This window comes from Legionella birminghamensis, assembly GCF_900452515.1.
In the GTDB taxonomy this organism is placed as follows: domain Bacteria; phylum Pseudomonadota; class Gammaproteobacteria; order Legionellales; family Legionellaceae; genus Legionella_C; species Legionella_C birminghamensis.
Genome location: NZ_UGNW01000001.1, coordinates 1,845,484 through 1,903,154, shown reverse-complemented (window position 1 = coordinate 1,903,154; position 57,671 = coordinate 1,845,484). Strand labels below are relative to the sequence as shown.

Here is a 57,671-nt window from a genome sequence, read left to right as displayed (position 1 = left end):
GAAACGACTATCCCCAAAACAGCCGAATTAAAGCAACTAACCCTGGCGATGAATCAAATGGTTAATCATATCAGAAAGCTATTTCAGGAGCAGATGCAGCAGATGGAAGTGTTGCGTCATCAGGCTTTTCAGGATGAGTTGACCAATCTGGGAAACTATCGTTACTTTCATCAGCAGTTGTCAACTTTATTGTCGCATGAGGAGGAGTTTACACCCGGTTTCATCATTCTGGTTAGCATTGAAGGACTTGAACAGATTAATCAAAAACAAGGCATACAGTATGGCGATCAGCTGCTTTTGTCGGTGGCTAAATCTTGTTCTAATTTTTGGGGCAGTAAATCACATACAATTCTGGCAAGAGTCAGCGGCAGCAATTTCGCGCTGATTATAAAAGAAACCTCCCTTGATGCCTTTTTAAATCAATGTGAGGAATTTAATGGCGGTTTACAACAGGCTTTGAAAGCTTATCCTGATTGCCAGATTTTATTGGCTGCCAATGGGTATCACCTGCATCAAACAGTGGAAGCTTTGTTGGAAGAGACTGACTTAATTCTGATGCAGGCACGGGAAAAGCCGAATCATTTCGCCTACAGTGCTGCAATTAAGGCAAATGAAATTATTTTGCTTGAAAAAGAGGCCCTTACCACCGCCCTTAATAATGGGGATTTCAGCTTATATTTTCAACCAATAACCGATGGCGAAATGATTTTTCATAATGAGTTATTTTTGCGCATAAAAATTAAGGGTATTGAGATAAGGGGGGGATGCTTTTTGCCGGTAGCGGAAAAGTCCGGGCTTGCAGCGGAAATTGACCAGAATGTTTTAAAAACCGTTATTAAGGACGAACTGCTCAGGAGTAAACCCCTTGCATTAAATCTGACCAAATACACTATAACTGATAAGCTGGAGAGCAAGCGATATCTTGAGATGTTGGAGTCCATACCCGCATCGGATAGAAAGAATCTGTATCTGGAGTTCAATGAAACAGTGGTACTCAATCATTTTGCGGAAGTGATTCATTTCGCAAAAGCAGTCCAAAAACTGGAAATTGGCCTAGGGATTGATAAGGTTGGAATCCATTTCTCCCCCATGCATTACCTCAATCAACTGCCCGTAGACTATTTGAAATTACATGGCAGCTTACTGCATGATATTGATGAAAACCAAAACAGGCAGTTTTTTATTTATTATTTTAATGAAATGGCAAAAACTTTAAACATCCAGGTTGTTGCTACCCAGATTGAAACTGATACACAGTGGGAGACACTCAAGTCACTTAAACTACGCTGGGGGCAGGGGCGTTTTCTGGGCGATTTGGAAAAACTGTAATTGCTAAGGATCTTTGCCCGGGATAGCTTGGGCTCCGCGGTCACGCCATAGCTATCTACACAAATGTCTTCCTCGTCCGAATCCCCGCGGCATCGACACTGAATCCCCGCGGCATCGACACTGAATCCCCGCGGCTTTGACCGCGGGGCCCATTCACTTAATCAACCAGCGCAAAATGCCAGGACATTGCACGGGACAATCCTTCCAGCATTAGTTCTCCGCGAATGCTGTTACCTTTCGAATTAACTAGCGGACTAAGTACTACAATTCCTGCTTTCCCGGGTAGCGAGGCAATTGTATATCCCGAAACACCACTTTTCGCAGGAATTCCCGTTCTTACCATATGCGTTCCTGTTTCATCATATAAGCCACAGGTAGCCATGATAGCCAGGGTGATTTTGCAGGTTTCGGCGGAGATAATCTGTTGGCCCGTGATTGGATCGCGTCCGCCATTGGCGAGAAGAGTTGGAAGATATAACATTTGATCCAGTAAGGCTTCATAAGAACATAGTGCGAAATATAAATCGAGTGTTTCGCCAACATCAGAACCCAGATTATTTCGGCTTTTCAATAAAAAAGCCAGGGAGCGATTGCGATTGCCCGTTCGTTTTTCAGAGGCGAAGACCAGAGGGTTAATGGTTAGCCTTTGATTAAACAGCACTTGCACCCAATGCTCGAGCCATGCAAATTGCTGCTCACCGATTCCTGGAATGTGTGAGCAAAGGGTGATTGCACCCGCGTTAAGCATCGGATTCGAGGGTTTAGGACCGAATTGCTCCAATCGGGTGATCGATGCAAAATCATCGCCTGAGGGCTCTACTTTAACCCAGTCGAATAATTGTTCAGCACCAAACTCTTCCAGAAGGCCAATCAAGGGAATTAATTTTGCGGTGCTTTGCAAAGTCACTGGTGTCAGCGGTCTATTACTGTAAGAACAAGGATCTCCGTGGAGAGGATATACGGCTATGGCCGTCAAATCTTTATCCATATTTGCCAATTCAGGTATGTAGTTGGCTGTGTGTCCTTCCTGATTTAATTCTGCCTCATGCACTAGTCCTTTAAGCATATCGATGGTAATTGTTGTGTTTTTAGTCATGGTGCTTTTTTCAAAACGTTCATTATGCTAAATTTAGCACAGCAAAACAAACAGTATCTTTTCACAAGCCCAAAAAGTACTATTTGTCTAAACCAATTATTCTGTACGATGCTTACCAGCTTCCCGATAAGTTAACTTGGAAAGCATTCCTTTATTTTGATCAATGAAACGATACACGCCAGTCGGATTGTACTTTGCATAATCGCGTAATGACCATCCAATCGCCTTTTGAATAAAGAAATTAGTATCAGCTGCATTTTGCAAGGCAAAGGAGTAAAGCAGATCTGTATCGGTCTTATCTTTCCAACCTAGCTGGTGCAGCAGGGCTATTCGGCGTATCCAGAGATTCTCGTCCAGAATTGCTTTCTCTACCAGATGAAGATAATCCGGTTTCTGTGATTGCCTGAATATTTTATTGGAGATAGATGCCAAACCGTCGACACTATCCCACCAGGATTTTTTTAAGGCTAAATCCAGTAAAAAGGGCAGATGAGCCAGATTCAGGCGTTTGATATTTTTCTGCATCAAATCAATCGCTATATATTGAAACTCCCGCTGCGGCAAATCCCAGAGCGCGTCAACCACAGTGAATATCTTCTCAAGGGGCTCGGTAATACTGGATTTTATAAATGTTGAGGCCAGTTGACGGCGGAAAGGCGCTGTCAGACCAATGAATGGGAACTGATTCAACATATAGGCTGACATTTTCTCGGCTGCCTGTGCCGAAGAATTCTGCAGGAAATCTGTCTTGAGCGTTGCAAAAGCTGTTTCCACCTTATTCTCCAGGTACCTGTTCGACAAAAAAATTCTCAGGCTCAGAGCCAAAATACGTGACTGTACGCGCGTATGGGTCTACTCTGTAAGCAATAACCCCTGATTGGCCCATCTCATTCAGCCATTCCGCATAAGAGCTCATTCCTTGCTGATGTTTGAGAAGTGCTATCCTGGCACCCTGCAAGGAGTAGTTTCCTGAAATGTCAATCTGAAACTCAGGATGGTTTTCCTCAACCTGGGTGTTATCGATTAGCTGGAACACTATCTTAAATTCCTGGTCCCAACTGACGTGATATTGAACCACCCCGGCATCGCGCAATTTACTAAGCGTGTAGGGGAAGGGCCATTGTTCTTCCTGGGCTTGTTGAACCAGCTTTAATACAAAATGCATTTTGTTTCCTATTCTCTTGATTTAGCGAATTCACTTGGAGCAAAGCCATTGTAGGAGCCCGCGGCGCGCTCTTACCGATTCCCCGCGGCGCCGCGCTTACCGACTCGCCGCGGCTGCGACCGCGGAGCCCATACTAAGCCTATTTAGAATATAAGTCTAGCTAATTAACTGCCTTTTCAATCGCTACTTTCGACAACATTGAAAAATTCATCTAAGGCGCCCATAGCTATCCACACATGTGCATGAGAATTAAAAGCTATCGAATCCCCGCGGCTTTGACCGCGGGGCCTACACGAAGCCAATTTAATGTTAAGAACGCATGTTTTATGACTATCTGTTAAATCCTATTTTTGGGCAACATTGAAACTTGTCTGAGCACCACATACTTCAACAGGCATGGGCCCCGCGGTCAAAGCCGCGGGGATTCGAGTGCATTTGTGTATACCTATGGGCCGGCGCCGCGGGGATTCGAGTGCATTTGTGTATACCTATGGGCCGGTGCCGTGCGGATTCGACTTAAACAAATACTTGCTACAAACAATCCTCTACAAAATGAACTTCCCTGGTTTGTCCGGCATACATGCGCACTACCTTTTGTCCGTCTGTTTCAAAACGGATAGCAAAGGGTTCTTTATGCTTGATAAAAGTTAAATAATGTCCTTTATTGTCATAGCGGTGTGGTTCTGTGATTAATTTGTTTTTGTATAAAGACATCACATTATTTTCAGTATCGCCGATACCAGCACCCTTATTGGTTTTAATGGTTCCGCCGTTGATATTGATGCGGACAATTTTTTGTTTGGAAATCATAAATGAAATGTCCTCAAGTCCCTGAAGGCTGGTATTAAAGCAAGTCTCGTCCTCCCCTACATCCTCCTCGGGTTTTGAATTAAGAAATGCTTTATGAGTGGCCTGTTCTGCTTCAGTCAAAGTCATACCGATCTTGATAGGGCCAAGGCTTTGCGGAGTCAGTATCCACTTGGGAGATTCTTTTTCATTCTCTGAAAATGCCGTGTCAAACACAAAAAGCGAACAAATAACATAGAGGATAAGCATTCTTCCGTGAATCATTTTTTTATTCATAATTCCTCCGTCTCAACAAGTTTTATACCGCAACACTTTTGAGAACTACTAATCTTTTTCTTTAATTTTAGTTAATTTTTATGAAAATTGGCTATAGTAAGGTCAACTGATTAAGTTATGTGCTGCTGCATCCGAATGAGGAGAAAGGCGATGGCGACAATGAAAGAGCACCATTTTTCAGGGTTTACGGCAGATGGATTCCATCAGGTCTATTATACCGAGTGGGGAACAGCCAATTCATTATTTCCCCCTATTATTTGCATCCATGGTTTGGCCAGAAACCGCCGTGATTTTACCGCGCTGGCTAATTTTTTAAGCGAACATAATCGCCATGTGTTTTCAATTGACATTCCCGGGAGAGGTGATAGCAGTTGGTTTAAAAATCCCAAGCATTATAATTTTGTACAATACATGAACGATGTAAATACGCTGATTGCGCGTATCGATTGTGAAAAAGTGGATCTTATCGGAACCTCAATGGGAGGGCTTATCGGAATGATGATGGCCGCTTTACCCCAAACGCCCATTAACCGTCTAATTATGAATGATGTAGGCCCACAGGTACCGGTCAAGGCATTATGGCGTCTTTCCAAATACATCGGCAAAAATCCGGTTTTTAATGGACCTGGCGATGCGAAAGCTTATTTTAAAACCATTTACGCTGATTTTGGCATTGAACGTGAAGAAGATTGGGATGATTTAACGGCGAGTAGTATTAAACAACGCGCCGATAGTCAGTATGTCATGAAAATGGATCCTGAAATAAAGAATGCCAAACATTTCACTGACTTTGTTAAAGAGTTTTTTCATCATCCACACAAGGCCCTGGAGGGGATTATTTTTGATGTGGATATGTGGACAGTCTGGGAAAAGGTTCGCTGTCCGGTGATGGTAATAAGAGGGCATCATTCTGATTTATTATTACCTGAGCACATTGCCAGAATGAAGCGCTACCATCAGGAGGTTATGTTAGTTACTGTGGAAAATGCAGGCCACGCGCCGGCTTTGATGAACCTGCGCGAGCAACAGATTATTCTGGATTGGTTGGGGTATCGTTTGGCCTGAACGTTTTAACACAAATCATTCACTAATTGCCAAAATAAGTATTATAAAGATTCAAATAGGCATTGTCTTTTTCCATTCCCTGCAGCAATGCATTGATCCGTTGAATGAGTGCAGCATTGGAAGGAAGAGCCATAATGGCATATCCCTCCCCAAGCGGGATAACCTTACCAAAGGTTTGGAACTGTCCGCCCCCATTTTGCTCCCAGTAAAGGGCTGTAGAGTGATGCAGAAAGGCGGCCTTAATATTATTATTGCTTAACGCTGTGATAACATCTTCAATATCATCGAATGTTTGAACCTGAAAATAATCCTCAAAATTGTTTTCCAGATAATCATAGAAGACACCGCCTTTAGGATCCCCTTTAATCACTCCAATAGTGGCTCCTTTCAGATCTTCTATGCTGTTAACCTTGGCGCCTTTTAATATTAAAAACTGCCCTCTACTGAGCATATAGGGAAGGCTAAAAATATAATCGTTCTTTCTTTGGGGGGAAATAGCAATCCCGCCAATGGCAAGATCTATCTGCCCTTTATCCAGGGAAGTATACAGTTTATTGAAATCCATAGGTATTATCTGGCACTTTTCCTTCAAGCCCTGACATAGGGATTGCATAAGTTGGATGTCAAACCCCTCGTTTAGGGATAATACAAAAGGGGGGTAGAAAAAAACGGTACCTACTTTGATAACGGCCTGCGCAGGAATACTAAAGCAAAAAAACAGGATAATTAACAAGTTGCGTAGACTGGGGATGTTCATAATCAGCTTCCTTATCAGGGAGTCTTATTCCATTTTGATATAAGCTTAGACGATGACGGGAAGAATTTCTTTAAAGTGTCTGAGAAGTCGTCAGGAACGACTGTCTCCGTGAATAAGAACAGTCCGGTGATAGAGCTCCGATCTGGATTACTTCGCCTTTGCGAACAAAGTAAAGCAATCCAAAACAGTGCCCGGCTAGAACTCCGATTTGAGTTCCTTTGCCCTGGGCTTGCAATGGCGAATTAACTCAAGAGCTCTCTCCAACCCTGTGGGAATCCCGCTCACCAAAGATAGCAGAAGGGTGGGTGTAATACTTGAATTCGAGCAGGTTATTGCTGGGATCTTTTAGGAAAAATGAAAAGTGCTCGATTTTAGTGCCGGTAAAACGTGTTTTAAGCGGGATTTCGAAGGGCAGTTTTTTTTGCAAAAGTTTATCCATAAAATGATCAAATTCTTCCCGTTGCAAAAAAACCAATCCAAAATGCCTTGGATAAATACCTTGCTGCTCAGGCAAAATTTCATCGACTTTATGAGCGACAATTTGATGAGAAGCGAAGTTAAAAATTAGCGCATGTTCCGATTCCCGCCCTTGTTCGAATTCAAGTATCTCCTGATAAAACCACTTGGTTTGCTCAAAATCATGTACCGGAAAGGCCAGATGGAAAAGCGTTTTCATAGGTTTCTCGATAGCTTACTGTAATTTAATGATAATCAAAAAAAATGGTTCTGATAAGACAAAGCATCTTAAGCTCAGAGAAAATGTCAAAAAAATATAATCAGTGATTGAAAACTATAATATTATGTTAATGTTTGTGCACTATACTAGAGATAAATAGATGTTTGAGTGAACGAATATGCCCTCTGGTAAATCTGCAAAGCATAACAAGCCTAATCAGAAAAAGTCGAAAAAAAATGACAAAGCTAAAGCTGTTATTGTTCCCGTAACAACCCAGTTATTATTGAATAAGTATGGCAATAGTATTGATAGAAATGCCGGTACCGTCGAAAGGCTTGCTGCTCAACTGTCGAAAACAGAACGAACTGCATCAATTATTGCTGCTTGTCGTGCACATGAAAAAGAGCCTTGGGTTATAGTAGGTGCGTTGGAAAAACTCGGAACAGACTGGCTTATGAAGTCATTTCCAGGCAAGGAAGGTGAGCTTGAACTACAGAAGTTGAAGAACCTGGGTGGCGATACCGTAGGCCGCTATATAAGCCTTATAGTCCTGGCTCAGCCAAAGAGCTGGATTGATTTTACTGATCAGGATTATATAGATGTTGCCGAGGTATGGAGTGATCCGGAGAAAGGCTTGAATGACGATGAGCTTTATTATTTTGTATCCAACTTAAGCTATTTTGATTATGCACGGCTGTGTACTGTGAGCCCAATGTTCCAGGCGAGTTCGATGGCCGTTATGGCTAGGTACAATGAGCCAGAAGCAGTTAAGTTGCGTAATCATTTTGACTTTAGTAATGGCTATCCCGTTTTAGGAAAAGCACCTGACAAACGAAATGTGTTTGGCAGGTTTACTGATATGCTTGCGCTTAACCACGCCTGGTTTAACCAGGGAGTTAATTTTATCCAGAATTCGGAAGGATTATGTAACGATGGGGGAGAGTGTTTCGGTATTACCGGAATGTGGTTAACCAGCGATAAGTTCCACAAAAATTTTCGCGATGAATTGGCCAGAGAGTCTGAATATGTCGATAAACCAATGGTCAGGCAAATTCTTGCTTTACAAAGAAATGCTGTGTTGCAGGCTGAGGCTGTTGGACGTCCTAAGGAAGCATTTAATGGTAATGAGCAGGGTCTGACTGAAAAAATTATCAAAGACATTATCAAGAATCCCGAAAAAGACCGTATGCAATTCGTTACGATGACCCCAGGTGAAGCAACCGGTCATACAATGGGGATGCGTATCAAACATAAGGATGACGGCCAGATTGTATTGAAATATTACGATACTAATTATGGAAAGCGCCAATTCGCTTTTGATAGTACTTCTGAGAAGGGGTTGAAGCAGGGAACACTTTTTCTGAGTCTTTGTTTAATGCAATCCAATGCGAATCAGCTTTCTTATGATCTGACCACGCGAAAGGAGCTGGAGAAACGCTACAAACCCCAACTGGTGCATCAGCTGGATCAAAAAGAGGCCTTGAAACAGTTAAGGGAGGAGGCTGTCAAAAACCAGCCGCCCACACCACCGGAGCCACAAAAGAAAACATCTGGCGAGCAGAAAAAGACACCGCAGGAAACGGCTCCTGACAAAAAAGCTGAACCCAAACCAGTGCCAAAGTACGATTCTGCTGTCTGGAAGCAGTCTGTTCAGGCGCCTAGTAGAGATGGAAGGCTTAATGAAATCCGAAACAGCGAGGATTTTAAGAAGCTTGTTGCCCATGCTAAACAATTATCGAATGATGACCGGATACATGCACTACGGGTTGATAAAAAAGACGCGATTAAAGATTTGGTTGATGAATTGCAGACTGCAAAAGATCTGGCATCATTCCAGAATATTTTAGGCCAGCTGAATAAGAATCAGGATTACGTAAAAAATACGATGAAAAATGATGACAGCATGATTAGCCGCTATGAACTTCTGAATACCGGACAGGGGCTTTTTACCCGCGCGTTTGCATGGGCTGGTGTTAAAACCACAACAGCCAAGTTAATCGATAAGGTGACTGAGATGGCGGAAAAAATCGAAAAGAATCAGCCCGAAATTAGTCAAAATAGCGGCCCGGGCTAGCCTGAGCTAATTATCCAAACCATCTTGTAAATGCCTACGTACCGCGCTTTATGCGGTATGCAGTTTTTTTCACACATAAGGAAATTCATTTTTCAGAATATCTTTCACTCCTGCCAGATACTCCTTTCCTTTAATAATCAGCAAAATTGTATCATCCCCGGCAATAGTGCCCAAAATCCCGGAGGATGAATTTTCCTGCGAGCTAAATGCCACATACTTTCGATCCAGATAATAGGCAAGACTGCTGGCATTTCCTGGATGGGTGTGAAGAACGATCAAACCGTATTCAGACAGTTGTATATTGGTGACAATTGGCAAGCCCAGAGGTTGTAGTGATTCAATAATTTGATAGCGGCCTGCCACTTTGGCAATTTTAAGTTTCTTGAGGCGTCTTGAAAGGGTTGCCTGAGGGATATCAAATCCTTTTTTTTTCAAACTTTTCTGTAGATCAGATTGTTCTGCAACTGGCTGGTTCCGAACAATATTTATTATGAGATGATCCACCTGCCCATTATAAGTCATACAATACCTTTTGAATTTATAGTCATGATTTATGAAAGTATATCCATTTGTGCTTGACAAATAAACAGTTAATCCGGTAAATTACAAAAATGGATAAATTGTGAATATATAATCATTATGAAGTATCTACTACCCCTAAGCCTTATTGCAGGCTCCCTTCTTTTAACCGCCTGTAAACAGGAGGATAATAATGAGATTCATTTCGCGACTTCCGCTGATTATCCTCCTTTTGAATTTGTCAGTAACAATCATTTAACAGGCTTTGACGTGGAACTCGCTCATCTGATTGCGAAAGAGTTGGGCAAAAAAGCGGTTATCGATAATATGCAATTCAGTACGGTACTGCCTGCTCTAACTACAGGACAAGACGAGGCAGCCATATCGACACTAACCATCACTAAAGCGCGTCAGAAAAATTTTGATTTCAGCAATCCCTATTATTTTGAGGGAATGGCGGCTGTTTATAAAATTAGTCAACCCGTTACTAGCACTGACCAGCTAAAGGATAAAAGAATTGCGGTCCAGTTAGGCAGTGTGATGGATATTTGGGTGCACAAACAGTTTGCTTCGACACAAATAACGGCCTTTGATAATAATAACCAGGCAATTGAAGCATTAAAAGGTGATTACCTTGATGTTGTTGTTATGGATGCCGCGCAAGCCCTGGTTTTTAGCAAAAAAAATCCAGGCTTAGCATTTCATTTGTTGGGGAAATCCAGGCAAGGATATGCAGTTGCTTTGCCTAAAGGCTCCCCTTTAACCGCTCAAATCAACGACGCTCTGGAACAATTAAAGAAAAAAGGGGAAATTGCCAGATTGCAGGCTAAGTGGCTGGAGAGTCAACAATGACAGAAATCAACCACACAATACTTTTAATTGGCCAGGGGGCAGCCTTGACATTAAAGCTGTTGGCAGGGGGAGCTGGTATTGGATTTTTACTAGGTATGGTATGGGCTGTTGGCCGTCATCAATCAATCCTTTCTTACTTTGTGAAAGGTTTTATTTCTATTTTTCGCGGCACCCCCTTAATTTTGCAGTTGAGCCTAATCTATTTTGCAGCGCCAGGTGTGACTGGCTTGCATCCAAGTATTTTAACGGCAGGCATTATTGCCTTTGGTTTAAATAGCTCTGCCTATTTTGCCGAACTATTCCGGGCTGGAATCGAAAGCCTGCCTAAAGGGCAGTTCGAGGCGGCAAAAACCTTGGGGATCAAAGGGTTTTACTTATGGAAGGATATTATTTTTCCGCAGGTTCTGCGCAATACCTTACCCGCTATTATGAACGAAATGATTGCATTATTAAAAGAAACAGCCCTGATATCGACGATTGGCGGAATGGATATTATGCGCAGTTCCCAGACCGTAGCAGCGGAACAGTTCACCTATTTCATTCCCTTATGCATTGCGGGTGTTTATTACTATGGTTTAGTGCTGGTTATCGAGCTTGCCGGCGGCTGGCTGGAAAAAAGAGGTTATTATGCTGCACATTCATAAGCTTAAAAAGAGTTTCGGTTCCCTTCAGGTATTCAATGATCTAAGCTTTAGTGTTAAGCCCAATACCATTGTTGGTTTGGCCGGCGCTTCCGGCAGCGGTAAATCCACCTTGCTTCGCTGTATTCAGCAGTTGGAAAATCCCGATTCAGGTGCGATCACTGTCCATGGGAAAACAGGTTTCATGTTTCAGGATTTTCAGTTATTCCCACACATGACTGTTCTGGATAACCTGATCTATGCCCCTCGCCTGCATTACCCATCCGATAATCATACTGCCAAGGCTAAGGAGTTACTTGAAAGTTTAAGTCTCTCTGAAAAAATGAATATGTATCCATCACGGCTTTCGGGTGGCCAGCAGCAGCGCGTAGCCCTGGCAAGAACATTGATGATGCAGCCCGATTTGTTGCTATGCGATGAGCCTACATCCGGGTTGGATGTAGTCAATACCAGTGAGGTATCGGAATTATTAAATATTGTCAGGCAATTGAAGGTAAGTATGTTAATCGCATCACATGATCTGGATTTTTTAACCGGTATTGCCGACCGAATCATTCTTTTGAAAGCGGGGGAGTTGCTAGCAGATATTCAGCCTGCCACAATCAAAAATCCTGTTTTGTTTTTAAAGCAATTTTACTAGAGGAAAACCCATGGAACAGTGCGTACAAAAAATCGTTTTAGCCTACTCAGGCGGCCTTGATACATCAGTGATGATCCCCTGGTTAAAAGAACATTACAAAAATGCCGAAGTTATTGCCGTTATTTGTGACTTGGGCCAACAGGAAAATCTGACAGCGATTAAAGAAAAAGCGATCAGAAGCGGGGCCAGTAAAGCCTACCTGATTGATGTTCAGGAGGAGTTCATAACCAAGTATTTATGGAAGATGGTCCAGTGCGGAGCACTTTACGAGGATCAATATATTCTGGGTACCATTTCCCGGCCGCTAATCGCGAAAAAGCTTGTAGAAATCGCCTTGAAAGAGCAGGCAGACGCCGTTGCCCATGGCGCGACAGGGAAGGGAAATGACCAGGTTCGTTTTGAATTTACGTTTAAAGCATTGGCCCCTGAACTCAAAATTATAGCGCCATGGCGGCATTGGGAAATCAAATCAAGGCAAGAAGCCATAGAATATGCCAATCAACACGGAATTGAAGTGCCTGTAACTCCAAAAGCCCCATATTCCCGCGATCATAATGCCTGGTATCTTTCGCATGAAGGCGGGGTTCTTGAAGATCCTGCTGCGGGTATGCCGGATGATGTATTGCTAATGACGACTCCAATTGAACAAACACCTAATCAGCCGGAGTGGATTAGTCTTGATTTCGAAAAAGGGGTTCCGGTCAAATTGAATGGCGAGCGTTTAAAGCCAGTAGAGTTACTCGGGCAGTTAAATACAATAGCCGGTCTTCAGGGAATTGGAGTTGCCGATCTGGTTGAGAATCGGCTGGTAGGTATGAAGATTCGTGGAATATATGAGGCACCAGCGGCAGCAGTCTTGTATAAAGCGCATAAAATGCTGGAAAGTCTGTGTCTGGAGCGAACATGCCTGCATCTTAAGCAGTCCTTACAGCAGAGTTACGCCAATCTTATCTATGAAGGGCGCTGGTTTTCACAGACACGTGAAGCGCTGGACGCATTTATACAGGTTACTCAGGAACATATAACCGGTACAGTCAATCTGAAATTATATAAAGGTAATATTATACCCTGCGGCATGGAGTCCCCTTATAGTCTGCATCATCCTGGTCTGGCTACTTTTGAGGCGGATAGTATTTACAACCAGAAAGATGCAGAAGGTTTCATTAATTTGTTTTCTTTGTCTGCCAAGGTCTATGGGATGGTTCATCAGGGAGCTGGAAATGACGAGTAAAGTTTGGGGCGGACGGTTTAAAAAGCCTATTGATCCGCGGATTGCCCGATTTAATGCCTCTATCCGCTTTGATCAGGTTTTGTTCGAACAGGATATCATTGGCAGCCAGGCGCATGCATCCATGCTGGCCAGGCAAGGGCTTCTAAGTGAGGAAGAAGCCCTGCAAATTTGCAACGCCTTGGAGACCATTAAGCAGGAAATAAAGAAGGGCCTGCATCCTGTTGATGAAACATATGAGGATATTCATATGTTTATTGAGCATTTGCTCATTGAGAAAATCGGTGATACAGGAAAAAAATTACACACTGGTAGAAGCCGAAATGATCAGGTCGCTTTGGATTTGCGGATGTATGCACGTGACGCTGGTCAGCATATCAAATTACTTCTAGAGGAATTAATTAGCTGCCTCAAATCGCTGGCTGTAAAGCATGAGAGTGACTGGATGCCCGGCTATACGCATTTGCAGCAAGCCCAGCCTGTCAAGCTGGGGCAGTTTTTTTCAGCTTATCAGGGAATGTTTGAGCGTGATCAAAGCCGTTTGGCTAACTGGCGCTCGCGGATGAATTATTCCCCCCTGGGTGCAGGGGCGCTGGCAGGAAGCAGCCTTCCTCTGGATAGGGCCTGGACGGCAAGCCATTTGGGATTTGATGGAGTCATTGGCAACACTCTGGATGCCGTCAGTGATCGGGATTTCGTTATTGAACTCTGCAGCGTGGTCAGCATCTTAATGATGCATTTGTCGAGAATGTGCGAAGATTTAATTCTTTGGGCCACTCAGGAGTTTAATTTTGTATTCCTTGATGATGCGTTTGCGACTGGGTCATCACTCATGCCCAATAAGAAAAATCCTGATGTTCTTGAGTTGATTCGCGGTAAATCCGGGCGTGTATTTGGGCATTTGCTGGCTATGTTAAGCGTTATGAAGGGTTTACCGTTAAGTTACAATAAAGACATGCAGGAGGATAAAGAGGCTTTATTTGATACTTGCAATACAGTTATTGCCTGCCTGGATGTGATGAATCCTTTTCTGAAAAGTCTGCAGTTCAATATTAAACTGATGCAGGAAAAGGCGCATTCAGGCTATCTTGATGCCACAGCAGTTCTGGAAACCCTGGTGATGCAGGGCATACCTTTTCGTGAAGCACACCACCAGGTGGGAATCTGGGTTGCCGAGGCGATCGATAGAGGCTGTTCGTTAGCTGAGATCATTAAAATTACTCAAAAAAAGAAATAAGCTATTCGTTATCAGGGGAAGGAATTTTATAAAAAAATGGGCTATAGTTGTACAACGTTGTTTATCAATGAGCAATGACATGAGTTCATCAAATGTAGGAATAACAAGTCTCGGAATAAGCTTTCCTCCCTTTTATATGCACCTGAGTGAGTTAGCCAGGTTACGCGGGGTTGATTCGGAAAAGTATACCAAAGGCCTTGGGCTGAATGAAATGGCACTTTGCGGAAATCAATGCACCGTGATTGATCTGGCAATACAGGCGGCACAGGATGCAATCAGCAGCTGGGGAGGAAACGTGGAAGACATTGCCATGATTGCAGTAGGCACTGAAACCCCTGTCGACTACAGCCGTCCTTTGAGCGCCTGGGTAGCTTCTGAACTTAAAATTCAGGGCTATGTGCGATCATACGAAGTTAAGCATGCTTGTTACGGCGGGACGTTGGCGCTATTGCAGGCTGCAGAATGGTATCAGTCTAATCCGGATAAACAAAAGGTAGCTTTAGTTATTGCTGTTGATGAAGCCTTGTATGCCCAGAATGATCCTGGCGAGCCTACACAGGGTGCAGGAGCTGTGGCTTTTATAGTAGGCCCGGATCGATTGGCTACCATTAATGCCGGCCAAACGATTGCATACAGTGAACCTGTATTTGATTTTTGGAAACCACTGGATAAACATTATCCGGAAGTAAATGGGCAGTACAGTCTGGAGTGCTATAAACAAGCGGCTGTTTCCTGCTATAAAAAACTGGTACAGGATAGAGATCCACTGGAAGTATTAAATCAATACAGTGCATTATGCTTCCATGTCCCCTTTCCCAAAATGGTTTTTAAGGCCTTTTACGCAGTGGGGGAAAGCCTGGGGCTCAATACTGATCAAATTAATAACTTATACGAAACCCGCGTTAATCCATTCATGGTCTGGAACCAGCGTTGCGGTAATGCCTACACGGCCAGTTTATGGATTATGTTTGCCCATGCGCTGGCTCATACGGATAAACAAAGTAAGTCGCTTCTGTTTTCTTATGGATCTGGAATGGGCTCCGAGCTGATTCAATCGGTCAATAACTCCGAAGAAGCTAATCGAGACTGGATTCAGAAAGTCGACCAGCAACTCAGCCAGCGGCAGGCGATGTTTGCCAAAGATTATCTTGCTATCAGGGAGTCAAAACCAGCCGAATAAGTAAAATCGAAAAACTATCGAAGGATAACTATATCAAGTATATGAAAAACGCTACGTACCGCGCTTTATGCGCGGTATCCATGCAATGTTTCTGATGAATAAATAGTATTACAATACACCATCCTATATATGGTTACCGCGCATAAAGCGCGGTACGTAGGCACTGATAAGATGGTGAAATTTTGTGAGGATCTTCCAGGCTTCGACCCCGCGGGCTCCATCCCGCCAAATCTCACAATCCATCCTAATACATAACTCACACTGATTCACTAATGCAAGTATATATTTCCTGGCATTTCTATTTATAATAATTAAATAGTGAACCGCAATTGCTATGGCTTAACTAAAGAAGGGGCAAGGGATTGCAAAGCAAACCGGATTTCCGTCAATGGCATGTTCTTGGCGTTTACAACAGTCTCAGGGTTTTGTGTATTCTCTTATTTTTATTATTAGCAATATATTTAAAACCCACACTGGAATATAAACTGTCCATATACCTGGGCATCCTCGCTTTTTACCTGCTATTCTCCATTTATTTTTTTTATCTCCACCATCAACAGAAAGTTACTTTCAAAAAGCAGGTACTTATCGGCGGAATCATTGATATTGTTATCTTGTCTTTATTAATCAACTCCTTTAATAAAATAGGCAGCAGTCTCGGTATATTGCTTAACGTTAATGTGGCTATGCTAAGTATGCTGGTACCTGGCCGATTAGCCATTTTTTTTGCTGCAATTGCAAGCTGTATGCTGCTTGGTATCCACATTCTTGAGTATGTTTATCTAGATAGCAGTACCAATGATATTTTTAATAGCGGTGTCCATGGAGCGGGTTTGTTTGCCACCGCATTAACAGCCTGGTATTTGGCTCATCGTGTCCAGTTGACAGAAATCATTGCACAAAGCCGCAGTAGAAAGCTTCAGAATATTCAACAGATTAATGAATATATTGTTGAACGGCTTCATTCTGGAGTCATCTATATCAATGAAGATTCTAATGTTGAATTGATTAATACTGCGGCAAGGCATTTTTTTAATAAAAAAAACCACGAGCAATTGTTTTTTTTACCAGAAATATCGATTGAACTTTACAATAAATACAGGAGTTTTACTGAGCAGTTGACGTTTGGGGGTAACTCATGGAAAACGATGCTTGAAGATCCGCCATTGAAAGTGAATTTTCTTGCGGTCAATGGGAACACCAGAACGGCTGTTCTCATTTTTCTAGAAGATCTTTCCCTGATTACTCAACAGGCACAGCAAATGAAACTGGCTTCTTTAGGTCGGCTTTCCGCCAGTATTGCCCATGAATTACGGAATCCACTTGGCGCAATTTCCCATGCGGTACAATTAATGGGAGAGGGCGGTTGCATGGATGAAGAAGATAGCCGCTTAAAACAATTAATTATTAACAATTGCAATCGTATGAATCAGGCCATAAAGAATGTACTACAGTTATCCCGGGGAGAGCCGTCCAAACCAGAGTCCATTGATCTCAATATTTTTTTAGAGAGTTTCCGCAGCGATTTCATGATTTCGCATCCCTGCTCAATTATTTTAAATATTGAGCCCAATGCCCTGGTTTATTTCGATAAAAGCCAACTGGAACAAATTCTTATTATTTTATGCGATAATTCAATCAAGCATGGAAGGGAGGAATCTGGCAACGTTAATATACTAATAAAAGTAAGTCATAGCAGCCGTCACACCGAAATGAGTATTTCGGATACTGGAATAGGAATTCCGTATTCTTTAAGACACGATGTATTTGAGCCTTTTTTTACTACCACCAGAACAGGCTTAGGAATGGGGCTTTATCTGGCGAAAGATCTTTGCGAAATGAATAACGCACGCCTGACACTTTCACCAGCGGCCAAAGGGGCGGTATTTATAATAACAATGAATCAGGCAGGGCTGCATTATGAATAAAACGACAGTACTGATAGTGGACGACGAACCTGATATTCGTGAGCTCTTGAGTCTTACCTTAAGACGAATGAAGTTATCCTGTGATATAGCGGAAAACTATCAGAAGGCAATTTCTTGTATCAAGCAAAATGACTATTCCCTTATTCTTTCCGATATGCGTTTGCCTGATGGGGACGGCATAGACATTGTCCAGTTCGTGCAGCAGCATAAACCCCATATCCCTATTGCGGTTATCACTGCTTATGGAAATGTTGAAGGAGCTGTCAATACGCTCAAAGCAGGCGCATTTGACTATATTTCAAAACCCGTTAATTTGCAGATGCTAAAAGATTTGGTCAGCACCGCGCTGCACATGCAGGATAACACTTCCGTTTTTCCGCGTGACCATTTAATTGGTGAAAGCCGTGCCATTGAGAACTTGCGTCAGGATATTAATAAATTGGCACGAAGCCAGGCGCCTGTATTTATTTTGGGGGAGTCTGGCGTTGGCAAGGAGCTGGTTGCCCAATTAATTCATCATCAGGGACCCCGCGCAGAAAAACCGTTTATTGCAGTAAACTGCGGTGCTATTCCCTCTGAGTTGATGGAATCAGAGTTTTTTGGACACCGAAAAGGAAGTTTTACCGGGGCTATTGCCGATAAAACTGGTTTGTTTGTGGCCGCAAATGGCGGGACTTTATTTTTGGATGAAATTGCTGAGCTGCCCCTGGCGATGCAGGTAAAGTTATTGCGTGCCATTCAGGAAAAGGCGATCAAGCCAGTCGGCGATTATAATGAGGTTCCGGTTGATGTGCGTATACTAAGTGCAAGCCATAAGAGCTTGCAGGAAGAAATCACTTCAGGACGATTTCGCCAGGATTTGTATTACCGAGTCAATGTGATTGAATTGCGGGTGCCGCCTTTGAGGGATAGGATGGATGATATACCCTTACTGGCCAATCATATTTTAAAAAAAATCGCCCTTAATCATAAACAAAAATCTATTGGTCTCGATAAAAAAGCGATTGCAGTATTAAAGTCTCATCACTTCCCTGGAAATGTCAGGGAGCTTGAAAATATTCTGGAAAGGGCAACAGCGCTCTGTGAAGGCAATACCATTTTTGCCAGCGATTTAAACCTTCCACGATCCGAGCCGCCGCGCATTAAGGACGAAGCTGAACCCCGTTATCAGGATTTGGATAATACGTTGCATGAGCACCAAAAAGAAATGATATTAAAGGCACTGGAAAAAACCAAATGGAATCGAACCGCCGCAGCCAAGCTTCTTGGCATCAGCTTTCGCACATTGCGGTATCGACTGAAGAAATTTGGCCTGGATTAGTACATCCCTCCGATATAGAAGCATACCCTCTTCGAATCCCCGCGGCTGCGACCGCCGAATCCCCGCGGCATCGACCGCGGGGCCCACATGAAGCCAATTTAATGTTAAGAACACTTATTTATGACTACCTCTTTAATCCTATTTTTTGGCAACATTGGGGTGTGGCTGCAGCATTTAAAAGATGTTTGTGCTTCCAGTTTCCACTTAAGACCGGGCAACTGACCAACAGCTTTAAATCGTCCAGGGAATGACAAAACTCTTCAATGCGATCAAGGCTTGGGCAATTGACTTCACAGAAAATGCTCACGAGAAATTGCGGCATTGTTTTTATGTCTGAAGTCATTTGTTCGATGAGCCTTGGAAGAAAGTTTAATTTTTGCCTGTATTCACGATAGTATTCAAAAAAATCATAGCTCTGTTTGATCTGTGACAGTACTTGTTCAGCCAGAAAAGGTAGATAGTATGTGAATGCATGCGCATCTAGCATCAACGAAAAATTAATCACTTCGTTGGGACAGAATTCCTGAATAATATTGCGGGCAATTTGCTCCTCGGCTTCCTTTGCACCAGCTGAGGGTAATCTGTCCACAACATAGTCCGCAGATGCCAACCCTTTTCTGAGGATCTCCTCCGCCTTGTCACATGCCTGTGCAAACCAATTCAAACTCGCCTTTTGCTCTTCATCAGTCATCTCATAAGCTTCGCTCAATATAGCCTGATCTTTTATAAAACGTTCAATAGCTGAAATCGCTCTATCCGGCCAATTTAACCAGTAGTAACTACCGAGATCCTCGTTTATTCCTGGAATTATTTTGCCTAAACCTTTCTCGAGAAGAGCACTCTGGATATTTTTATTAATACAGGCAAACCATTTCCAGAACTTATGAATACGCTTGACAAACTCTTCCAGAGTTAATTTAGAGGCCAGTTCATTACCTAATAAACTTAGCCAATAGCAGGCTTTGCTTTGTTTGCTTACTGCCAATTGATAGGCCTGACAGGCTGTGTAATATGATGCGGTGTATCGGGAATGGTAAATAACTCGCTGTGTTTCTGTTGGGCTCAGCTTGTCAAATTCGCCTGAGGGGTTTTTGGCCGTATGCTCCAGCTGATTTGTCAGACGAGCATGCTTTAAACAGCTAAATACATTTATTGTTCGTTTTCTATCGTCACTTAATACGAACTCATGCAGCCTCATTTTGCCATGTCTAGGTGCTGAGTTATCTCTGTCATTATTAAAATTTTCAATACTGGGTATAAGAATCTGGAATCGATTAGTTCCTGTTAAAGTTTCCAGATAGCTCGCCACATTATAGCAAAGAGAGTTGGCAGGACTTTGCGGCATACTCATATAATCATGAGCAAGCCTTGCAATCCTGCTGTTTCGCTGACCTAGAAGATTTTCTAATCCTTTGGGGAGTTGTTCTTCAGGAATGCGGCTTAGATAATAGTGATGTTCCAGGTAGCGGTTAATGCTATCAAGAACCCGCTTCTTTTCCCACCACAAAATCTGGGTTGCTGAGAGATATTTATAGTCCTCTTCAAGGGTAATTGCTTTGATTTTACTTTTAAGTTGCTCGTGGCTCACAACTGGGGTTTTGCCATCCCTAAAGGCACTGGGCATAAAAATATTTCCTTATATTTTTAATTTGAAAACTGAATTGCAGACGATCCAAGGCATTTGTTAGTCAGAAAGCATAAACTGGATATCATCAATCATGGCATTGGTGCGTGCCAGTAAATACTTATCATTTGCTGCCATGCTTTTAACCAACTGCAGTTTCCGCAAAGCATCCCTTCGACGGCCCTGCAATAATTGGCATTGGGACTCAGTAAAATAGGCATAGGCTTTTTTCCCAGAAGCTGATTGAGCTTGGGCTAATTCCTCGCAAAGGGGTAAATCTCTTTTAAACATGCGTGAGCCCTTGAGTAAAATAGCGGTTGCCTTGTTTGCATCGCCTGCAGCAATTAATCCCTGGGCGTGCGCCATCATCGCCGCATAATTATCTGGGTAATTCCCTTGTAACTCCTGCAGGCGTTTTAAGGCTTCTTGGTATTGTTTATTGCCAGTTTCAGCACGGGCCATGGCTATCTGATAGAAAAGATTATCTTTGTCTGCGGCTAACAGCGGCTGTAAACGGGTTTCAGCCTGCTGATACTGATTCAGGTTGATCAACACCAGTACATGGCCATACTGGCAAGCTACGGGTGAATTATTCCGGGTGCATTCTTTTTGATAATAATCGAGTAACTGGCGATTATCTTTTGCTACAGACGTTCGGATTAGCTCTTTAAAAAGCCGGTAATCCAGATTGTCTGGATACTGCTTGTTAGCCGACCGGGGTATACGGTTTTCGGCCTCGGCAATTCTATCCTCATCCAAAGGGTGGGTTCGCAGAATAGCGGGAACGTTGGCTGTATAATAATAGCGCGAGCTTTCCTGCATTTTTTTAAAGAAATCAGCCATGCTCTGCGGATTAAATTCCGCTTTTATCAACATATCGATGCCGATACGATCCGCTTCCTTTTCATTGGCACGGGTAAAATTGATATTATCCTGCGCAAAACCGGTCAGTGAAGCCATCATGGCGCCGCTGGCCAGGGTAGGGTTTACCGCACCAAGCGCTGCTGAAGCCAGGAGCGCAGCGAGCATGGGAATGCGCATCTGCTTTTCATGCTCAATCAGACGATATAGGTGGTGCAAACGCACGTGAGCAATTTCATGCGCCATTACGGCCGCGAGTTCACTTTCATTTCGAGTAGAGAGGATAAGCTGCGTGTTAATGCCAATATAACCGCCCGGGCCGGCAAAGGCATTGATTTCGCTTGATTTAACTATGAAGAAGTAGGGGGTGGGTATTCTTGCGAATTTAGCCAGTTGCTTACCGATATGATTAATATACTGGCTTGCCAATGGATTTCTCTCAATGCTTTCTGATTGATTGATTTGCTGCACAAATTGCTTTTCGAGCTCCTCCAGTTCTTCAGTAGAATAGGGCGTTACTCCCGAAGTTGAATGAATTGCGGGCGGCAGGAAAAAGGCTGTCGCTATCAGTAACAATTGGGAAATTAAGCGCTTACATTTGCCCGACTTTCCATTCATAGGATTCTCGCTGTTAATGGGACATCGTTTTCACTTTATACCAGACTGCAGTTTATAGGTATCTGGCCTGAATTTACAGTATACTGTTATTCACAGACTACTAAAAAATAGAAGTTCTTGATATGATGTCTGATTTTAACTCTTCGATCTAACCATGCACAATCAATATATGATCGCCGCTCTTGAACAAGCATGGATTGGGCGCGGAATATGCGCACCTAATCCCAGTGTTGGCGCAATTGTTGTGCGAGATGGTAAAATATTGGCATCCGATTACCATAAAGGTGTCGGCTCTCTCCATGCTGAACGCTCAATACTCCAGCAAATGACCGAACAGACAAGGGGTGCAAGTCTGTATGTTACCCTGGAGCCTTGTAATCACTGGGGACGAACCCCGCCCTGCGTAGACGCAATTGTCGAAGCCGGCATCAGCAGAGTGGTTTTTGCCTATAAAGATCCTAATCCTGTAGTTGCTGCCAATGACAGCACGCAAATATTGCAGGAAAAAGGGGTTGAAGTAATTCATTGGCCAATGGCGGAAATAGACCAGTTCTACCAAAGTTATAGTTATTGGACACGTACAGGTCGTCCTTGGGTAACCGCTAAAATTGCTCATACGCTAGACGGTAAAATTGCTGGGGAAAAAGGGGCGCGCGTCCAGCTATCCAATGAAGAATGCTCGCGCTTTACGCATTTTAACCGCCTTCATACCGATATAATATTAACTTCGGCAATGACCGTGATTAAGGACGATCCATTATTCACGGCTCGGATGCCTTCCTATGAGAAAAAAAAGAAAATCGCCATTCTCGATGCAAGACTGAGTATCCCTGAGGATGCAAAAATTTTTTCATCTGCTGAACACTGTTACATTTTTCATGACGAAAAGCATACGCCAGCTGACATAAACCCCAATTGCAGTTATTTTTCTGCGCCTATAATTGAAGGGCAGATTGACCTAAATTATGTCCTTGATCAGTTGGGGCTCTGGGGTTTCCATGATATCTGGCTGGAAGCTGGCGGCAAACTATTTTCAATGTTTCACGAACAAAAATTAACCCAGCGCAGCTATCTTTATATTGTACCCGGTTTTCTTGGCCATGAAGCGACCTCCGCCTACCACGGCGAAAATTTTTTTCAGTCGCGACGCTATTCAATCAGCTGGCAAATTGCGGGTGACAATGTAATAGCATGCATAGACTGGCAGGAGGAATAATGTTTACCGGATTAATACAATGTTTAGGCGAAGTGAAGGCGAATGTAGAACATAACCAGGCTCGTCGTCTGGTAGTATCAATGCCTGAAACCAATCTTCAAACGGGCGAGAGCATTGCTATCAATGGTGTCTGCCTGACTTTGCTGCCCAATCATGGAGTAGAGTGTGCCTTTGATGTTTCTGCCGAAACGCTTGCTGTAACCAACCTTGGTGAGTTGGTGGTTGGAGATAAGGTCAATATTGAACGTTCCATGCTGCCTACCACCCGGTTCGGAGGGCATTATGTCAGCGGGCACATTGACGCCCAGGCGACACTTACATCCATCAAGCCCATTGGGGATTGTCTGGAGCTTACAGTCGATGATTTCAATATTCCCGCAAAATCTTTTTTGCTGCCTAAAGGCAGTATCGCTTTAAATGGGGTAAGTCTTACTATTAACAAGGTAGAAGACGAACGGGTCAGCCTGATGTTAGTTCCTCATACGGTTGCACATACTACTTTCCCTTATATGTCAGTTGGGCAGCGCCTGAATATCGAGTTTGACTATCTGACCCGTGTTATTGCTCATCAGCTTTCATCATTGCTGCAATTAAAAAGAGAGGTAAACGAATGACGACATTTGCCAGTATAGAAAAGGCAATAGAAACACTAAAAGCCGGGCGAATGATTATTCTTATGGATGATGAAAATCGTGAAAATGAAGGCGATTTGGTATTGGCTGCAGAACATGTTACACCCGAGGCAATCAATTTTATGGCCAGATTTGGCCGGGGGCTGATTTGCTTACCGATGGCTGCTGACATGATTGAGCGCCTGAATTTGCCGATGATGGCAAGCAGGAACCGTTCGCCTTATGGCACTGCATTTACGGTTTCAATCGAGGCCGCAGAAGGGGTGTCAACGGGTATATCGGCCCAGGATCGGGCGCATACTATCCGTGTTGCTGTGAAAGCAGATGCCTGTGCTGCAGATATTATCTCTCCGGGGCATATTTTTCCATTACGTGCCAGAGAAGGCGGGGTTTTGGAAAGGCAAGGCCAAACGGAAGGTAGTGTTGATTTGGCAAAGTTAGCGGGGTTAACTCCAGCAGCTGTAATCTGTGAAATCATTAATGATGATGGCTCAATGAGCAGGCTCTCCGCATTGGAGCTCTTTGCAAAAGAACATGATCTGCCCCTGGTGAGCGTACGCGATTTAATTGATTACCGTATCAAACATGAAAATCTGGTTATTCCTGCCGCCTCTTCATCTATTCCAATGCAGGATTTTGGTGTTTTTGAAATGACTGTATTTGAGAACCAAATTGATGGACTCGAGCATTTCACACTGCTGAAAAAGCCTGAACATTCCAATAAAGTCCCCTTGGTCCGTGTGCATTCTGAATGTATCACCGGTGATGTATTCGGTTCATGCCGATGTGATTGTGGAAATCAGTTAAAACAGTCCCTGGCCTTACTGGCCAAAGAAGGGGGCTTGTTAATTTATTTAAGGCAGGAAGGCAGGGGGATTGGCCTTAAGAATAAATTGAAGGCTTATGCACTGCAGGAAAAAGGCATGGATACAGTGGAAGCCAATCTCAGCCTGGGCTTTTCGGCTGACAGCCGTGATTATGCAGTGGCTTACCAAATGCTTAAATATTTCGGTATTGAAACGCTAAGGCTTCTTACGAATAATCCGCAAAAAGTAGCGGCCCTTGAGAAATACGGACTGACGGTTTCTGAACGTGTACCGGTGATCGTGCCTCCCTTAGAAACTAACAGAAATTACCTGAAGGTCAAAAAGCAGAAACTAGGCCACTTGCTCGATTTGGAGTAGAGTCGGACTGAGGAGTTTTGCCTACTTTGCCCTTGACCTACGTACTGCGGCACTGCGGCTTGTCCGCAGTATCCATAATCCACTTAAAATACTGGGTTATTAGTTAGCCTATATAATCCATAGATACTGTGAACAATCCGGGAGTAAGTCGAGCAGGGCAAAGTCAAATTCTGTTTATTTCAATTAAATGTGTTATTTATAGGCGGTTTTTGCTAAAATTAAATCCCGTTTATATGCAAAAGATTTTAACTCGCTCGATAAAGAGTAAGAGCATCGTAACGGGGTCACTATGACAAAATATATTTTTATTACCGGTGGAGTTGTATCTTCATTAGGTAAAGGCATCGCAGCAGCATCTTTAGCTGCTATTCTCGAAGCACGCGGTTTAACTGTCACGCTTATCAAACTTGATCCCTACATCAACGTTGATCCCGGCACCATGAGCCCTTTCCAGCATGGAGAAGTCTTTGTTACCGATGATGGCGCGGAAACTGATTTGGATTTAGGACATTATGAGCGCTTTGTCCGGACAACAATGACAAAATCCAATAACTTCACGTCCGGAAAAATTTATGAAACAGTCATAAAGAAAGAGAGACGGGGTGATTATTTAGGTGGAACTGTCCAGGTGATCCCTCATATCACTAATGAGATTAAACAATCAATCAAGGCAGGTGCCGATAATTTCGATGTTGCCTTAATTGAAATTGGCGGTACAGTAGGGGATATCGAATCCCTGCCGTTTCTTGAAGCCATCCGGCAAATGCGTATTGAAGTCGGGGCTGTGAATTCACTCTATATCCATTTGACTTTGGTACCCTATATACCGACGTCTGGGGAAACAAAGACTAAACCAACTCAGCATTCGGTTAAGGAACTGCGTTCCATTGGAATCCAGCCGGATATTTTAATCTGCCGCTCAGAAAAAGCGTTATCAGAGACTGATCGCTCGAAAATTGCCCTCTTCACCAATGTAGAAACTGAAGGCGTTATTTCTTTAGAGGATGCCAAGAGTATTTATCAAATCCCCATGATTCTTCATGCTCAGGGTCTGGATGAGATTGTGGTTAAAAAACTGGGGCTTAATCCGCCGCAGGCTGATTTAAGCGAATGGCAGGCCGTTGTGGATAAGCAATCGGCTCCGACTAGCAAAGTAAAAATTGCAATGGTTGGAAAATATACCGAACTGAATGATGCCTACAAGTCTATCAATGAAGCATTATGCCATGCAGGGATTCATACACAGACCAAAGTGGAGATCGTATATATCGATGCGGAGTCAATTGAAACGCAGGGGATCGAGCTATTGGCTGATGTGGATGCCATACTGGTTCCTGGCGGCTTTGGTTTACGGGGAATTGAAGGAAAAATCAAGGCAATCCAATATGTGAGGGAAAACCGAATTCCATTTCTGGGTATTTGTCTGGGTATGCAAACAGCCGTTATTGAATATGCACGACACGTGGCGGGATTAGAACAAGCCAATTCCACCGAGTTCAATCAATCAACCGCTTATCCGGTTATTGGTTTAATTAGTGAATGGATGGATGCAGATGGCAGGGTTAATTTGCGTAACGAGCATACCGATCTCGGAGGTACCATGCGTCTCGGGGCTCAGCAATGTCAATTACAGCCCGGCTCTCTGGCCAGCAAAATTTATGGAAAAAGTGAAATCATTGAGCGCCACAGACATCGGTATGAAGTGAACAACCATTTTATTGATCAGTTAACAGAGGCTGGGTTAGTTATTGCCGGTCGTTCAGTGGATGGTATGCTAGTGGAAATGATTGAGCTGCCAGATCACCCGTGGTTTGTTGCATGCCAGTTTCATCCAGAATTTACTTCCACCCCTCGCGATGGACACCCTTTATTTAAAGGATTTGTCATCGCAGCACGCAACTATTCTCAACAAAAGGATAAGTTATGAAACTCTGTGGTTTTGAGGCGGGACTAAATGCCCCTTTTTTTCTTATCGCAGGTCCCTGCGTTATTGAAAGCGAGTCGCTGGCATTGGAAACTGCGGGTTATTTAAAAGAACTTTGCAGCCAGCTCAACCTGCCTTTCATTTATAAATCCTCCTTTGATAAAGCCAACCGCTCTTCATTGAACAGCTATCGAGGGCCTGGATTTGAACAAGGTTTGATGATTCTTGAAAAAGTAAAAAACGAGGTGGGTGTCCCCATCCTTACTGATGTTCATGAGGATACTCCTTTACTGGAGGTCGCCAGCGTGGTTGATGTGCTACAGACTCCCGCGTTTCTCTGCCGCCAAACCAATTTTATCCAGAAAGTGGCAGCGATGAACAAGCCGGTTAATATAAAAAAAGGCCAGTTTTTATCCCCCTGGGAAATGAAGCATGTGGTGACTAAGGCAAAAGCTTGCGGAAACGAACAGATTATGGTTTGTGAGCGCGGTGTAACTTTCGGCTATAATAATCTGGTATCTGACATGCGGTCTTTGCAGATTATGCGTGATACAAATTGCCCGGTTGTGTTTGATGCTACGCATTCTGTGCAATTGCCTGGCGGAAATAATGGAAGCTCAGGAGGGCAAAGAGAATTTGTTCCCGTGTTAGCGCGTGCTGCAGTGGCTGCAGGTATTTCCGGGCTTTTTATGGAAACTCATCCTGATCCGGATAAGGCGCTGAGTGACGGCCCAAATAGCATGCCCCTGGATCAGATGAAGCCTCTGCTGGAATGTTTGATGGAGATTGACAGCGTTGTAAAGAGAACCGGGTTTGCCATTTAATCCAGCCTGGTTTAGCTGAATACGTTTTCAAGGACGAAAAAATAACATGCCTCTTTCTGAGAATCTACTTCGTTTTCCGCCACAGCATTTTGCCATTATCGTTAATGAGAAAGCGAGAAATGCAGAAAAAGTGGAGTCTTACTTGTCTCAACTGAAAGAGGCTGGTTTTCTTTTCCAGTTCTTTTCTGTATCCCCTGATTCTCTTGAAAAAGTAATCAAGCAATGTCAGTCCGAATATAAGTTAGTGCTAATTGGCGGAGGGGATGGCACACTTCGAAGCGCAGCCCAGTATTTAGCAAATTCAGATACGATAATGGGTGTTCTGCCTTTAGGAACCATGAATCATTTCGCCAAGGAGATGAAGCTGGCATTAAGCATTGATGAACTTGTTAATGTCTTGCGTTCTCCTGCAGTAAAAAAGATTGACCTTGCCCAGGTTAATGATTATGTATTTATAAATAACTCATCAGTGGGATTTTATCCCCGTTTTGCAAGAAAGCGTGATCTTTATGCAAAACGTCTTAATAAATGGCTAGGTTATATTCCCAGTTTGTTCCATACTTTGCGCACGCACAAAACCTACCACATGCATATCACAGGTAAGGAAATTAATTTACGTCTCAAATCCTCCTTTGTCATGATCAGTAATAATTGTTATCGCTGGGAGTTTCCAGTCAATTTTGGGCGTGAAAGTTTTAATGATCATAAATTAGGGCTTTACTATCTAAAGCATGGCAAAATAGAAATCGCTAAACTCTTTGATATTATAATGGGAAGAAATAACCATTTCGTAGCAACCTGCAGCCTTTTCCCCCTGGATGTTACTATTGAGAAATATAAAGAAGTGATCGTATCCCTTGATGGAGATGCCATTAAAATGAGTTTACCCCTAAAGTACAAGCTATTGCCTGACTCTCTTAATCTGTTGGTGGCTTCATGAAAATTATCCATATTTCGGATCTTCATTTCGGTCTGCACCGCCAGGAAATAATTAATTGCTTTGTGAAAGAAGTCAACGAAATTTTGCCTGAAATTATTATTATTTCAGGTGATTTAACGCATCGTGCAAGATCAGGACAATTTCACGATCTGCGTACGTTTATCTCCCGTTTACCTGGAAAAGTATTACTTGTTCCCGGAAATCATGATATCCCTGCCTTTGATGTGATACAGCGCTTTTTAACGCCTTTTGAAAAATACAGGCGCTTTATTAATAATACACTGGAGCCCGCTTATGAAGACGCCAAACTGCGGATACTTGGGCTTAACAGTGTCAATCCTTACAGTATCAAGGATGGAAAATTATCCTCGAGTAGCCTGATGAAAATTGAACGCTTTTTTAAGGTATCTGACGAACGGTTGAACATCCTTTTTTTTCATCACAATTTCCAGCATTTTGAAGGCTTGCACAGGCCTTTAAGTAATACCAGGGCGTTTTCCGAGGCTTTGAAAAAATCTGCTGTGCATTTAGTTTGTACTGGTCATTTGCATTTCGCTAATGTAAGTTTTCTGGAAAAAAATCAGCAGGAATCATTCGCCTTGCTGCATGCAGGTTCTCTATCCTGTCAGCGTACCAGAGACGGGCAGAACAGCTTTTATTTGATTGAGTTTGAAGCAGGTGAATGTGCCATTAAGTTAATGCAATATGAGTTGAGTCAATTTAAACTTAAAGATAGCTATAGTTATAGTTATCGTTCAGCTTTATCTCAAACCATTCGACCTGAGGAGCTGCTTTAGCGGCGTCTCGAAGGCTTCGCTTGGTGTCAATCCTTCGAGACGGAGCTTTGCTCCTGCTCAGGCCAAAAGGTACTAATACAATCCGAGTGGCAAAGACAACTAGCTAAAAGTTGGGCTGTCCAAATTGGTGAGGATCGTTCAGCACTTCATTCGCAAAGACGGCCTCAAACTAGCCGCCTGAATTCCATCAAACTAAATACACTGGATGTCGGATAACTATTTTCAAATTTAAAGCCTACCGGCTCAATGTATTTCTGCCACTCTTCTAATGTGCGCTGCCTTCCATCGAGTAAGACCATCATCACAATATCCATCGTTTTATTGGGATGGGGCAAATCATTAACAGGCATTACCTGCTCAGCGATTAACAACGTTGACGATTGAGGCATGCGCTGGTGGCAATTATCAAGAATTTTCCGCATCATTTCATCATTAAAATCATGCAGTACCCCTTTGTATAAATACGCATCGGCTGCGGGGATGTCTTCAAAAAAATCGCCCGCCTGGAGTGTTATCTGCTGGGGAAAGTCAGAGGGGGATAATTGGTTGATGACCGATGGGCTATCAAACACTGTTATTGGTAATTCTGGATGATGTTTATGTATTGCTTTTGCCATACCTCCACGACCGCCTCCCATATCGACCAAAGAGCTAAACCGGCTAAAATCAAAGGCCTTGGCAATAGGCTCATCATCATAGGTTGAAAGCTTAGCCATTCCTCTATCAAAATTTTCCTGCTTTTCAGGATGCTTGGACAGAAAACTGAAAAACTCTTCCCCATGCTTATAGGCAAAAGCGGATTTACCATTTTTTAAACTCTTATCGAGTACCGAAAAAGCATCCCACCAGCGATCATCAACCATGCGAAGCACATCACGAATGGAGTGTGGATCATCATCACGAAGTGGTTTGGATAATTCAGTCAAAGAATACGAATCCGGCTCATGGTATTTAAAAAGGCCATAAGCACTTAAGAACTGTAAAAGGCGGCCTAAAAGAGGTGGGTGGGCACCGGTCTCTTTGGCGATTTGCTCAATACTCACTGGCAATTCAGACATATGGTTGGCGATACCCAGGGAAGCCACGGTATGAATAGCCCTGGAAACAACATACCAGCGAGACATGGTCGCCAATTGAACATGAGGCGCTTCATTCTTAGCATGCATTGCGAATCCTTGCGAAAAATCCTGTTATTTGTTCAATATAGCCTAGATATCCGCCTTCTCTCAATTAATACTTATAGAAAATACAGGAAGTGGGGGGAAATTTTGTTTTTTGCAGTTTAAACCGGATGCTGTTTAATTTACACTAGGCTAATAATTACAATTTATCAGAGAGATGTGAGGCTAAACAAACTTTATTCCGAGTTAGTCGGTGAGCCGGTGAAGTTAATCGCGTTGTTCCTGTTTTCGATTTTTCTGGCACTATTTCTGGTTGAAATATATTCTCTTGCGACGAAGTCGCAGGGTGACGATTCCATTGAGCTAAATCAGAGCACTGCAAAAAAGGATATCGTTCAGGAAAGTTTGAATAAAAATTCTGCTGTTTTCAAAACAGCATTATTTGGCATTTATGTGCCAGTTAATTTATCGGGGCAGGATATAAAAGAATCCATGCTCGACCTCGAAATTGTAGGTATCATGTATTCACCAGTTAAAGATGCCTCTCAGGTATTAATTCGTTCTGCAGGCGGGGAGGAACGCCTTTACGTTATTGGTGACGATTTACCGGGTGGTGCAACGATTAAGTCAATTAACGAGCAGGATATTGTCGTTTTACATAATGGTGCCTTAGAAAGCATCAAGTTGCCCAAGAACCAACTCCATTTTGATGGACCTGTAAAGCCGCTTTTTAAGGATTAACCCAGTATGCGATTAGTTTTAAAGTTAATCATTCTTTCTCTATGCTGTTTTTTACAAACCGCCTGCTTCAGATCGCTTAATTTCGATGAGGGCATTGCCTGTTTTCGTGCAGAGGAATATAGAAAAGCCTTTATTCACCTTTTACCTGCAGCCGAAGGCGGTCAACCGGATGCACAATATGCTGTCGGCTATATGTATTATTATGGACGCGGCGTGGTCGAAGATCGTGAAAAAGCATGGATATGGATTAACAGAGCAGCAGCTGCAGGTCAGCCTGATGCGAAGCAAGCGGTGTTAATCCTTAATACGCATCATAAGATAGTCCGCTAGATTCACCATCTTGAATCCCACGGCGCAGCCCTTCGAATCCCCGCGGCGCAGCCCTTCGAATCCCCGCGGCGTAGCCCTTCGAATCCCCGCGGCAGCGACCGCGGGGCCCATGTCTGGTAGCTGAACAGCTCCTTGAATTTTGGAATGTTGCCGAAATAGAGATCGAAAAGGCATTAAAAACTCTACGTACCGCGCATTAAGCGCGGTACGTAGGCACTGATTAGATGGTGAAATTTTGTGAGGATCTCTCAGAGTCGAAGCCGCGGGGATTCGGCTCATTCTGCTTTTTGTAAAGACTCAATTACTGCACCTAGAAAGCGGGTGGCTTCACCGCCTGTCACGGCTCGATGGTCAAAGCTTAATGAAAGGGGTAGTAAGCGATGGGATTTTATCTGTCCGTTACTGGCAACTGCGCCATGATACAAACGACCCACCGCTAAAATAGCAACCATTGGCGGAACAATAATGGGACTTGCGAATTTACCAGCAAATTTTCCAAAATTGGATAAGGTAATAGTGGCGCCTTTCAATTTATCAGCTGGAACAGCGCGTTCACGGACTGATTTTTTGAATTCATCAATACTATTCCTTAATTCCTGGGCAGATTTTTTATGTGCATCATGAATAACTGGAACAAAGAGGCCGTCCTCGGTATCCATTGCCAGCCCCAGATGAACTTCTTCAAAGCATCTACGAGCCGCATGTTCTGTGTTAAACCAGGCATTGAGAGAGGGTTCCCTTTGAACCCCATCGGCCACTGCACGAATAAGACGAGCAGTAATATCCTGACCAGGATGCCATGCTTCAATGTCAGCTTCGTCAAAAATGCTTACGGGGACAACAACCTGATGCGATTGAACCATGCTGTTCAACATGGCACGGCGAACGCCGCGCAGAGGTTCGTATCCCTGGGGTAACTCTTCTTTGGGCTGGGCAGCGCGCTCAACATCTTCACGGGTGATCATGCCATGTTGTCCTGAGCCGGCTAATGCAGATAGATCCACACCCAGCTTTTTTGCCAGAACGCGTACAGCCGGTGTGGCTTTTGGGCGTCTGCTGCCTTCGGATACAGAAGGGGCGCTCGAGCCAATAGTGAAATTATCTTCACTGACATCATGACTTTCTTCCAGATTGCCGACAACAGTCCCTTTATCAGTTCTTGCAGTGCTGCTTTCAGCAAAGCCGACCAGGGGTGAACCAGTTTTCAGTACATCGCCCGGTTTTCCAAATAACTTGGCAATGGTACCCTCCTGGGGGCAGGGGACATCAACGACTGCTTTAGCTGTTTCCATTGAAACCAGAGGCTGATCAAGTTTGACATAATCACCTTCTTTAACAAACCACTCATGGATTTCAGCATCAGGCAAACCTTCACCTAAATCAGGCAGATTAAAAATATTCATAATTACTCCATTATACTGAGTACGCTGTCCTTAATACGCTGGACACTGGGAATATAAAATTTTTCAAGTTGAAAATAGGGCATAACTGTATCATAACCTGTAACTCGCTGCACTGGCGCTTGTAAATCACTCAGGCAATTTTCCATGATTTGGGCGGATATTTCTGCACCAAAACCACCGGTTTTAGCCGCTTCATGAATAATCACACAACGACCGGTTTTTTCAACTGAACTAATAATTGTTTCGATATCTAATGGTTTAATAGTAGCCACGTCGATGACTTCACAGGAAACCCCTTCTTCCTGCAACTGTTTGGCAGCCTGCATTGTTTCGTGAACGCTGGCCCCCCAGCTAACCAAAGTGACATCGCTACCCTGCTGAAGGGTGAAGCATTTTCCAATCGGTAAAGCTTCGCCATTGTTTTCAACAGGCTGCTTGACCAGACGGTAGATTCGTTTGGGTTCAAGAAAAACAACCGGATCAGGATTTCTGATGGCGGCTAATAACAGCCCATAGGCTCTTCTAGGTGATGAGGGTATCACTACCTGCATACCTGGTATATGAGCAAAAAGCGCTTCTGTGCTTTCAGAGTGATGCTCAGGAGCGCGAATACCGCCCCCAAATGGTGCCCGGAAAACAATTGGACAATGTAATCTGCCGCGTGTGCGGTTCCTCATTCGAGCCGCATGGGAAAGGATTTGGTTGAAAGCAGGATAGATAAAACCCATAAATTGAAATTCGGCTACCGGCTTTATTCCTTGCACCGACATACCCACCGACAATCCGGCAATCATTGATTCGGCCAGCGGGGTATCAAAAACGCGTTCCTCGCCGAAGCGTTCCTGCAAGCCAACCGTAGCTCTGAAAACGCCGCCATTTTTGCCGACATCCTCACCAAATACAACGACATTCTCGTCATGGGCCAATTCATAGGCAAGCGCTTGAGTAACTGCTTCTATGAGGGTAATCTCAGGCATTGTCTGCTTCCTCCATTGCAATAGCCCGCTGTTCAATCAGATAGTCGGGTAGTTTTTCATAGTGATAATCAAAAATGCTGGTAATCGCCTGTCTTTTTTGACCAAGATACTCATCGACTGCCGCCTGAACTTCATTACTGGCTTCAATCGTCAATTGCTCTTCCTTGGCAGCATCCCAGAGTTTTTTCTCTTCAAGAAAATGGCGGAAGCGGCTGATAGGTTCTTTAGGCTTGGCTGCTTCTACCTCGTCCTGGGGCTGATAGCGGGTTGCATCATCTGCTGTCGTATGGTCGCAAAGTCGATAGGTCAAAGCTTCAATCAGGGTAGGGCCCTCACCGCGTCTGGCTTTTTCGATGGCCTCTCCAATAACTTGCCGGCAGGCAAGCACATCATTTCCATCGACCTGCACCCCGGTAAATCCGGCAGCAATTGCTTTTTGTGCAACAGTCTGTGTGGCCGTCTGCTTTGAAAGTGGAACAGATATAGCCCACTGATTGTTATTGACAATAAAAACCACTGGCAGTTTCCAGGCGCCGGCAACATTCATTGCCTCATAGAAATCCCCTTCAGAGGTACCGCCTTCACCAATACAGGTCACGGCAACGCGTGGCTGATGACGGTATTTAAAGGCAAAAGCAACGCCTGCGGCATGAAGGCACTGGGAGGCAATGGGCACACAAATGGGAAGATCTTCTTTGTTATTGGCAAAATGGCTGCCGCGTTCATCACCGCCCCAATATGCAAGGATCTCAGACATTTTAACACCGCGCTGAAACTGCGCTGCATAGTCCCGATAGTAAGGAATAAGCACATCCTCCGCCCGCATGGCATGACCAATGGCAGTTGAGATGGCTTCCTGGCCATTGATAGGCGCATAGGTCCCCATCTTTCCAGTTCGCTGTAGGGCAATCGCTTTGCGATCAAAAATACGTGTGCGAACCATAATACGGTATAGCTCCTGCAGAACCTGGTCATTATTTGCAAAGGCAGGCAAGGAACCGCAGGAACCACCATGTTCATTAATACACTGGATGAATTCTATTTCAAACTGGGCGACTGTTGTCACGGATTTTCTCCTTATTTACAACATATCGCCATAGAATACTCATAATTTATATGAAAAACCATCCTTGAACGAAACAGTTTTTCTATAGCGTGAAGGTGGCTGCTTCCTTTGCTTCCCGCTCGTCTGATTCTGTCCGTTCTTTTTGCGTATCCGCACGGCTGCTGGATGAAGGGACGGATTTTGCTGTAGCGGAACTGATAAGTTCATCAATTTGTTGGGTCAGGTGATTTAATATGAGCGTTTCAAATTCACGCTGCTGCTCGGGTGCTGGGAATGCGTACTTACGTCCTGGATGATATAAAACAGGGGTGACCAGAGCGGAAAGCGAGTTCATTAACAGCTCTGCAAAATCTGGCCTGATGTACACGTCTCTTGGTTCCTTGCTCTCATCTTTCCATGTCCCTTTTAATGTTACATCACCGACAAAAGGTGTTTTGCAAAAGTAATGCTCGTGAATATAGGTGATCAGTTTACCCATTAATGAAAAAGTAAAACCATCCAAATCCGTATGTGGTTTTTTATGTGCCTCCTGGGGTGAGATTGCAGCTTTGATTAAGGCATATACTGAGTGCATCACAGTAGCCTGCCTCTCCTTTTCTGATTCAGAAAGATAAATTGAAATGGTTTTGGAATGTTTTTTAAATTCACCTTCGAGGCGGGGAATTTCTTTTTTAAATTGCAATTCATACCGGATGGATTCCAGAATAATCTGTTCCAGTCCTGCTAATAATACCCTGAGCTCAAGACGTTGGCGCAGCGACAGTTTACTTTTCAACTGGTCAAGATAGGCTTGTAATTGGAAATCATCCGTAATTTTGGTTAAATCAGGATCTTCAAAATAATGAAAGGAAAGCAGACGCGGACGTACCAGTTTTAATTTTGCAATTTGCTGCTTGATGTATTTCTCGTCTCTGGCAGAAGTGACCGATTCATAGGATTTAAAATTATCTTCCGTATTGACCATCGCCTGAACAATTAAAGATCTAAAAAATGGATAAATTGAGTTGGGGAACGGGTATTTTACATGATCTATCTCTTTCAATGCGTTTTCAAGAATAGCCAGGCAACTTTCTAAAATAGAGATAACCTGACCTTTTAAGTCAAATAATGTTGGCCCGGCAATCTGGTATACTTCTTTCGTAATATCTTGTGCATCTTTTAGTAATTGTATCTCGCTTTTTTGAATATGCTCCTTATTTGCATCGTTAAGCGCCTTGCGATAGACCACGGTTTTTCGCCAATCCTCAGGAGCTGTTTTTTCTGGAATAATTGTATCCAGATCAAGCTTTCCATAGGGCTGAAAAAGTTGACCAGATGCTAATGTGTCCGGAAACTCAAGGGGGTTCAGAGATGGGGAGGTTTGAGGCGTGATGGGTATCAGATGCACGGAATGCCGCGAGTCCTCCTCCTGACTCAGGCTGCCAGACGTATTTTTTAGGGATCGCAATTCCTTATCGCTCAAGCGGGCTGAGGGCCAGGGTTTCATTCGTCTTTTGAAAAAGCTACTTGAAGGCTTGTCTGTCCCGGGGTTTTTGTTCGGCTCTTCAGTCGTTAAGGAAGTTGAGTGACGGGGTTGAAGAAAGGGATGGTCAGTCACAAAATGTTTGACATTGTCTATGCAAGCCCGCTTTTCTTCTATTCGTATACCGCTTATTGGAGCTAAAGACTTAACTATTTCTGCCTGATCATCGGTTGGCCTAAAAATGTACTCAGCCGTATTTGCCTCAGCTTTATAATCCCAGAATAGTACAGACTCTTGTACGGTAACACCTTTAAAACTTACTTTCATAATACAAATTTATGGTTGAGAAAAATTGGATTCCTCGTACAATTTCAATTATCATTATTTGTTGAAATTGTACAAAAAGGCTATAACTTGTTCGAGTATAATATATTAGAATTACCATATCCGTCAAATTTATGTCATAACTATCGCAAATTTAGTCAATTCTCTGGCTTTGTTCTCTTGGAGAGCTCGGATAAGTCAAGAGGGCGCTTTGATATCTTGACGGCACTACCTTATAAAATACTGACTGAAAAGCAGTTCCCTCAGATCAATGCTCTTTTTTCTGAACTAAATGCTTCCCTGCCAACCATACAGAGTTACTGCGACTTGCCATTTCAGGGTGGCGTTATTGGTTATTTTTCCTATGATCTTGCCTCTGAACTGGCGGGGATTAAACGAAGGGTCCACCCTGAACTGGCGCATGTCCCGTTGTTTCATTTGGGGTTTTATGATTGGGCAATTATTGTTGATCATCATTTAAAAAAAGTCAGTTTATTTGCTGCAAATACCTGGAAAGAAACAGCGGAAATCGCGCGGGTGATGTCAGCGTTGTGGGAGCAGGATGATCTGGACTATGAAGCGGAAGGTTTTTCTATTCAATGGCCTTTAAATCGTTTAATGTCCCGTCAAGATTACGATAAATCCTTTATTTCAGTTCAGAATGATCTTTCCAACGGCCGATGCTATCAGGCCAATTTAACACAAGGCTTTTCATTGGCTTACGAGGGAGACTGTTTTTCAATTTATCAACAAATATGCGCAGGCAATCCGGTACCCTACAGTGCCTTTATAAAGACAGAAACTGCAGATATTTTATCATTCTCCCCCGAGTGTTTTCTAAGTTACGAGCGGGGAAAACTTAGCACTTCGCCTATCAAGGGAACAGCGAGAATGAGTGCGGATGAAAACGGGGATAATGCCATTAAACGCGGCTTGCTCCACTGCGAAAAGAATCGTGCTGAAAATATTATGATTGTGGATTTATTACGAAACGATCTTGGGAAAATTGCTCAGTCAGGCAGCGTTAAGGTGGAACGTTTATGTGAGCTCCAGAGTTATAAAGGACTGCACCATCTTGTTAGCCAGATTGAAGCCGAATGCCGGGAGGATATCGGAATGTTTGATGCATTCGAAGCCTGTTTTCCGGGAGGCTCGATTACCGGTGCCCCTAAGTTGGAGTCTATGAAAGTCATCGCTGAAAACGAAGCTTTCGCCCGGGGTGTGTATTGCGGAAGTATTGCTTATTTTTCAAATCACGGGCGCTTTGATAGTAATATAGCTATCCGTACTATTACCGGGACTGCCAACAAGCTTCATTTTTCTGCCGGTGGCGGGATTGTTATGGATTCAGAATGTGACAAGGAATATGATGAATGTTTTACAAAAATCGATGCTATTTTGAAAGGATTAGCAGGGAATGAATAATATCGCATCGGTAATAGTGCTTTTTGAGAAGAACAGTAAATCACTGGTGCTGACCATAAGAAATCCTTTTATGCGCAGTCATCCCGGTGAAATCTGTTTTCCCGGCGGACGCTGGCAGGATGGAGACCAGACGCTGCTCGATACTGGCTTGCGAGAGCTAAAGGAAGAGTTGGGGATTGGCGCTAATCGGGTTCAACTGATTTCTGCCATGGAAAAAGAACATACCCTGACGGGTTATACTATCAATCCCTGGTTTGCTTCCATTGACTCCATTGTGCCATATCGCTTGAATCCTGGGGAGGTTTCCGAGTTGTTGATGTTGCCCGTTAATGCGATTTGTGTATCGGATAATTATAAGGAAATTGAGTTTAAAAGGGACGGCCTGACTTTTAAAACCATTCAATTCCTTCATGAGTCAAAATTTGTCTGGGGAGCTACTGCTCGCATCATGCAACAATTCTGCAAGACTGATTATCTCAACTTTTTGAAATAAGAATAACTCATCGAGGTGAAGGCCATAGTACTCATTGAGGACCGACTCTGTGGCCATTTACACAACTATTTTCCCACTCCGAATCCCCGCGGCAGCGACCGCGGGGATTCGGCATGACGGAGTGCAACCTGCTTACACTATCAGGCCACTTTCCTAGTCTTGGGAAACTGAGTCAAGGCAGCACTAAGTTGCTTGTAAAGTTCAGGAAGCCATCTTGGCTGCGCAAAATTAGTAGTAGCTGGCTTCGATACCCGTAAATCATTAGGAGCAATAATCATTTTGATATTGCTAAGGCCTACTCTTCGACTTAAAAGAAATAATTGATCAATAGCGCGATCTCCCACAGCTAGACAGCCCACTGAAAGCGATTTGCCATGCAGAAAAATATCGCCTCCCAATTGTCTTCTGCCATCCTTGCTTGCCTGCATGCGGTCGAAACTATTGGGATAGTTGATCATCATTGATAAGTGCATGCTGCTGAAAGGGTTAAAGGTAACGAGTTTGTAAATCCCTTCAGGAATCTGTCCATCACGTTCTTTTAATTTGGGACCCAGGCGTCCGCTGAAAGCAGTCAGCGGGTAAGTATGAATATAGGTCCAGGGCTGATTATCGTTTTTAGCCCAGAGTTCAATATGCCTTTCCTGCTTAAATGCCAGTAATGCAATTTCCTTGGGAGGATAAGCAACATTGGCTTTAGAGAAAAATCGAATTAATTCTGGCTCCGTGCGCAGACCATATCGCATGATGGCATTATCGACTGCTTTATCCCAATTTAACTTGGGCGCCATGGCCATGGAAAACTGACAGAATACAATTAATACGCAAATTAGCAGACGTCGCATAGTCATTATATAAGATAAATTCTTCACGATAGTACCAAAAATTAATCAATGAGACAAATTATCAACACCAAGCTGGATTCCCTCTCTACTGTGTTTCCTGCTTAGCATCCGTGTGTGAAAATTTTGTCTGCAGCTGGGGTGGTAATTGTTTCAACACATGAGCGGGAGGAACTTTCAAATTGCCTACTGAAGGAAGCAGCCCATAATAATTGGGACACATATATTGAACTTGCCCATGGGGATTAATTTTATAAAAAACATAGCTGTAACTGCAATATTCAACTTGCTGAAAACTGGCAACTTGAAGGAGGGGGGTATTTTGTAACCGGTGCTCAATGAAAAAGGCATTGACCCATAAATTGGTAATTAATATTGCAGCGCCGGTTACTGCAATTGCCGCAGTAAACCCCGATGCATATCGATACAAGCTGTTTTTTGACTGGCTAAAAGAATAAAACAATAAATAAATAATACAAATCATCAATACAAGCAGGTTGAGCGAATAGATTGCCGCATGCTTGTAATTGAAATAGCTGCCTAATATTTCACCGCCTGCGGTTTGATATTCAAGCAACACAGCAAGAAGGCTTAGCCAGAGTGCGAGGGATATATAATTTTTGTGGCTTGATTTAAACCCATAAGCGAGCAATGCGAGACTGATAAGTGGAAAAATGAAATAGATGGAGTTCATCAATGAAATCATAGGTTTTATTCCTTAGACAGACAGCTTTGCCGCTGAATTTTCCTCAGCGAACCAGACGTCCATTAATATTGCTCTACCGCTTATGAAAGATCAAGTAAATAGATTAATCTTGTAACCTCCTGGATGATTGCTTTCTGGTTACAAATGAACCCTGGGGTCAGCCGTATAGGTATCTACAGCAAATGCATTAGCTATCGAATCCCCGCCGCTGCGACCGCGGGGATTCGACCGCATTTGTGTAGATAGCTATGGGTCCATGCCACGAGGATTCGACTGCAGCTTTTATCTCAATTCGTTCGGCCTGACAGGGCCCGCTTTAACGGAGCTACTCGCTGGATTCCCCTATACTTTGAGAGGAACCTTCCGGAATACGTTGGGGCAGATCTTTAATAATTAGAATGACAGCTTCTTTAGATGCAGCAACACCTTGATGGTAATTCGGGATTCTGAGGCTCAGCTGCTTCTGCGGAAATGCATGCAGCGCTTTGCTCATATAATAAAGAGGAAAGTGCAACACATTGATCGTATAAGTTTTTTCTTTGCTGGAGAATTTAGGCGGTTGATGCGATTCTAGTGTACCAATCCAAATGGGCTGTTTCATGAACTTGAGATGAAAGTTTGAACGCCACATCCTTAAAATCAGCATGGGTTTACGGCGTCCTGGTTTAAAAGTCATTACCAGAACAGGTTTGCGATTCAGATAAAGAGGGGCCATTAAGGGCATATCTGAGGAGTAATTTTTACTAAACCGCTTAAGTAATGCGTAAAACAGGGAGTCATTTTGTTTTCGCCAACCCTTGCGTATTAATTCTTCCTCCAAATGAGAAATTGAACCCGCGTACTGAATATTAAATAAAGCAATGGGTTTGCCGATTCGATTAGTCCGAAAGGCAGGCAAAAGGGGCGTTGCCTGATTCCACCACCGAGTATCAGTAAATACATATTGGGCGTAATAGGGTTGGTGGTTTTTAATTTCCTGATCATAAGAGAGAATTGTTCTCACTACAGTACCGGTGAGAATAATAACCAGCAGGAAATATCTTAGCCACAGTGGACTGATGATCAAAGAGGTTTTGCGCCGGTAAAGCAGCCAGTGAATCGTACTCAGGCCGAGACCTGCCATATAGGCTGAAAGAATGTCAGTCAGCCAGTGATCGCCCAAATAGATAGTGCCGAAGCCTGCCAGAATCAAAACTGAAATAGCAAGGCTGTTAAAAGTTCTTGTGATTCTGTTTTTATTCAGGTCATTACTGAAATACATCAGCATGGTATATTGCGCAGTTGCAAAGCTTAGACCGATGGAGGGGTAGGAGTTGCCGCTCTGGATATTTAAAAGCCCCTCTGGTCGCGCATTCGGGATTAACCAGTGGAGAAACAACATTAATAGTGCACAACTTAAGTGCAGGTTTATCCAGTAAGCGGCCTGCCGCCAATTCTGTTGCCAGGCATAAATACAGAATACCCCAAGGCATACTGCAAACAAATTGATGGGGCTGATTACGGATACAAGGATAATAAAAAAGCTGTCAAAAGAAATTCCACGCAGGCTTTGTAGAAAAAGGTGAACAGGCTGATTCAGCAGGAAAAGCCCCCTTTGTTCATAGACCATAAAGGAAATGATTAACAGGCACATCAAACAGACCAGAAAAATCAGGCATAAACCAGCCGTTTGGTAGTGATTACTTTCATTAGCAGGAGTTAGTTTTGAGATGACAGAGGCCAAATGAGGATGGCGGCTGGACCAGGCCCAGAAATCATGAAGACTTGTTCGTAGCAATCGATTGATTCTGACAATTATCCATTTGAGGACAATACTGGATAACCAGATTAGACCAAGCAGTAATAATACGACTACAAAAAGACGCGCTGCGCTTTCAGGTGATAGTTCAGAGCTGGCTGCGCCGATTAATACACCCGGTAAAACATAGAGCAGCGACCAGCCAATGGCCGAAAAAAAGTTGGCAATAAAAAAGCGCCATTGGCTCATTCCCATCATTCCGGCAATAACCGGTATTATTGAGCGAAGAGGGCCAACAAAACGACCAACCAGAACGCTTTTACCGCCATGACGTTTAAAATAGTCTTTTCCATAGGTTAACAGGTTAGGGTATCGTTTGAAGGGCCAGATGGAGATGATTCTGTCCCTGAATGTGTATCCAATGAGATAGCTCATGCTGTCACCCGCAATTGCGCCCAGGGTGGCAGCTATTAACGTGAGATCAACCCGCATAACGCCGGAGCCGGCGAGAATGCCAATTGCGGTCATTGTTATTGAGCCCGGGATGATACTGCCTACAATAGCCAGAGACTCAGAGAATGAAATCAGGAAGGTAATAAACAATGCCCAGTGTGGATTGAACTGCAACCATGAAATCAGAGGCTCGATGTAAGTGGAAAATAATTGCATGCTTAATCAGTTTTAAATTGCTCTAAAAAAAGCGTTCCCAGCTTTTGCTGCACCTCAGCTAATTCAATTCCCGGGATGTAGTCATTAATTTGAGTCATCTCCAGTTGACTAAAGCCGCAGGGATTGATTCCCTTAAATGGTTTTAAATCCATATTCACATTGAGTGCAATTCCATGATAGGTATAACCATTCTTCACCCGTAATCCGATAGATGCAATCTTTTTTTCATTTAAATACACACCTGGCGCCCCGCAGCGGGTAACTGCCTGTAACTGATAATTGCCCAGCAACGTAATTAAGAGGGCTTCTAACTTGCAAACCAGTGTACGAATACCAATATGCCGGCGTTTTAAATCAATTAATACATAGGCGACTAATTGCCCCGGACCATGATATGTGATTTGTCCGCCACGATCTGACTGGACAACCGGTATATTGGCTGGGTTAAGCAGATGCTCTGGCTTACCGGCTTGCCCCTGCGTATATACTGGATAATGTTCCAGTAACCAGCATTCATCGGGGGTCTTGGTTTCTCTGCTGAGGGTGAATTGCTTCATCTCATCCCACACCACCTGGTAAGTTTGTAATCCAAGATTGCGTATGATCATTTATAAAACCATTTTAATATCGGGATGACTGGTTAATTCCCGGTATAAATTATCCAGGGAAGGCTGATCATAAATAAAAACAGTGGCCGTAACGGCAACATAGTTACCGCGCTCGCTGTTTTTTGAGGAAATTTTGTGAGCGGGGGTTTGCGGATAATGTTTTAATACAATCTCAATAATTTCCTGGACAAAAAACTCAGTGTTATTTCCAATAATTTTTAATGGAAAATCACAGGGAAATTCAATCAGGCTCGGTTTATCATTCATAATTTCTAACCAATTCTTTATATCGGGTGTTAATTTGCTGCCAGTATTTACCCCCTTTGCCATCACCTATCTGCAATCGATTGACACGGGTGACCGGGTAGATTTCTTTAGTTGTACTGGTAATCCAAAGCTCGGATGCAGTGAAAACATCTTGTACAGGAATGGGTTCCTCAAGAACTTTCCATTTAAGGCTATGGATTAAGTTTAGCGTAATTTCACGGGTGATGCCGGGAAGGCAATAATGGGTCAGTGGAGGGGTACGAATGATATTATCCTTTCCGACCAGAAAAATATTACTGGCACTTCCTTCTGTAATAAATCCATCCCTGCATAAAATGCTTGTGTCTCCTCCCTGTCTTACTGCGTCATCATTAAGAAGCACATTAGCCAGCAATGCGGTGGTTTTTATATCGCATCGATGCCAGCGGTAGTCTTCAAGAATAACGGCATGTAAACCCTCAGCCGCTAAAGGACCGGGAAAGTTGTTATGAATAGTAAATGCGATTACCGTGGGCTGTAAGTCGGAGGGTATATCGTGTTTGCGCATCCCCTGATTTCCTCGGGTAACCTGGATATACAGCTGCATATCGCCGTTTCCATTCCGCTCAATTAACTTACTGAGAACATTCTCCCAGTCAACAGATGGGCTTGCAATTCTGGCTTGTTCAAGGCTTGACTGCAAACGCTTAAGATGCTGCTCAAGAAAAAAAGGACGTCCCGTGTAAACTGGAATTACCTCATAAACAGAATCGGCAAAAAGAAAGCCACGATCGAAGATTGAGATCTTCGCTTCATGGCTGGGAATCAATTGTCCATTCAGATAAACGAATTTATTCATCTTCACATATTATCCAAACCAGCGTTTGAACATCAAACGGACAGAATCTTTCATACGAGTAAATATGCCGCCTTTTTCAACTGGCTCTAATGCGTATACTGGATGAGTATCAATGGTTTTTTCATCAAATTGAACGACCAGTTCACCAATCTTGTCGCCCTTCTCAATAGGGGCCTGAAGATTTTCCGCAACGGTGGTTGTTATATTCAAACGTTGGTACTGGCCATTGGGGATAGTAATGTATTGATCTTGTAACAATCCTACGTTTAACTCGCTTGCGGCTCCTTTATATACAGGCACTTTGGTAATGCTCTGACCTGCTTTGTAAAGCGGATGGGTTTCAAAAAAGCGGAAGCCATAATTCAGAAGGCGTTCGCTATCATCTGCTCGTACTGCATCGCTGGGAGATCCCAGAACAACCGACAGGAGGCGCATGTTATCCCTTTTAGCAGATGAAACCAGACAAAACCCAGCATCGTTGGTATGTCCGGTTTTGACGCCATCGACCTGACTGTCTCGCCACAGGAGGCGGTTTCGGTTAGGTTGGCGAATACCGTTATAGGTAAACCATTTCTGGCTATACCAGTGATAATATTGAGGAAAGCTGTTAACCAGGGCTCGTCCCAATATGGCCAAATCTTTTGCTGTAGTGTATAAGTTTGGATCTGGCAAACCGGTACTGTCAGTGAAATGACTGTTGACCATACCCAGCTGTTGGGCTTGCTGGTTCATAATCTCTGCAAAACCCGGTTCGCTGCCACCGAGGTGCTCTGCCATGGCCACGCAGGCATCATTTCCTGAGTCAACGATGATACCTTTGAGAAGATCTTCAATGCTAACCATCTGACCTTCTTTGACAAACATTCTTGAGCCGCCTGTTTTCCAGGCATCACGGCTTATTCTCACATTGTCAGTTAAGTGAATCTGTCCATTATGCAAGGCATTTGAAATGACGAAAAGTGTCATCATTTTGGTAAGGCTGGCAGGAGGCAGCTTTTCTTCACTATTCTTTTCCGCGATGATTTTCCCACTGTTAACATCAATGAGGATATAAGCCTTTGCGTTCAGTGTAGGCGGGGAAGGAGTAATTAAAGGTTTGTTGGCAATGATTGGGCTTGGAACAGGATTATTAGGCAGCGCTGAGTCCGCATAAAATACAGGACTCTGGATTAGGAGAGAGGCAGCCAGGGCTACTTTTGAACAAATATGCAAACACTTCATTTTATTATTTTACTCGCTGTTTCAAAAATTTCAGTAGTCTAACACAGCATTACGCTGCCATCCAATTATAACTTAGTATTGAATCCCATTGAGATTCGTATTGTAAGCACATGTATCGCCAAATGAAATTTTTTCGTAGAATGATGAAGTATTTAATGTTTATGACCCGGCTAAAGTGAGAATTTATGCGTTGGATATGGTTAATGTCAGTAGTTTTGATTTCTGCTTGTCAGGAGCCTTTGAACACTATAAACCCGCCAGTACAGGAAGGGATTGGCCATAAAAACACGGCAAGCAAAAATAAATTATTATCTCGGCCCAAGCCGCAGCTGACACAGCAAAAAGACGGCGCGCCCGCAGGCGTCCCTCCTACACATTTTCAAAAAGTCAAACCTGTATACGAGCCGTTTAGCCGTTATGGTAACCCGGGTTCTTATGCCGTTAACGGGAGAAACTATGAGGTAATGCGCAGCGCCAGCGGCTATAAGACAAAAGGAATAGCGTCCTGGTATGGCACTAAGTTCCATAGCAGAAGAACTTCCAGCGGGGATGACTATGACATGTACGCCATGACTGCTGCCCACAAAACCTTACCGCTGCCAACCTATGTAAGGGTTAGAAATCTTGAGAATGGCCGTCAAGCCGTGGTGAAAGTGAATGACAGAGGTCCTTTCCACGACGATCGCGTCATCGATCTTTCCTATGCCGCGGCCAGTAAATTAGGCTTATTGCCCAAGGGGACCGCAGCGGTTGAGATTGAAGCCCTAACAGTGCGTGAGCCTGGCGGGCCTCATATTGCCTATTATTATGTTCAGGCCGGCGCTTTCAATTCGCAGCAGCTGGCTTCTATATTAAGAGAAAAGCTGGCAAGAATTACGCCCTCGCCAGTATTTATTGAAAAATATAAAGAACGGTTTTTGGTAAAGGTGGGCCCTTTTGCCGAGCGGAAAATGACAGATACGCTGAAGCAGCAGCTTGCCCGGCAGGGTGTTGAGGGCGCATTTGCTCTATTACAGTAGCTTCACTGCTAATTATTTGAATCGTCGATGATGACTCGAGTTCCTTTTCCACCGTCTTCGGCGACATCGACAAACTCCTCATTTAACCAGCGGGCATCCTCAGTGAACATTCTGACGCAGCCATGGCTGTCAGGATAGCCTGGGACTGTACTGCTGCCATGTAGTGCATAGCCTCGGAAGAAATGCATGCAGTAGGGCATCTCTGCGCCGCCATTATTACCGTCTGCGCGTCTGGGGAAGGCTGTGGAAATACAGTCAATGTCTTGCTTTCTGATAACCCGAAATGAACCGGTTGGAGTTGCGCAGCCACCGTAAACTCCGTGGCAATGGGGGTTTCCGGAAGAAATTGGTCCCCACCATAGCAGTTCGCCGTCTTCGTCGTAAGCTCCCCAGGCTAGTTTTTTCTGGCTGATATAAATTGTTTTTTCACCGTCCGATTCGATGTATCGAGGGAAGGGTGAAACATCATAAATAGTAATTCTATCCAGATTTTTAGGCACTGCGATTATCATTCCAGCCCGAAGCCGCACATTCATGCGATTAATGCGTCTCACCAGGTCTCGCGATTCCTCATTTGAAAATAGGCTTGACCAGCTCTCGCCGGGCTTTATTTTCATACAGAAATAGTCGGGATCATTACAAAGTGTTTCTCCAAATCGAGTCCCTGACCACGCCACAGGAAGGAGAGAAATCATTAATGTTATTATTTTGCACCATTTGCTCATGATTTTATCCCCAATTTATAAACTGGTTGATCTAGATAACGGCACAAGTGAAAAAAACTTTAAATTTTTTTGAAATCCAGACGCGTCTTTGCGAACGAAGTGAAGTTGATCCAGACCAATGCCTGAAGGAAGCTTCAATCTGATCACTTCGCCAGGGCTCGCAATGAGGGGTAACCATGGGATATCTGCTATGATTCAGCTTTTGGAATCTCCAGCCATGCCTGATGAATAACCGCCAGCAGCGAATTAGCCTGGCTCAACAGTTCGATATCATTATGCAAATTGGCTTTCAGCAAAATCTGCTGAACATACTCGTAAAGGCGGTCAAGATTAGCGGCAATATCTCCGCCTTGCTCATGGTCAAGACTAGTCCTCAACCCATCCACTATACTGATGGCCTTAGAAATATGCTCGCCTTTTTCCCGGATTTGCTGTCTTTGAATATAGCCTTGGGCCGAAGCAATATGAGAGCGTGCGCCTTGCAGAAGCAGGTTAATTAATTCATGGGGATTTGCTGATTCTATCCGGGTTTGCAGGTCAATAGACTTGTACTGATTGATTGCTTGTTCATACATGTTTTTCATAATTATCTCTTGTTCAAGGTCAACTGAGGCAAGTTTGCCAGTTGTTGACTGAGAAAGTTGCTGGTGCTCTGCATTTGCGACAATAAACCATCGAGCGCTGTGAATTGCTTTAAGTAGCGTTTACCAAGCTCCTGACTGCGATAATCCAATCGCTCACGATCTTCAGTCAGTTTTTCAATTTGCTGGTTCAAGCTGCTGCTGCGGTCAACCAGGGTACCTTTGTCATTTAAAAACTGATCAACGAGATTATTAAATTTGACAGCAAGGCCATCAGTGACTGTAACCGAGCCTCTTGCACCAACACCCCCTCCGGTAACATCAAGGGAAAGGTTCTTTAGCGTCCCGCTGCCTTTTAAAGTAACGCCATTAGAAGAGGTGGCAATCAGTCCGCCGATGGTGCCGCTCAAATTCACACCTGGGTTAAAACTGTCAATCGTCAGTGCATAGGTCCCGGCTTTTACATCTGCACCAATGTTATTAATTTTTACATTGCTATCAGATGCCTTGGCTGATTTGGCGAAAAAAGCACCGATGGCATCATAATTAATTTCAACTGCTTTTGCTAACTGGTCCTCGTTGATTTCAAGCAAGCCGCTTTTGGTTGTTTTAATTCCCATATCTGCCAAAGTTTTCAGGGGAGAAGAGATATCCTGGTTGACATCGCTCATCATGCTGGATAGGGCAAATTTAAGATTCCTTATTCCTGTATCACCTTGTAATGCCCCTGATTTTTTTGTGGCTGGATCATAACTGGTCAAATTATTGAGTGTGCCCATAGCATCATTAAATTGCTTGACAAACTCTCTGATAAGCGAAGTGGTTTGTGCTTCATTGGCTTCAACCCCAAGGCTTATTAAAGTTCCTGGCTGCGCTTTTTTTAAGTCCAGGGTCACCCCTGAAATTGCATTTTCAATTCGGTTGCTGTTTTCTGTGAGCAAGAGACCATTTATTTTAAATTGGCTGTCTTTTGCTTCGGCAGTTTGCGACATTGAATTAACAGCGCTTGTGGGATCATAAGCCAGGGTTGATAAACCGCTTCCGTTGGTATTATTGCCGTCGCTATCATTTACCGTAATACGCATTTCAAATGATTTGCCGGTTGCCGGGCTGCTTAAGGTCAGGCGGGAGCCCTGGCTGTCCTGTACAATAGCAGCTTGCACGCCGGAATCATTATTATTAATTGCATCACGAATCGCAAGGAGACTGTTCTGCCCCGGACCAATATCAATAACCAAAGGCGCTTTATCGCTGTTGACACTAAAGCTGCTCAGATCATTACTATAAGTTCCAAACTCAATCGTGAGTGTGCCTTGGCCAACCGGCGTTGAAGAATTGGTAAAGGCTGAGGAAGCAAGGTTCTGTTTGGCTGCTAACTGGATAATTTCAATGTCATAATGACCATCAATCGCATTGCTGCTGGTAGTGGCTTGCAAGGCATTGGAATCGCTGATCGAGGTTTTCAGTAAATTAAATTGTTTCAAATCACCCAATTTAATTAAGCTTACTTGTAATTTACTGAGCGTACTTTTAACTTGTCCAATCGCTGAGAGCTCAGTGATCAAACTGGCTTCACGCCTATCAATTCTGTCTTTTGCAGGCGTTATTTCTGCTTTAACCAATGCATCCACAATTGATTTAATGTCCAATCCAGAGCCTACGCCGGGCGAGCTTATTCCTGACACGTTAGAGTCCTTGTATTATCAGATTCTTCCATTGCAACTCAGTTATACTTTTTTATCAATAGAGCCGCTAATCATTTCATCGACTAAACTCAGCAATTTGAGATATTCATCGGGGGGCATCTTCCGAATCACTTTCTCCGATAGTTTTTCTGTCACGATGGTTTGAAGAACACCGGTTGCTTTGTCAACTGCCTGTTTACTATCTGCTGAGCTCAATGGCGTTAAGGATGGGACTTGAGAGTTATTTTTATTGTTCTCATGAAGTCCGCTTGATTCCTGCTCCAAAGAGTTTGACTTAATATTATTTAATTCAATTTTCATTTCGACCTCCCACTTAATCGAATACAGGAAGGATTCATTAAAACCTCCTGCTCTCACGGGAGAGCAGGAAGCTATTTATTATCTGCCAAGTAAAGACAGCACAGATTGAGGGAGGCTATTTGCCTGCGCCAACATTGCTGTTCCTGCTTGTTGCAAAATTTGAGCTCTGGTCAGATTGGCTGTTTCTGCAGCAAAATCCGCATCCTGAATTCGGCTTCGTGCGCCTGACAGGTTTTCAGCCACATTTGCCAGGTTTGCGATAGTTGATTCGAATCGATTTTGCAAAGCACCCATTGCCGCACGATTAGAGTTCACTGAACTTAAGGCTGAATCCAGTCTCAGGATGGCTGATTGCGCACCGGCTGCAGTACCGACATCGATACTGTCAACACCCAAAGAATCTTTGGCGATGGCAGCATTTAGGCCTAATGTGGCTACCGTTCCGCCGATTGCGATACTGCTGGTTGCACTGACAGTCAGAGTGCCGCGCAGGGTACCGTCAAATGCGCCGCCAGTTACTGTCAATCCGTCTGTACCTGCAGTAAAACCGGTACCGCTTTCAGTGATATCAATATTACGACCATCCGCAGCAGTCAAGGTCAGATCACCACCATTTAAACTGGCGATAACTCCAGTCTGGTTACTAACACCGTTAATCGCATCGCGAAGTGCAGTATTGGATAAGGCTGTAGCAACGTCCTGGTTAGTAAATACTGCGACCCCATTCACTGACAGATTATAAGTGTCGCCCGCCGTACCACCGATGGCACCAACAGTCTGAGTGCCTGTAGTATCAGCACTTACTGACAAACCGGCGATCCCGGCATCATTAATGGCTGCTGCTTTTGCATAGGCCGAAGTGGCATCCTGCTGTGCATTACCAGTGAAACCGGCACTGGAATTGATCGTCGTAGCAGCACCACCACCGATAGAAATAGTAATGTCGGTTGCGGCAGCGTTGGATACTTCAGTACCTGTTTGGGTAGCAATTCCACCAATTGACGAAGCCTTAATACTGCCGATGGCAAAATCAATGGTTTGATTGGCATTCGCCCCGACCTGGAAGCTGGCGGTGGAGAAAGAGCCATCTAGAATTCGCTGTCCATTGAACTCTGTATTTAAGGCAATCCGGTCTAACTCGCTTTGTAATTGAACCACTTCTTCCTGTATCGCTTGACGGTCACCTGAGTTGTTTGAGGAATTGGCTGATTGCAGGGACAGTTCTCGCATACGTTGTAAGATATTAGTCGTTTCCTGCATTGCTCCTTCTGCAGTTTGCGCCAATGATATACCATCGTTAGCGTTTCTTATGGCTACGTTCATACCTCTGATCTGTGACGTCATTCGTTCAGAAATAGCCAATCCAGCTGCATCGTCTTTAGCGCTATTAATGCGCAGACCAGATGAAAGACGCTGAATCGCAGTCTGCATGGCTTTTTGTGATCCATTCAAATTCCTTTGGGAATTTAAAGACATCACGTTGGTATTAATCACTTGAGTCATGACCAAAATCTCCTCGTACCTGAATCCCTGGATTGGGGATTATATTATTACCGGGAATTCGTACATGAATTACCGTACCCATCTCTGTTATCGGAAAATCCCGGAAAAACTTTAGGGATGCGTAGCACTTTAATTAAAAAAATGCGAGAAAAAATCGGAAAATTTATTTAAAATCTTCTTTGTGAAATAAAAATAAACAGTTTGTTAAGAATAATTTAGGTCGCGGTTTGTTTTTTTAATAAATAAAGCAATTAAAGTGAATAAAACAAGCCTGAAATGAAAAAATCGGGTTATACTATGGCGCGTCAAATTCAATCCACGGATTCTTATCTATGAGTTGGCTAAAAAAATTATTACCTTCAAAAGTCAGAACAGAAGCATCACAGAAAAAGGGCGTGCCTGAGGGCTTATGGGTTAAATGCCTGGGATGCAATTCAGTTCTTTATAGCACCGAACTAATAAAAAATCTTTCGGTATGCCCTACTTGCAATCACCATCACCGTCTGACTGCCCGGCAGCGCTTACAACAGTTTTTTGATGAGGGCAGTATGGAAGAAATTGCCAGTCATTTAGAGCCTATCGATCGATTAAAATTCAAAGATTCAAAAAAGTATAAAGATCGAATTACCCAAGCACAGAAAGCGACAGGGGAAAAAGAGGCGCTGCTTCTTGCCAAAGGGAATGTCATGGGACAGCCTGCTATTGTGAGTGCCTTTGAGTTTAATTTCATTGGCGGCTCCATGGGTGCAACAGTGGGTGAAAAGTTTGTCCGTGGGGTGCTGCTGGCAACCAAGGAAAAGAAGCCATACATCTGTTTCACTGCCAGTGGCGGGGCCAGAATGCAGGAGGGATTATTCTCATTAATGCAAATGGCAAAAACCTCGGCAGCGCTGGCTAAATTTTCCGAGACAAACCTGCCCTTTATTGTGGTACTGACTGATCCGACATTAGGAGGCGTTTCGGCCAGTTTTGCAAGCCTTGGGGATATCATTATCGCTGAGCCAAATGCGCTTATAGGCTTTGCCGGACCCAGGGTTATCGAGCAGACAGTGCGTCAGACCCTGCCGGAGGGATTCCAGCGCAGCGAGTTTTTACTTGAACATGGCCATATTGATATGGTGATTGATCGAAAGTTGCTTCGGCCAACTATCGCCGAGCTTATTGCAAAGCTATCACTGCGTAATCTTGATTAAGAATCATGCAAAGCGATAAGAAAACGCTGGGACAATGGCTAAGTGAATTAGAAAATCGCCACAGGAAGGAGATTCAATTAGGATTGTCCCGGGTCAAACTTATTGCTGAAACACTGGACTTGTTAAAACCAGCCAAGACTATTATTTCAGTGGCCGGTACCAATGGTAAAGGAAGCGCTGTCGCAACACTGGAAGAGTTATATACCTGCGCGGGGTTCCGGGTGGGTGCCTATACTTCTCCGCACCTGATCGCTTTTAATGAACGCATTCGCATTAATAAAAAGCCCATCGAGGATGAACCTTTAGCCAAATTATTTGAAATACTGGATGCAGCAGGGAAGGATTCTGGCCTGACTTTTTTTGAAATGGCAACACTTGCCGCCTTATTGCATTTCAAGGAACAAAATCTTGATGTAGCTATTCTGGAAGTCGGTTTGGGTGGAAGGCTGGATGCAACCAATATTATTGATAGTGATCTGGCGATAATTACTACTGTTGATTATGATCATCAGGAGTATCTGGGAACTACCCTTGAAGCAATCGGGACAGAAAAGGCGGGCATCCTTCGAAAGGGTAAACCGTTTATTGGTGCCTCAAGCAATTTACCGGCCTCCGTTTTAAAAAGGGCCAGGGAGTTGTCAAGCCCCTCATTAATTAATGGTACGAATTATTCATATACTTTGGCTGAAAGTAGTATTTCAATCAACTTCCAGGAAAAAATCCTCACCTTTCCCAGACCGCACTTACATCCAGACTCCACTTCAGCCTCAATAATTGCTGCATTAATTCTGAGTGACAAATTGCCCGTAAAAGAGGCAGATATCTGCTCTTCCATCGAAAAAGTGAATCTTCCTGCCCGTCTTCAAATGATCCGGCGGGGTGAAAAAACGCTGTTACTCGATGTTGCGCACAATCCGCAGTCTGCAAGATTTTTAGCAGAATTTGTGACTAGGCAAAAAATACATGGTAATATTCATGCGGTTTTTTCTGCTTTAAATGATAAAGACATAAAGGGAATAGTCGAACCACTTTTACCTTTGGTTAATTATTGGTATCCTGCAAGGCTTAATAGTAAGCGTGCCTGTATTGCGGAACAATTATTAAAAGAGCTGCCCACGAGTAATGAGCAAATGACAGGCTATTTTGATAGCCCTGAAGAGGCTTATAATGCTGCATTTCGGCAGGCAAAAGCAGGTGATTTAATTATTGCCTTCGGATCGTTTATTCTGGTAGGTGCTGTTTTGAATGCAGTATCTGAATCTTACCTGGAGGGGTTATATGACTTTAGTAATAGATGAGCGTATTAAGCACAGACTCATTGGACTTGCTGTAATTATCTCACTAGGAGCCATATTTGCTCCCGCTATTATGAAAAAATCCAGTCAGCATCTGGATGGGCCTTCGAGAATATCCATCAAGCTGCCCTCAAAACCAGCCTTGCCTCAGGTTTCTGCATCCGACGAAGAAACCATGTTCAAATCAGTGAAGGTCGCGCATGTAGATATTCCTACAGCCAATGAAGATTATCAGCCTTCGACTACTATTGCCAAAGCAGAGCCCTTAAGCCCGGTTAATGGCAGCAAGACAGCAGACTATGCGAATTCTGAAATTGATAATCCCGATGCGCTTAAAGAAACACGCGTCCAGGAAGAACTGGCAGAAGCAATAGCAAATCCTCCCGCCACAGCACTGGCCATCAACAATGTATCCTACTCTTCCCACGCCGCATCAAATGACGGGATAAAAAGGGTGGCAGAACAAAAAAAGCCTTTAGCCAGCATTCCAGCAGCTATTCCAGCCAAGCAATTAAGCAAAACCGTTGTTGTCAGCAAGGCAGCTCAGAAGTCAGTGGTCAGGCCAACTGCTAAAACTGCACAGGTTGCGAAATCGCCAGTTATGACAATACCGGCGGGCAAATCAGGCTATTCAGTTCAGGTTGCTCTGTTTGTCCAGCAGAAGAACGCAATAGCATTGGTTAACAAATTAAAAAGCAAGGGATTTCAGGCAACCTATAACAAAGTACAAGGTAAAAACGGTATCGCCTATAAAGTGTTAGTAGGGCAAATGGATCAAAAGGATCAAGCCCAAAAGCTTAAACTGCAGCTCGCTAGCGCGATGCAAATCAATGGATTTGTTGTACCTACAACAGGAATCAGCTAAACATGCAATGGTATTGGGTTGATATAGCAATCATTCTGATTATAGGTCTTTCAGTTATAACCGGTTTGTTCCGTGGTTTTCTGAAAGAGTTAATAGCGCTTTCGGTATGGATAATCGCTATCTGGCTGGCCTATAATTACTCATCCGTGCTTTATCCCTGGCTAGGGAACTACATTCAGGATCCGACAGTCAAAACCATCACGGCATTCATTATTGTTTTAACTGCCACCGTGATAATAGGCGGGATTATAAATGCGGTTCTGGGTTTTATATTAAAGCGTTCAGGTTTAAGCGGAACAGATCGCTTATTGGGTATGGGTTTTGGATTTATACGCGGTGTTTTTATTGTGTCCTTAATCATTGTAGTGATTCAAATGACCTCATTACCACAAGAAGAGTATGTTAGCCAATCGCGTTTATATTCAAAATTTACTCCGGTCGTAAATTGGATTTCAAGCAAAGTACCGGATCTGATTAATCAGGCAAAATCCCTGGACAAAACAAACAGTCTGGTCGACTTCCCTAGTGATTTCGAGCTATCTCAAGCCTGACTCTCACTTGCAAATCCCCGCTAATACACATTTCGAATCCCCGCGGCAACACTTACATCGAACCCCCGCGGCAACACTTACATCGAATCCCCACGGCAACACTTATATCGAATCCCCGCGGCTTCGACCGCGGGGCCCACACGAAGCCAATTTAATGTTAGGCACACATGTTTATGACTACCTGTTAAATCTTATTTTTTGGCGACATTGACACTTGTCTGAGGACCATGCATGGGCCCCGCGGTCGGTGCCGCGGGGATTCGGTGGTCGGTGCCGCGGGGATTCGGTGGTCGGTGCTGCGGGGATTCGATAAGTGTTGCCGCGGGGTATTCGGATGGTCTTCGCAGCCGCTGCAATTCGAAATCTTCCGTGAGGGATTCGATATGTCTATACTTTTATAAGTAATCAAAGGAGTTTGCCATGGATAGTAATGAAAACATACTTTCTCATATAAATAAGCTACAAAAGAGCTTCCAGGAACAAGTTGATCACTTGAGAAAAGATATTAAAGAGATTGATGAGCCTCAGTGTAAGGCATTGTTTGAGACCAGTGCGGAGGTTATATCAGGGTTAATTAAAGCCTTTGAGCATTATAAAAATAAATCAGAAGAAGCCTGGAAACACTAACTGTAAAGCTTATTTTCAGTGATATACATTAGCACTGCTTCAGGTATAGCCTCTGAGTTTTGTAATGAATTTCTACGAATTTCTGTAGAGGAAATTGGATAAGACCCTGCGTCAAAAAAATAAATGATGCCTTGTGCATTATTTTTTAAATCCTCTTCTCTATCTGTTACATGCCCTGAAAGCGTTTCCAGCACATTGTCTTCTACGGGTAGGCTAATATCTGGCCGCTTAATTACCAAAAGATTGGCCAGTTCCAAAATTCTTGTCCATCGATGCCAAAGTGGTAATTGATAGAAACTGTCCATTCCCATCAATAGAGTAATAGAAATGTCCATCCCCAGATCCTTGCGATAACTCTCCAGTGTAGTAACCATATAGGACGGGGATTGACGGCGAATTTCACAGTCATCAATTTCGAATCGGCAACCAGGATAGTCTGCCAGAGCCAGTTTAAGCATTTCAATTCGCTGCGTTGAATTGGCAGTTGCTTTTTCTTTATGCACAGGTAATTTGCAGGGTAAAAAAATAAAGCGCTGGAACCGAAAGTGCTTTTGAATATTTTCAGCTACATTTAAATGTCCTTGGTGTATCGGATCAAAGGTGCCGCCAAAAATTAATAAATTATCCAAGATACCCTGCCGTTTTTCCTGAGCATAATGCCAATGCAATTAATTCCATACTGCGCCAAATTTGGTTTGCCTGGTTGCCTGTTTTTATTTTTTTATCCAAGTGCTCGCATTGGGCTAATAACTGGATCAAAAAAGGCATTTCATAGCGCTTGATTGCATTTTGGTAAAGAGCAAACTTTGTTGACCAAATCTTGATTTGAGCGGCAGCATCACGAAATGAAAGATGCTGCATTTTATGTTTTAATTGAATCAATACACGAACTTCCTGGCTTAAAATCCACAGTATTAAACTCAGTTCGGTTTTGTTCTGACTCGCTTGCCTCAGAAGAAGCAGCGCTTTTGCCTGATTAGCCAATAAGCAGGCGTCTGCCAGCTCAAAGCTTGGAAATTCGCATTGATTATGCAGATGCTCTTCTACTTCTTCCCAGGTCAGCTGCTCATCCGGTTCTGCGATTAATTTAAGCTTTTCGATAACTTGAGAGCAGGCGAGTAAATTATTTTCATTATATTGGTAAATACCTGTGGGAATCGATTCATCGAAGCGAATTGAATGCAGTCTTAATTGGGAAGCGATCCATTCTTTACTGGTATTGGCATTCATTGGACTTGCGGCAATAATATGTACGGCTGGGTGACTGCTGATAAATTGCAACGCTTTCAAGCCAAGATTAGGGGCTCTAAGCACTAATAATGATTGGGCATTAGGCGAACCCAAATAAGCTTCCAGAAATTGCTTGCCCGCGGAATCCAGGGTTTTCTTATCATAGCGAGCATCAATAATCATCGTAGAGCTAAACAGTGAAAAGCTGGCGGCTTCCTCCTGAAGAATTGTCCAATCGGCTGCAGTACTGATATTCAGTATTTTAGTGTCATAATCGTCTTTATGAAGTCTGTGCCAGGTAGAAATAAGTACGCTGGCATAATGATCCACCTGGAATGTTTCCTGTCCTGTCAGGATATAGACGGAAAGAAAATGTTTGGGAGGTGGAAAATTCAGGTGGTTTAATTTGCTTAGCATGAAATTAGTTTAGCTTATGA

The 57,671-nt window shown here is 43.5% G+C and carries 57 protein-coding genes (2 of these 57 only partly in view); 28 read left to right on the top strand and 29 right to left on the bottom strand.

Annotated features, from left to right (window positions below; translation table 11 throughout):
- Nucleotides 1-1,329 carry the 3' portion of an EAL domain-containing protein gene (locus DYH42_RS08115; RefSeq protein WP_058522675.1) on the top strand. It extends 585 nt beyond the left edge of the window, so 1,329 of the gene's 1,914 nt are visible here — the last part of the coding sequence; the start codon falls outside the window, past its left edge; its stop codon occupies nt 1,327-1,329.
- A 157-nt stretch (nt 1,330-1,486) separates the two neighbouring features.
- Here DYH42_RS08115 and glsA read toward each other — a convergent pair whose 3' ends face one another.
- The 4 genes from glsA to DYH42_RS08095 form a co-directional block, all read right to left on the bottom strand.
- Nucleotides 1,487-2,425 carry a glutaminase A gene (glsA, locus tag DYH42_RS08110; RefSeq protein WP_058522676.1) on the bottom strand — a complete coding sequence of 313 codons (939 nt, stop codon included), beginning with the start codon at nt 2,423-2,425 and terminating at the stop codon, nt 1,487-1,489.
- A gap of 96 nt (nt 2,426-2,521) precedes the next feature.
- Nucleotides 2,522-3,199 (bottom strand): DNA alkylation repair protein, encoded by a 678-nt coding sequence (locus tag DYH42_RS08105; RefSeq protein WP_058522677.1) that lies wholly within the window; start codon nt 3,197-3,199, stop codon nt 2,522-2,524.
- A gap of 1 nt (nt 3,200) precedes the next feature.
- A complete protein-coding gene (locus DYH42_RS08100; protein WP_058522678.1) occupies nt 3,201-3,590 on the bottom strand; it encodes a DUF1398 family protein in 390 nt (129 codons plus the stop codon).
- 531 nt (nt 3,591-4,121) lie between these two features.
- On the bottom strand, nt 4,122-4,673 hold the full coding sequence (locus DYH42_RS08095) for a hypothetical protein (protein ID WP_058522679.1): 552 nt from the start codon (nt 4,671-4,673) through the stop codon (nt 4,122-4,124).
- 150 nt (nt 4,674-4,823) lie between these two features.
- On the opposite strand from DYH42_RS08095, the gene DYH42_RS08090 reads away from it, so the two are divergent.
- A complete protein-coding gene (locus DYH42_RS08090) occupies nt 4,824-5,738 on the top strand; it encodes an alpha/beta fold hydrolase (protein ID WP_237758960.1) in 915 nt (304 codons plus the stop codon).
- A 22-nt stretch (nt 5,739-5,760) separates the two neighbouring features.
- Here the strand turns inward: DYH42_RS08090 and DYH42_RS08085 are convergent, their stop codons facing one another.
- The gene (locus DYH42_RS08085; protein WP_058522680.1) at nt 5,761-6,495 is read right to left on the bottom strand and encodes a transporter substrate-binding domain-containing protein; all 735 of its coding nucleotides are present in this window, start codon (nt 6,493-6,495) and stop codon (nt 5,761-5,763) included.
- A 247-nt stretch (nt 6,496-6,742) separates the two neighbouring features.
- Nucleotides 6,743-7,171, bottom strand: a complete 429-nt coding sequence (locus tag DYH42_RS08080) for a VOC family protein (RefSeq protein WP_058522681.1) — start codon at nt 7,169-7,171, stop codon at nt 6,743-6,745.
- 178 nt (nt 7,172-7,349) lie between these two features.
- Here DYH42_RS08080 and DYH42_RS08075 point away from each other — a divergent pair, with 178 nt between their 5' ends.
- Entirely contained in the window at nt 7,350-9,245 is a 1,896-nt protein-coding gene (locus tag DYH42_RS08075; protein ID WP_058522682.1) for a hypothetical protein, read from the top strand.
- Nucleotides 9,246-9,314: 69 nt separating this feature from the next.
- Here the strand turns inward: DYH42_RS08075 and DYH42_RS08070 are convergent, their stop codons facing one another.
- Nucleotides 9,315-9,767, bottom strand: coding sequence for an arginine repressor (locus tag DYH42_RS08070; RefSeq protein ID WP_058522683.1), 453 nt, complete (start codon nt 9,765-9,767; stop codon nt 9,315-9,317).
- Nucleotides 9,768-9,884: 117 nt separating this feature from the next.
- Here DYH42_RS08070 and DYH42_RS08065 point away from each other — a divergent pair, with 117 nt between their 5' ends.
- From DYH42_RS08065 to DYH42_RS08030, 8 genes are all read left to right on the top strand, one after another.
- A complete protein-coding gene (locus tag DYH42_RS08065) occupies nt 9,885-10,616 on the top strand; it encodes a substrate-binding periplasmic protein (protein WP_058522684.1) in 732 nt (243 codons plus the stop codon).
- Nucleotides 10,613-11,260: an amino acid ABC transporter permease gene (locus DYH42_RS08060; protein WP_058522685.1), complete on the top strand. Its 648-nt coding sequence runs from the start codon at nt 10,613-10,615 to the stop codon at nt 11,258-11,260. The genes DYH42_RS08065 and DYH42_RS08060 overlap by 4 nt, the downstream gene beginning before the upstream one ends.
- On the top strand, nt 11,244-11,897 hold the full coding sequence (locus DYH42_RS08055; protein WP_058522686.1) for an amino acid ABC transporter ATP-binding protein: 654 nt from the start codon (nt 11,244-11,246) through the stop codon (nt 11,895-11,897). Before DYH42_RS08060 ends, DYH42_RS08055 begins: the two co-directional genes overlap by 17 nt.
- Before the next feature lie 10 nt (nt 11,898-11,907).
- Complete coding sequence (locus DYH42_RS08050) at nt 11,908-13,128, top strand: argininosuccinate synthase (RefSeq protein ID WP_058522687.1); 1,221 nt, start codon at nt 11,908-11,910, stop codon at nt 13,126-13,128.
- Nucleotides 13,118-14,362 (top strand): argininosuccinate lyase, encoded by a 1,245-nt coding sequence (gene argH / locus DYH42_RS08045; RefSeq protein ID WP_058522688.1) that lies wholly within the window; start codon nt 13,118-13,120, stop codon nt 14,360-14,362. Before DYH42_RS08050 ends, argH begins: the two co-directional genes overlap by 11 nt.
- 79 nt (nt 14,363-14,441) lie before the next feature.
- On the top strand, nt 14,442-15,542 hold the full coding sequence (locus tag DYH42_RS08040) for a hydroxymethylglutaryl-CoA synthase family protein (RefSeq protein ID WP_058522689.1): 1,101 nt from the start codon (nt 14,442-14,444) through the stop codon (nt 15,540-15,542).
- A 362-nt stretch (nt 15,543-15,904) separates the two neighbouring features.
- Nucleotides 15,905-17,470 carry a sensor histidine kinase gene (locus tag DYH42_RS08035; RefSeq protein ID WP_058522690.1) on the top strand — a complete coding sequence of 522 codons (1,566 nt, stop codon included), beginning with the start codon at nt 15,905-15,907 and terminating at the stop codon, nt 17,468-17,470.
- The gene (locus tag DYH42_RS08030) at nt 17,463-18,791 is read left to right on the top strand and encodes a sigma-54-dependent transcriptional regulator (RefSeq protein ID WP_058522691.1); all 1,329 of its coding nucleotides are present in this window, start codon (nt 17,463-17,465) and stop codon (nt 18,789-18,791) included. The genes DYH42_RS08035 and DYH42_RS08030 overlap by 8 nt, the downstream gene beginning before the upstream one ends.
- A gap of 124 nt (nt 18,792-18,915) precedes the next feature.
- Here DYH42_RS08030 and DYH42_RS08025 read toward each other — a convergent pair whose 3' ends face one another.
- Together DYH42_RS08025 and DYH42_RS08020 are read right to left on the bottom strand one after the other, a co-directional pair.
- Nucleotides 18,916-20,415, bottom strand: a complete 1,500-nt coding sequence (locus DYH42_RS08025) for a hypothetical protein (protein WP_058522692.1) — start codon at nt 20,413-20,415, stop codon at nt 18,916-18,918.
- Between the two features lie 60 nt (nt 20,416-20,475).
- Nucleotides 20,476-21,894, bottom strand: coding sequence for a M48 family metalloprotease (locus DYH42_RS08020; protein WP_058522693.1), 1,419 nt, complete (start codon nt 21,892-21,894; stop codon nt 20,476-20,478).
- 154 nt (nt 21,895-22,048) lie between these two features.
- Here DYH42_RS08020 and ribD point away from each other — a divergent pair, with 154 nt between their 5' ends.
- The 7 genes from ribD to DYH42_RS07985 all read left to right on the top strand — a co-directional run bounded on the left by ribD (nt 22,049) and on the right by DYH42_RS07985 (nt 29,411).
- Nucleotides 22,049-23,110, top strand: a complete 1,062-nt coding sequence (gene ribD / locus DYH42_RS08015) for a bifunctional diaminohydroxyphosphoribosylaminopyrimidine deaminase/5-amino-6-(5-phosphoribosylamino)uracil reductase RibD (protein ID WP_058522694.1) — start codon at nt 22,049-22,051, stop codon at nt 23,108-23,110.
- The gene (locus tag DYH42_RS08010; RefSeq protein WP_058522695.1) at nt 23,110-23,724 is read left to right on the top strand and encodes a riboflavin synthase; all 615 of its coding nucleotides are present in this window, start codon (nt 23,110-23,112) and stop codon (nt 23,722-23,724) included. The genes ribD and DYH42_RS08010 overlap by 1 nt, the downstream gene beginning before the upstream one ends.
- Nucleotides 23,721-24,926 carry a bifunctional 3,4-dihydroxy-2-butanone-4-phosphate synthase/GTP cyclohydrolase II gene (locus DYH42_RS08005; protein WP_058522696.1) on the top strand — a complete coding sequence of 402 codons (1,206 nt, stop codon included), beginning with the start codon at nt 23,721-23,723 and terminating at the stop codon, nt 24,924-24,926. Before DYH42_RS08010 ends, DYH42_RS08005 begins: the two co-directional genes overlap by 4 nt.
- A 289-nt stretch (nt 24,927-25,215) precedes the next feature.
- A complete protein-coding gene (locus DYH42_RS08000; protein WP_058522697.1) occupies nt 25,216-26,853 on the top strand; it encodes a CTP synthase in 1,638 nt (545 codons plus the stop codon).
- On the top strand, nt 26,850-27,674 hold the full coding sequence (gene kdsA, locus DYH42_RS07995; RefSeq protein WP_058522698.1) for a 3-deoxy-8-phosphooctulonate synthase: 825 nt from the start codon (nt 26,850-26,852) through the stop codon (nt 27,672-27,674). The genes DYH42_RS08000 and kdsA overlap by 4 nt, the downstream gene beginning before the upstream one ends.
- A 46-nt stretch (nt 27,675-27,720) precedes the next feature.
- Nucleotides 27,721-28,614, top strand: coding sequence for a diacylglycerol/lipid kinase family protein (locus DYH42_RS07990; protein ID WP_058522699.1), 894 nt, complete (start codon nt 27,721-27,723; stop codon nt 28,612-28,614).
- Complete coding sequence (locus DYH42_RS07985) at nt 28,611-29,411, top strand: metallophosphoesterase family protein (RefSeq protein WP_058522700.1); 801 nt, start codon at nt 28,611-28,613, stop codon at nt 29,409-29,411. The genes DYH42_RS07990 and DYH42_RS07985 overlap by 4 nt, the downstream gene beginning before the upstream one ends.
- A gap of 164 nt (nt 29,412-29,575) precedes the next feature.
- Here DYH42_RS07985 and DYH42_RS07980 read toward each other — a convergent pair whose 3' ends face one another.
- Nucleotides 29,576-30,577 (bottom strand): methyltransferase, encoded by a 1,002-nt coding sequence (locus DYH42_RS07980; protein ID WP_058522701.1) that lies wholly within the window; start codon nt 30,575-30,577, stop codon nt 29,576-29,578.
- Nucleotides 30,578-30,751: 174 nt separating this feature from the next.
- Here DYH42_RS07980 and DYH42_RS07975 point away from each other — a divergent pair, with 174 nt between their 5' ends.
- Both DYH42_RS07975 and DYH42_RS07970 read left to right on the top strand, forming a co-directional pair.
- Nucleotides 30,752-31,273 carry a type II secretion system protein N gene (locus DYH42_RS07975; protein WP_058522702.1) on the top strand — a complete coding sequence of 174 codons (522 nt, stop codon included), beginning with the start codon at nt 30,752-30,754 and terminating at the stop codon, nt 31,271-31,273.
- A gap of 6 nt (nt 31,274-31,279) precedes the next feature.
- Nucleotides 31,280-31,603: a tetratricopeptide repeat protein gene (locus tag DYH42_RS07970; protein ID WP_058522703.1), complete on the top strand. Its 324-nt coding sequence runs from the start codon at nt 31,280-31,282 to the stop codon at nt 31,601-31,603.
- A gap of 275 nt (nt 31,604-31,878) precedes the next feature.
- Here DYH42_RS07970 and DYH42_RS07960 read toward each other — a convergent pair whose 3' ends face one another.
- From DYH42_RS07960 to DYH42_RS07945, 4 genes are all read right to left on the bottom strand, one after another.
- Nucleotides 31,879-33,006 carry a dihydrolipoamide acetyltransferase family protein gene (locus DYH42_RS07960; protein ID WP_058522704.1) on the bottom strand — a complete coding sequence of 376 codons (1,128 nt, stop codon included), beginning with the start codon at nt 33,004-33,006 and terminating at the stop codon, nt 31,879-31,881.
- A gap of 2 nt (nt 33,007-33,008) precedes the next feature.
- Nucleotides 33,009-33,983: an alpha-ketoacid dehydrogenase subunit beta gene (locus tag DYH42_RS07955; RefSeq protein ID WP_058522705.1), complete on the bottom strand. Its 975-nt coding sequence runs from the start codon at nt 33,981-33,983 to the stop codon at nt 33,009-33,011.
- Nucleotides 33,976-35,049, bottom strand: coding sequence for a pyruvate dehydrogenase (acetyl-transferring) E1 component subunit alpha (gene pdhA / locus DYH42_RS07950; protein WP_058522706.1), 1,074 nt, complete (start codon nt 35,047-35,049; stop codon nt 33,976-33,978). Before pdhA ends, DYH42_RS07955 begins: the two co-directional genes overlap by 8 nt.
- 82 nt (nt 35,050-35,131) lie before the next feature.
- Nucleotides 35,132-36,838: a hypothetical protein gene (locus DYH42_RS07945; protein ID WP_058522707.1), complete on the bottom strand. Its 1,707-nt coding sequence runs from the start codon at nt 36,836-36,838 to the stop codon at nt 35,132-35,134.
- An 87-nt stretch (nt 36,839-36,925) separates the two neighbouring features.
- Between DYH42_RS07945 and pabB the strand changes: the two genes are divergently transcribed.
- A complete protein-coding gene (gene pabB, locus DYH42_RS07940) occupies nt 36,926-38,260 on the top strand; it encodes an aminodeoxychorismate synthase component I (protein ID WP_058522738.1) in 1,335 nt (444 codons plus the stop codon).
- Nucleotides 38,253-38,753 (top strand): NUDIX hydrolase, encoded by a 501-nt coding sequence (locus DYH42_RS07935; protein WP_058522708.1) that lies wholly within the window; start codon nt 38,253-38,255, stop codon nt 38,751-38,753. Before pabB ends, DYH42_RS07935 begins: the two co-directional genes overlap by 8 nt.
- A 140-nt stretch (nt 38,754-38,893) precedes the next feature.
- Here DYH42_RS07935 and DYH42_RS07930 read toward each other — a convergent pair whose 3' ends face one another.
- The 7 genes from DYH42_RS07930 to DYH42_RS07900 form a co-directional block, all read right to left on the bottom strand.
- Complete coding sequence (locus DYH42_RS07930) at nt 38,894-39,595, bottom strand: L,D-transpeptidase family protein (RefSeq protein ID WP_172465005.1); 702 nt, start codon at nt 39,593-39,595, stop codon at nt 38,894-38,896.
- A gap of 85 nt (nt 39,596-39,680) precedes the next feature.
- Nucleotides 39,681-40,298 (bottom strand): type I secretion system protein LssZ, encoded by a 618-nt coding sequence (locus DYH42_RS07925; protein ID WP_065232784.1) that lies wholly within the window; start codon nt 40,296-40,298, stop codon nt 39,681-39,683.
- Between the two features lie 325 nt (nt 40,299-40,623).
- The gene (locus tag DYH42_RS07920) at nt 40,624-42,705 is read right to left on the bottom strand and encodes a bifunctional DedA family/phosphatase PAP2 family protein (RefSeq protein WP_058522709.1); all 2,082 of its coding nucleotides are present in this window, start codon (nt 42,703-42,705) and stop codon (nt 40,624-40,626) included.
- A gap of 2 nt (nt 42,706-42,707) precedes the next feature.
- Nucleotides 42,708-43,313 (bottom strand): lipoyl(octanoyl) transferase LipB, encoded by a 606-nt coding sequence (lipB, locus tag DYH42_RS07915; RefSeq protein WP_058522710.1) that lies wholly within the window; start codon nt 43,311-43,313, stop codon nt 42,708-42,710.
- Nucleotides 43,314-43,580, bottom strand: a complete 267-nt coding sequence (locus DYH42_RS07910) for an HP0495 family protein (protein WP_058522711.1) — start codon at nt 43,578-43,580, stop codon at nt 43,314-43,316.
- Complete coding sequence (locus DYH42_RS07905; protein ID WP_058522712.1) at nt 43,573-44,418, bottom strand: D-amino acid aminotransferase; 846 nt, start codon at nt 44,416-44,418, stop codon at nt 43,573-43,575. Before DYH42_RS07905 ends, DYH42_RS07910 begins: the two co-directional genes overlap by 8 nt.
- 9 nt (nt 44,419-44,427) lie before the next feature.
- The gene (locus DYH42_RS07900; RefSeq protein ID WP_058522713.1) at nt 44,428-45,639 is read right to left on the bottom strand and encodes a D-alanyl-D-alanine carboxypeptidase family protein; all 1,212 of its coding nucleotides are present in this window, start codon (nt 45,637-45,639) and stop codon (nt 44,428-44,430) included.
- A 203-nt stretch (nt 45,640-45,842) separates the two neighbouring features.
- On the opposite strand from DYH42_RS07900, the gene DYH42_RS07895 reads away from it, so the two are divergent.
- Nucleotides 45,843-46,658: a septal ring lytic transglycosylase RlpA family protein gene (locus tag DYH42_RS07895; RefSeq protein WP_272946863.1), complete on the top strand. Its 816-nt coding sequence runs from the start codon at nt 45,843-45,845 to the stop codon at nt 46,656-46,658.
- An 8-nt stretch (nt 46,659-46,666) separates the two neighbouring features.
- On the opposite strand, the gene DYH42_RS07890 is transcribed toward DYH42_RS07895, so the two are convergent.
- From DYH42_RS07890 to DYH42_RS07870, 5 genes are all read right to left on the bottom strand, one after another.
- Nucleotides 46,667-47,353: a L,D-transpeptidase gene (locus tag DYH42_RS07890; protein WP_237758963.1), complete on the bottom strand. Its 687-nt coding sequence runs from the start codon at nt 47,351-47,353 to the stop codon at nt 46,667-46,669.
- Nucleotides 47,354-47,571: 218 nt separating this feature from the next.
- On the bottom strand, nt 47,572-47,967 hold the full coding sequence (gene fliS, locus DYH42_RS07885; protein WP_058522716.1) for a flagellar export chaperone FliS: 396 nt from the start codon (nt 47,965-47,967) through the stop codon (nt 47,572-47,574).
- Between the two features lie 2 nt (nt 47,968-47,969).
- Complete coding sequence (gene fliD, locus DYH42_RS07880; protein ID WP_058522717.1) at nt 47,970-49,649, bottom strand: flagellar filament capping protein FliD; 1,680 nt, start codon at nt 49,647-49,649, stop codon at nt 47,970-47,972.
- A 42-nt stretch (nt 49,650-49,691) separates the two neighbouring features.
- Entirely contained in the window at nt 49,692-49,970 is a 279-nt protein-coding gene (locus DYH42_RS07875) for a hypothetical protein (RefSeq protein WP_058522718.1), read from the bottom strand.
- A 78-nt stretch (nt 49,971-50,048) separates the two neighbouring features.
- Nucleotides 50,049-51,473 (bottom strand): flagellin N-terminal helical domain-containing protein, encoded by a 1,425-nt coding sequence (locus DYH42_RS07870; protein ID WP_058522719.1) that lies wholly within the window; start codon nt 51,471-51,473, stop codon nt 50,049-50,051.
- A gap of 332 nt (nt 51,474-51,805) precedes the next feature.
- Between DYH42_RS07870 and accD the strand changes: the two genes are divergently transcribed.
- The 5 genes from accD (at nt 51,806) to DYH42_RS07845 (ending at nt 56,004) form a co-directional block, all read left to right on the top strand.
- A complete protein-coding gene (accD, locus tag DYH42_RS07865) occupies nt 51,806-52,666 on the top strand; it encodes an acetyl-CoA carboxylase, carboxyltransferase subunit beta (RefSeq protein ID WP_058522720.1) in 861 nt (286 codons plus the stop codon).
- A gap of 5 nt (nt 52,667-52,671) precedes the next feature.
- On the top strand, nt 52,672-53,964 hold the full coding sequence (locus DYH42_RS07860) for a bifunctional folylpolyglutamate synthase/dihydrofolate synthase (protein WP_058522721.1): 1,293 nt from the start codon (nt 52,672-52,674) through the stop codon (nt 53,962-53,964).
- Nucleotides 53,945-54,826, top strand: a complete 882-nt coding sequence (locus tag DYH42_RS07855; protein ID WP_058522722.1) for an SPOR domain-containing protein — start codon at nt 53,945-53,947, stop codon at nt 54,824-54,826. Before DYH42_RS07860 ends, DYH42_RS07855 begins: the two co-directional genes overlap by 20 nt.
- Nucleotides 54,827-54,828: 2 nt before the next feature.
- The gene (locus DYH42_RS07850; RefSeq protein WP_058522723.1) at nt 54,829-55,377 is read left to right on the top strand and encodes a CvpA family protein; all 549 of its coding nucleotides are present in this window, start codon (nt 54,829-54,831) and stop codon (nt 55,375-55,377) included.
- 420 nt (nt 55,378-55,797) lie between these two features.
- Nucleotides 55,798-56,004: a hypothetical protein gene (locus DYH42_RS07845; RefSeq protein ID WP_058522724.1), complete on the top strand. Its 207-nt coding sequence runs from the start codon at nt 55,798-55,800 to the stop codon at nt 56,002-56,004.
- On the opposite strand, the gene nadD is transcribed toward DYH42_RS07845, so the two are convergent.
- The 3 genes in view from nadD to DYH42_RS07830 are tightly spaced (at most 4 nt apart) and all read right to left on the bottom strand, a layout consistent with a single transcriptional unit that may run on beyond the window.
- Nucleotides 56,001-56,633 carry a nicotinate-nucleotide adenylyltransferase gene (gene nadD / locus DYH42_RS07840; protein WP_058522725.1) on the bottom strand — a complete coding sequence of 211 codons (633 nt, stop codon included), beginning with the start codon at nt 56,631-56,633 and terminating at the stop codon, nt 56,001-56,003. The genes DYH42_RS07845 and nadD overlap by 4 nt on opposite strands.
- Nucleotides 56,626-57,651, bottom strand: a complete 1,026-nt coding sequence (holA, locus tag DYH42_RS07835; RefSeq protein WP_058522726.1) for a DNA polymerase III subunit delta — start codon at nt 57,649-57,651, stop codon at nt 56,626-56,628. The genes nadD and holA overlap by 8 nt, the downstream gene beginning before the upstream one ends.
- 4 nt (nt 57,652-57,655) lie before the next feature.
- Nucleotides 57,656-57,671: the 3' portion of an LPS-assembly lipoprotein LptE gene (locus tag DYH42_RS07830; protein WP_058522727.1), read on the bottom strand. It continues 473 nt past the right edge of the window; only the last 16 of its 489 coding nucleotides appear in the window; its start codon lies beyond the right edge, outside the window; it ends in the stop codon at nt 57,656-57,658.

Excerpts from the sequence above, each read along its gene's own strand:
- DYH42_RS07910 (WP_058522711.1), bottom strand. The coding sequence starts at position 43,580 with ATGAATGATAAACCGAGCCTGATTGAATTTCCCTGTGATTTTCCATTA.
- DYH42_RS08020 (WP_058522693.1), bottom strand. The coding sequence starts at position 21,894 with ATGAATGGAAAGTCGGGCAAATGTAAGCGCTTAATTTCCCAATTGTTA.
- DYH42_RS07855 (WP_058522722.1), top strand. The coding sequence starts at position 53,945 with ATGACTTTAGTAATAGATGAGCGTATTAAGCACAGACTCATTGGACTT.
- DYH42_RS07985 (WP_058522700.1), top strand. The coding sequence starts at position 28,611 with ATGAAAATTATCCATATTTCGGATCTTCATTTCGGTCTGCACCGCCAG.
- DYH42_RS08000 (WP_058522697.1), top strand. The coding sequence starts at position 25,216 with ATGACAAAATATATTTTTATTACCGGTGGAGTTGTATCTTCATTAGGT.
- DYH42_RS07955 (WP_058522705.1), bottom strand. The coding sequence starts at position 33,983 with ATGCCTGAGATTACCCTCATAGAAGCAGTTACTCAAGCGCTTGCCTAT.
- accD (WP_058522720.1), top strand. The coding sequence starts at position 51,806 with ATGAGTTGGCTAAAAAAATTATTACCTTCAAAAGTCAGAACAGAAGCA.
- DYH42_RS07960 (WP_058522704.1), bottom strand. The coding sequence starts at position 33,006 with ATGAATATTTTTAATCTGCCTGATTTAGGTGAAGGTTTGCCTGATGCT.
- DYH42_RS08010 (WP_058522695.1), top strand. The coding sequence starts at position 23,110 with ATGTTTACCGGATTAATACAATGTTTAGGCGAAGTGAAGGCGAATGTA.
- DYH42_RS08080 (WP_058522681.1), bottom strand. The coding sequence starts at position 7,171 with ATGAAAACGCTTTTCCATCTGGCCTTTCCGGTACATGATTTTGAGCAA.
- DYH42_RS08060 (WP_058522685.1), top strand. The coding sequence starts at position 10,613 with ATGACAGAAATCAACCACACAATACTTTTAATTGGCCAGGGGGCAGCC.
- DYH42_RS07875 (WP_058522718.1), bottom strand. The coding sequence starts at position 49,970 with ATGAAAATTGAATTAAATAATATTAAGTCAAACTCTTTGGAGCAGGAA.
- DYH42_RS07870 (WP_058522719.1), bottom strand. The coding sequence starts at position 51,473 with ATGACTCAAGTGATTAATACCAACGTGATGTCTTTAAATTCCCAAAGG.
- DYH42_RS08005 (WP_058522696.1), top strand. The coding sequence starts at position 23,721 with ATGACGACATTTGCCAGTATAGAAAAGGCAATAGAAACACTAAAAGCC.
- DYH42_RS08095 (WP_058522679.1), bottom strand. The coding sequence starts at position 4,673 with ATGAATAAAAAAATGATTCACGGAAGAATGCTTATCCTCTATGTTATT.
- DYH42_RS07845 (WP_058522724.1), top strand. The coding sequence starts at position 55,798 with ATGGATAGTAATGAAAACATACTTTCTCATATAAATAAGCTACAAAAG.
- glsA (WP_058522676.1), bottom strand. The coding sequence starts at position 2,425 with ATGACTAAAAACACAACAATTACCATCGATATGCTTAAAGGACTAGTG.
- lipB (WP_058522710.1), bottom strand. The coding sequence starts at position 43,313 with ATGATCATACGCAATCTTGGATTACAAACTTACCAGGTGGTGTGGGAT.
- DYH42_RS08050 (WP_058522687.1), top strand. The coding sequence starts at position 11,908 with ATGGAACAGTGCGTACAAAAAATCGTTTTAGCCTACTCAGGCGGCCTT.
- holA (WP_058522726.1), bottom strand. The coding sequence starts at position 57,651 with ATGCTAAGCAAATTAAACCACCTGAATTTTCCACCTCCCAAACATTTT.
- kdsA (WP_058522698.1), top strand. The coding sequence starts at position 26,850 with ATGAAACTCTGTGGTTTTGAGGCGGGACTAAATGCCCCTTTTTTTCTT.
- DYH42_RS08065 (WP_058522684.1), top strand. The coding sequence starts at position 9,885 with ATGAAGTATCTACTACCCCTAAGCCTTATTGCAGGCTCCCTTCTTTTA.
- DYH42_RS07900 (WP_058522713.1), bottom strand. The coding sequence starts at position 45,639 with ATGAAGTGTTTGCATATTTGTTCAAAAGTAGCCCTGGCTGCCTCTCTC.
- DYH42_RS07945 (WP_058522707.1), bottom strand. The coding sequence starts at position 36,838 with ATGAAAGTAAGTTTTAAAGGTGTTACCGTACAAGAGTCTGTACTATTC.
- DYH42_RS07850 (WP_058522723.1), top strand. The coding sequence starts at position 54,829 with ATGCAATGGTATTGGGTTGATATAGCAATCATTCTGATTATAGGTCTT.
- DYH42_RS08085 (WP_058522680.1), bottom strand. The coding sequence starts at position 6,495 with ATGAACATCCCCAGTCTACGCAACTTGTTAATTATCCTGTTTTTTTGC.
- DYH42_RS08040 (WP_058522689.1), top strand. The coding sequence starts at position 14,442 with ATGAGTTCATCAAATGTAGGAATAACAAGTCTCGGAATAAGCTTTCCT.
- DYH42_RS08090 (WP_237758960.1), top strand. The coding sequence starts at position 4,824 with ATGGCGACAATGAAAGAGCACCATTTTTCAGGGTTTACGGCAGATGGA.
- DYH42_RS07980 (WP_058522701.1), bottom strand. The coding sequence starts at position 30,577 with ATGCATGCTAAGAATGAAGCGCCTCATGTTCAATTGGCGACCATGTCT.
- DYH42_RS07895 (WP_272946863.1), top strand. The coding sequence starts at position 45,843 with ATGTCAGTAGTTTTGATTTCTGCTTGTCAGGAGCCTTTGAACACTATA.
- DYH42_RS07860 (WP_058522721.1), top strand. The coding sequence starts at position 52,672 with ATGCAAAGCGATAAGAAAACGCTGGGACAATGGCTAAGTGAATTAGAA.
- DYH42_RS08025 (WP_058522692.1), bottom strand. The coding sequence starts at position 20,415 with ATGCCCAGTGCCTTTAGGGATGGCAAAACCCCAGTTGTGAGCCACGAG.
- argH (WP_058522688.1), top strand. The coding sequence starts at position 13,118 with ATGACGAGTAAAGTTTGGGGCGGACGGTTTAAAAAGCCTATTGATCCG.
- DYH42_RS07930 (WP_172465005.1), bottom strand. The coding sequence starts at position 39,595 with ATGCGACGTCTGCTAATTTGCGTATTAATTGTATTCTGTCAGTTTTCC.
- DYH42_RS07935 (WP_058522708.1), top strand. The coding sequence starts at position 38,253 with ATGAATAATATCGCATCGGTAATAGTGCTTTTTGAGAAGAACAGTAAA.
- DYH42_RS07905 (WP_058522712.1), bottom strand. The coding sequence starts at position 44,418 with ATGAATAAATTCGTTTATCTGAATGGACAATTGATTCCCAGCCATGAA.
- ribD (WP_058522694.1), top strand. The coding sequence starts at position 22,049 with ATGCACAATCAATATATGATCGCCGCTCTTGAACAAGCATGGATTGGG.
- DYH42_RS08075 (WP_058522682.1), top strand. The coding sequence starts at position 7,350 with ATGCCCTCTGGTAAATCTGCAAAGCATAACAAGCCTAATCAGAAAAAG.
- fliS (WP_058522716.1), bottom strand. The coding sequence starts at position 47,967 with ATGAAAAACATGTATGAACAAGCAATCAATCAGTACAAGTCTATTGAC.
- DYH42_RS07920 (WP_058522709.1), bottom strand. The coding sequence starts at position 42,705 with ATGCAATTATTTTCCACTTACATCGAGCCTCTGATTTCATGGTTGCAG.
- DYH42_RS07890 (WP_237758963.1), bottom strand. The coding sequence starts at position 47,353 with ATGATTTCTCTCCTTCCTGTGGCGTGGTCAGGGACTCGATTTGGAGAA.
- DYH42_RS07925 (WP_065232784.1), bottom strand. The coding sequence starts at position 40,298 with ATGATTTCATTGATGAACTCCATCTATTTCATTTTTCCACTTATCAGT.
- DYH42_RS08055 (WP_058522686.1), top strand. The coding sequence starts at position 11,244 with ATGCTGCACATTCATAAGCTTAAAAAGAGTTTCGGTTCCCTTCAGGTA.
- DYH42_RS08100 (WP_058522678.1), bottom strand. The coding sequence starts at position 3,590 with ATGCATTTTGTATTAAAGCTGGTTCAACAAGCCCAGGAAGAACAATGG.
- DYH42_RS08070 (WP_058522683.1), bottom strand. The coding sequence starts at position 9,767 with ATGACTTATAATGGGCAGGTGGATCATCTCATAATAAATATTGTTCGG.
- DYH42_RS08030 (WP_058522691.1), top strand. The coding sequence starts at position 17,463 with ATGAATAAAACGACAGTACTGATAGTGGACGACGAACCTGATATTCGT.
- DYH42_RS07970 (WP_058522703.1), top strand. The coding sequence starts at position 31,280 with ATGCGATTAGTTTTAAAGTTAATCATTCTTTCTCTATGCTGTTTTTTA.
- DYH42_RS07990 (WP_058522699.1), top strand. The coding sequence starts at position 27,721 with ATGCCTCTTTCTGAGAATCTACTTCGTTTTCCGCCACAGCATTTTGCC.